Raw genomic sequence first — 57,671 nt, 5'->3', positions numbered from 1 at the left:
AAGATTGATATTGCTGATTATGATCTAAATGCCACCCTTGCAAAGAAGTCGGGTCAAAGGGGTCATAGACAAAATAATCTGAAGTATGAAAAGTTTGTTCGTAAAGGTCTTTCTTAACAGTCTTATCTATTTTGGCTGTAGATGGTGACATTAATTCTACAATCACATCAGGATAACGACCGTTTTCTTCCCACACTACCCAACCTTGACGAGAATTAGTCCCGTCCACATTCAAGACAGCAAAGAAATCGGGGCCACGGAAATCTTGGTTACGTACTTGGGCGCTGCTGTAATAAATAAACATATTGCCACTAGTAAAAAAATCATTCCGGTCAGCCCACGCTTGCTGCAATGACCGAATCAACACATTCATGGCAATACGGTGGCGATTTGATTCCAAGGGTTCTCCGTCATCAAAAATTAAATCTGTGGGCGGTGTGGGGTGTTCCCAGTCTAGAATGGCTCTTGGGTTGTTTTCGGTAGTCATGAGCGATCGCCTTTCTCAGAAAGCCTTAGATTTCTATCATAAATTATTCTTCACCCAATCTCGAAAATTACGCATAGCTTGACTTCTACCAATTGTTAAACACTGTTTAACATATTCATTAACTAGTTCAACAATTGGGATATTAGGAAAATTAGGACTAGATTGAGATTTAATATGCTTTCCCTCTTGTAGAACCGAAATTTCTAACCCTTGTTGTGTATGTCGCCAAAGTTCAGGAACTCCCAAAAGTTCATAATTCTCAAATCTAGTCCGAGAAGTAATATCAATTTCGATTGCTAAATCTGGTGGTGGATCTATATTTAAATCAATGCGATTTTTACCAATGATAGCAGCTTGATTTTGAATATAAAAACTGGTATCTGGTTCTACTGCTTGCCGCATTCGCTCATTTTTAAGTGTTGTGGAACCAAAAGGTTCAAAATCAATTTGCAGGATTTCTAACAAGATTTTGACTAAATCACCAATAAGTTCTTTATCTTTTTCGTGTTCTGGTAAGGGAACCATAATTTCTAACCAGCCATGACTATAAGAAATACGTGAGGCACGCTTTTCTCCCATTTCTTCTAAAATATTTTCTAACTGCTGCCAACTAATATCTTGCAGTAACATTTGTTGACCAGGTTTAACAATAATTTGTTGCAGTTTTAAAAGCATATTACCTCAGAGATTTGATGTAGTAGCTGTTAGGGCAGATTAAATTTACAAATCAACTTTCTTAAAGTATATCGCCTTTGGTAATAAGGGTAGAAATTGGTTCAGTTAAGGTTAAAACTTTTTGTCAAAGTTCTTTTTTTAACGAACCGCATAAAGCCCAATACGGTTCAGTTAAGGGTAAAACTAAAAGTTGTGTAGGTTGGGTTGAGGAACGAAACCCAACATTATTAACCATTTGTTGGGTTTCGCTATTGCTCAACCCAACCTACTATTTTTCTTAACTGAACCGTATTGGCATAAAGCCTTCTCTACGAGACGCTGCGCGAACGGCATAGCTTCGCTTGGCGCGAAGCGTCTCGAAGAGAAGGACGCGAAGGAAGAAAAGAAAAAGAAGGACGAAATGCTTAACTGAACTGTATTGCCTTATATCTCAGGGTAGCTAGAAACCCCTATTCCCCATACTTCGACTGCGCTCAGTACAAGTTCCCCATTCTCAATTCCCTTCTTCATTCTTGATGAGTAGAAATTTCAATGACAAACTCTGTACCCTTTCCCAGTTCTGAAGTGCAAGAGAGAGAACCGCCATGTGCTTCTACGATAATTTGACGAGCGATCGCTAATCCTAATCCAGTACCTTTTCCTACAGGCTTGGTGGTGAATAAATGGTCAAAGACTCGTTGTTTTACCTCCGGTGACATCCCCACCCCATTATCAGCAATCTTAATCAAGACATGCTTACCTGAGTCTGCAATACGGGTTTGAATGGTGATGCAATTGGGGTTAGCTAAAATTGCTTCTAAACTCCGCTCTGTATTGTGTTGTTCAAGTGCATCAATGGCATTTGCTAACAAGTTCATAAACACTTGATTAAGTTGTCCAGCAAAGCATTCTACTAGGGGTATTTTGCCATAATTCTTAACTACTTCAATTGCCGGACGGTTTTCGTTAGCTTTTAAACGGTGTCTTAGAATCAGAATAGTACTATTAATGCCTTCGTGAATATCAAAGGGAACTTTATAATCTTTATCCGCTCTGGAGAAGGTTCGCAAACTAGTACTGATGCTGCGGATACGGTTAACACCCAATTTCATCGAGTCCAGCAATTTAGTTAAATCTTCGCGTAAATAATTCAGGTCGATGGCATCAATTTCGTCTTTAATATCTGAGCCAGGATTGGGAAATTTTTCTTGATAAAGATTAATTAGTCCAAACAAGTCTTTAACATAATCTTTGGCTGGTTCTAAGTTGCCTGCAATGAAGCCAATAGGGTTATTGATTTCATGGGCAACACCTGCCACTAGATTACCAAGGGCGGACATTTTTTCACCTTGAACTAATTGTAATTGTATTGTTTGGAGTTCTTGTAAAGCTTGTTCTAATTGTTGCTTTTGCTGTTGCAGCAATTGTTGTGCTTGATAGTGTTCTGTGATGTCTTCAGACGTGCCAAGAATGCCAAAAAGGTTTCCTTCTCTATCTCGTAGCGGAATTTTATTTGTATTCGACCAGGTTGGTTTACCGTCTGCTTGCTGCAATGTTTCGATAATATTTAGTTCAGCTTGTCCAGATTCCATAATTTGACGATCGCACTTTACATACCAATCTGATTCTTCACGAGTCCAAGAAAGGTCGTAGTCTGTTTTACCAATAACGTTTTCTGGCACTCCTACACCCGAAGCTTGAGCAAATTTATGGTTACAGCCTAAATAAACACTATTGCAGTCTTTCCAGAAAACAGACTGGGGAATATTGTCCATAATTAACCGCAAAAATTGTTCCGTCTGTCCCAGGTTTTCTAGGGTATTTTGTGCTTGCTGATAAAGTCGGGCATTTTCTAGGGAGATTGCAGCTTGAGTACATAACAAATTGAGAATTTCGACGCGATCGCTAGTAAACGCTCCAGTAGTAAGATTATTTTCTAAATACAAAATCCCTAAAAGTTTACCTTGACACAGAATCGGTGTACACAGCAAGCTTTTGGGTTGCTGACGCATGATGTAGGGATCGGCTATCAGCATCGGATGCACTGTTGCATCAAAGATGACGGTAGGTTGTAGACTGCGTTTAACCGCATAAATTAGGCTATGGGGGATGTCTGCGCTATCTTCCACAAAAATGGACTGTAACACCCTTGATTGCTGCCCAACTTCAGTAGTCGCCTCAACTAGCAATCTACCTTCTTTAAGCAGTAATAACGCACACTTATCTGCTCCAGCATTTTCAATTACCACTTGCAGCAGCTTCGTAAGTAATTTATCCAGTTCAATTTCACTGGAAAGCGTCTGAGAGGCTTTGAGAATCGTTGCCAAATCTAGCATTACTGATGCACTGCTGCTAGAGGTTACTGATTTATTAGAGCTTGGGTGCAAAGTAGTAATGTTAATATTTGCGGTCAGCGATACTCTTTCAGAGTCACTTTGCGATCGCGTCTGTTGTAAAATAGGGGCTAGAAGCTGTGGGTAACGTTGTTCTAAATCATCGACTTTGGCTTTAGCGCCCCAGCGAGTGTAACAATAGTAAGCATTAATCAAATACTCTTGGGCAATGCGTTCTTTGTCCCATTCTAAATAAAACTTGGCTGCGAGTTCATTGGCGAGAGCTTCCTCGTTAAGGTATTCGTTTTCTTTGGCTTGAGCAATGGCGCGATCGTAATACTCAATTGCCTCGGCTTTCGCCCCCAATACTCGACATTTTTCTGCGACAACTAAAGCATGGCGGTGAGCCTGATTACTTGGTGCATGATCTGTCCAATTCCTGAGTTTTTCTTGATGATCTGTCACCCGCTCTATAATGGCTGTTTGCTCTGTCTCACTGACAGTTGGGTAAACCGCTAATCGAATTAGTGCATCGTAGAAATAGAAGATTGGAACGTGCATAAGTCCTCTACCAGCACCTAAATACTGTTCCGTTAGGCTGGCGTTTTCTAATGCCTGTTCATAGCGTTGAAACAGGTAGGAGAGGAGCATTTTATTGATATAAATCTGAAATAGTGCTGTCACATCATTAGTTTTGAGGTGAAGCTGAATCATTTCATGCTCATTATAGTGTTCGCTATGCAACCGATCTGGTTCGTCCCTAGTCTCCAGCAGATTGAGTACAGCTTGATAGTAGATACTTTGCTTGTGAAGATAAGTATCCTGGCGCAATTGCTGCATCACCTGGCGATGAGCTTCCATTGTTTGTCTAAGAGAAAATAGTTCCTGACTACTAAAATAGGCACTGAAGCTATAACCAAGAAGACTTAGGGCGACATATTGAATATCTCCAATTTCTAATCCATTGGAATAGGCTTTTAAAAACCCTTCCAGGGTATCTTTCACAGGTTCTTGCCAATGTCTGAGAAAGTTGTTAAAGGCAAAAATGGTTTTAGCGGTTAACTCAGGAGCATGGATATGTTGCAGCAGGTTCATTCCCAGTTGTCCAAACCGATAGCCTGCCTCAATATCTCCCAACATAACCAGCAATGTCAACCCGTACATTACATAGCCATGAGTCGATTCTGGTGCATTCCCATATTGCACAGATAAATCGACGTGAGCAAGGATAATCAGAGGTAACAAGTCTGGAGCAGCTTGATAGGCAGCAGAAAGGACGGTTGATAGAATAACCATTGCCGCTTTTTTCTCCGGTGCGGTCATTTGTGGTAATTCTAGGAAAGATTCGATTGATTTATTGTTGAGTAGAATTTGGGTATTCCTAAGTGCCTGTGCAATGTCTGCTGGGGTGGGTTGCTCTGGCAGATGTACTCCCAGATGCTTTAATACTTCCCGTGCGAGTCGCAAGGCTTCTAGCTGCTGATTTTGAGCAATGCAAGCTTGGATTTTAATGTTGTAGATATTTGCCCGAACTAGCCAAGATTGGGCATGATTCAGCACAACTTCAGCTAACTGTTCCATCTGTTCAAAATCGATGGCAAGGTAGGCTGATTCCGTTGCTTTTTCATAAAGGGAGAGGACGAGAGCGGATTGATGCCAACAGTTATCTGTAAGCATAGCAATGCCTGTGTTGAAATAGTCTAAAGCTGCTGCATAAGCTGTTGAACTTTTGGCTTTATGGCCAGCCGCCAAGTTTAACTGCGCGAGTTCCTGTTTCTCCTGTTCATCAATAATCAAAGCCGATCCTTGATTGAGATGGTTAACGATCGCAAAAATTTTATCATCTCGTTCATTTGCAGTCGTTGCTTGTTGCAGCAAACGCCCAATGTGCAGGTGAGTAACTTGCTTTTGATTGTCAAGAATTAGTGAATAGGCAGCTTGCTGAATGCGATCGTGAAGAAATTTGTAGCTGCTGGTTATTTGTCCATAGTCATTGTGGCTATTTACCAATGATTGCTGTTGATAGAATTTGTAAACATCACTGCTAGGAATAATAAATCCTTCTTGAAGCGCTTTCCATAACTCATCTGCTGTTGTCACCTCAGAATGTTCATAAACGATCGCTAATGTGGCTAAATCAAATTGGTTTCCCACACAAGCCGCTAATTTCAAAACTTCTTGAGTTTCTATTGACAACTTTTCAAGCTGAATTGCCATAAACTCTACTACATCATCGGTCAAAGCGAGCGATCGCACTTGAGCAACATCACATTCCCAATAACTACCGTCAAAATTAAATGTAATTAGTTGTTCTTGATGTAGCGCTTTGAGAAACTGGGTGCTGAAGAAAGGATTACCTTTGGTTTTGCTCAATACCAACTCTGTTAACGGTGTGGCTAACGCTAGTGAGCAACTCAATGTATCTGCAACCAAATGATTGATAGAAATTTGCTCAAGGGGAGCTAAAGTAATCGTATTAACTGTGATATCTAACTTCTGAATCTCTTGCAAAGTCAGCATCAGGGGATGTACTGGATTAACTTCGTTATCTCGATAAGCACCAATTAATAGTAGATAGCCGATGTCAGCTTCGCTCATTAACAAGTGGATTAACTTTAAAGAAGCCGAATCTGCCCATTGCAGATCGTCAATAAAGATCGTCAATGGATGTTCTACGGCAGTGAAGACTTGAGTTAATTTTAAAAACAGCGATTTGAAGCGCTTTTGTGCCACACTTGCAAAGAGTTCCGGTGCAGGAGGCTGTTTGCCAATCATCCTTTCCAGTTCTGGAATTACATCAATCATCACTTGCCCGTTCTCACCCAAAGCAGAGAGAATTTTGCACTTCCACTGCTCAAATTGAGTATCAGTTTCACTCAATAGTTGCCTGATTAAGTCTCGAAAGGCTTGCACAAAGGCAGAGAAAGGGATGTTGCGCTGGAATTGGTCAAATTTACCTTTAATGAAGTAACCCCGTTGTCGGACAATTGGCTTGTGGACTTCGTTAACCACAGCAGTTTTGCCAATCCCAGAGAAGCCTGCTACCAACATAATTTCAGTGCTTCCCTGACTGACTCTCTCAAAGGCATCCAATAAACTTTCAACTTCACCTTGGCGACCATAGAGTTTTTCTGGGATGATGAAGCGATCGCAAATATCCCTTTGTGCAATTGGAAAACTCTCAATGCTACCCGTGTTTTTCAGTTGCTCCAAACATTTTTCTAAATCAAATTTCAGCCCTAATGCACTCTGATAGCGGTCTTCAGCATTTTTCGCCATCAATTTCATCACAATCTCACAAAGAACTTCAGGAATCTCTTCTTCCCTCCCGCCTCCTAACTGTTCTGGAAGCTTTGCAATATGACAGTGAACCAACTCCATCGGATCGTTCGACTCAAACGGTAAGTGTCCAGCCAGCAATTCATAGAAGGTAACGCCGAGAGCATAGTAATCACTGCGATAGTCAATTCCGCGATTCATCCGTCCGGTTTGTTCTGGGGAAACGTAGGCAAGAGTACCTTCTAAGACATTGGGACTGTGAACTTCTTGGGTTTCTCTTGGTAAAAGAGAGGCAATGCTAAAGTCAATCAACTTGACTTGCTGAGTTTCCGGGTTAATGAGGATGTTGGCAGGCTTAATGTCTTTGTGGATAACCCGATGGCGATAGAGTCCGTCAAGAATATTGATCAGAGCGATCGCAATTTCCAAAAATTCTGTCAAAGTACATTGATTGCTCCCCATTTTTTGGTTCATCCAATCTCTGAGGGAAATGCCACCAAAATCCTCCATTACCAAAGCGTAGCTGTTGTGGTAAGGTTCCAGACTATAGGGATGAACAATACCAGGTAGATCAATATTTTTAGCGATCGTGTACTGATTGCGGAATAGTAGCAGATCGTTGAAGGTAGGATATTCCTGCTGAAGTAGTTTGATCGCAACCGGAAGTTGATCGGTCTCTCGAATTGCCCGATAAACTAGGGTTCTAGAGCCTGCATAAAGTTGTTCGCTAATTCGATAATTTAAAAGCTTGTCCATCGGCTCAACTCTTGTTAAATCAGCTATTTATCTAAAGTAGTCTGCCCAAAAACCAGCTTTTTCTAACTCAGTTTTATCAATGAAGGTATGAGGCAGGTGGTCACTGAGCGTAGTCGAAGTGGGGCAGGGCAATACGGTTCGGTTAAGAGAAGAGACGCGATAAATCGCCGTCTTTACAATAATCAGTCCTTTGTCTTGACGGCGATTTATCGCGTCTTTGTGATTTATCTCCCCCAATTTCCGGTAAAATCAAGTTCTAAGGATTGTGGAATTGGGAGAAACTTGGGGTGGCTACACTTGGCGTTAACATTGACCACATCGCCACCATCCGGCAAGCACGGCGGACGGTGGAACCAGACCCTGTGGCGGCGGCGGTGCTGGCAGAATTAGCGGGTGCAGATGGTATTACGGTGCATCTGCGTGAAGATCGACGGCATATCCAAGATCGGGATGTGCGGATATTGCGGCAAACAGTGCGATCACATCTTAATTTAGAAATGGCCGCTACAGAAGAAATGCTAGCGATCGCTCTCGATATCAAACCAGATTACGTGACTTTAGTTCCCGAAAAGCGCGAAGAAGTCACAACAGAAGGCGGACTAGATATTATTGGTCAAATTGCTAGAATAGGTGAAATAGTCGATAAATTGCAAAGCGCTAGCATTCCAGTTAGTTTATTTATCGATGCCGAACCAGCACAAATCGAAGCATCTGTCAAGATACAAGCTCAGTTTATCGAATTGCACACCGGACAATATGCTGAGGCTAAGGATGAAACAAATCGCCATCGAGAATTAGCCATATTAGCTAAAGGGTGTGAACAAGCGATTCAAGCTGGATTGCGAGTCAACGCTGGTCATGGACTCACCTATTGGAACGTCTATCCAGTGGCTGCGCTTCCAGGCATGGAAGAACTAAACATCGGTCATACCATCATCAGTCGGGCAGCATTAGTAGGTATAGAAAGGGCAGTCCGCGAGATGAAACAAGCTATAAGAGGGAATGGGGAATTGGGCATAGGGCACTTGTACTGAGCGAAGTCGAAGTATTGGGCATAGGGCATGGGGCAGAAGAGGCAGAGGCGCGGGGGGAAGGGTGCAGAGGAGAGGAATTTTCCCCCTGCTCCCTGCTCCCCTGCTCCCCTGCTCCCTGCTCCCTGCTCCCTGTCCTCACTCCCGTATCTTAAAAGAGGGGTTGTCACTGCGAAATCTAGAAATTCAAATCTTCAGCAAAAACTTCTATGAGCGCAACACAGTCTAACAACCTGCCACTTTGGGTACAGGATAGAGATAAAGTGATAGCAGAAAGCACTGATGTCGAGTGGCGCTATCAGACACCGCCTGATTATTCTCGTTCCAAAGAGAATCTTGCCCAAGAAAGTATCTATAATCACCTTGAAGGTACACTGGAAGCGATCGTGCAAAACTTAGTCAGAACCTTCGAGATGGAGGTATCTTTCAAAGCTAACCCGCAACAGTGGTTATCTATTGTCAATGAACAGTTTCGCGTGAGTACCAATGGCGGAGTAGAGTATACCGCAGCAGATTTATCAGCCCAAGGTACTTACAATCTATTTATGGCTGATTCAGAGCATTACAAATCTTCAGAAGAAAGCTTTGAATCATCCGCAAAAGTCTTCCACACAACATTTCCTCAAGGATTTCCTTGGGAAGTGCTGGAAGTTTTCTCAGGGCCACCAAATGTCACATTCAAATGGCGGCATTGGGGACATTTTAACGGAGAATATAAAGGCCATGCACCGACTGGAGAGACAATAGAAATTATCGGCATGAGCATTGCAAAAGTTACCGATGACTTGAAGGTTATTTCCTTAGAACACTACTTCGACAATAATCTGTTTTTGGAAAAGCTAACATCTGGTGGCAAACAGACAAATGCTGAAAAGTCGGCAAGTGCTTGTCCGTTCAGTTCTTGGTTCAAGAAATCCCGTAAGAGTTAGTTCATAAGGGTACAGAATGTAGTACTGTGCCCTTACATGATTCACACAGCAACCAAAGGATGAAAATGCAAACATACTATTACGTTTTGGCAAGTCTTCGCTTTCTTCTCCAAGAAGAACCGACACACGAAATTCTCAAAGAACGCATTCGTCACTACCACGAACAAGAAAAACAAATAGATTTTTGGTTGGTTGAACAACCAGCTTTCTTGGAAGCACCTGAATTTGCACAAATCAAGGCAAAGTGTCCCCAACCAGCAGTAGCAATTATTTCTACAAATCCCCAATTTATTACTTGGTTAAAACTGCGTCTAGAATACGTTATCACTGGAGAATTCCAGGCTCCTTCTGAGACAATACCAGATGCTTTGGCATCCTTGGCTACTGTATCTTAAGAAATTGGGCATGGGGCATGGAAAAGAGGCAGAGGGGCGGGGGGCGGGGGCAGGGGGAAAACTCTTCTCCCTTGCTCCCTGCTAAGAGCTCCCTGCTCCTCATCTCCCTCATCTCCTCCACTCCCCAATATATTTTGTGACACTCCTTTCATTCCCACACTGAAGTAAGTAGGTTTTCAGCTTTTTTCTTATAAAATCTTCTAAGACACCTTGATTTACATAATCTAACTTTTGTGCATAGATTTCAGACTTTACCAAGTGTTTTAGGATTTGCGATTGCAGGGTTGATTGGTGGCATGAGTTCTGTTTTTGCCCAACAAGCCATTCCTGTTTGTCAACCACCGACTTCGGGTGAGTATCTTTTATTAGTAGTCAGTCCCACAGCAGATAATCAAAAGCAGTTGCGTAGTGCCTTACCGCCTGAACTGAAAACCATTACCTGCAAATATCTCAACGAAACTGTGACGCGGATAGGGGGCTTTAAAAAAATTGATGATGCCAATCGATGGGCAAGGTATGTAAGTAATATTGTTGGTTTATCTGCCATCATCACCACTCGACCAACAACGGCAGATGTGCAGCCACAAACACAGCCACAAATACAGCAACAGTCGCCTCAGCAGACAGTTAACTATAATCCTCAAGCATTAGGAGAGGGTTATGCAGTGTTGGTAGATTATTACAATCGTCCCGAACTAGTAACTAGCGTACAGCAAGCAGTAGGAGGTAACGTAGGTTTTGTTTCCTATGGACAACGCCCTTACTTGCTGGCAGTTTATACCACCAACCAAAGTGAAGCATACAACACATTGCAGAAGCTGAATAATGGCGGTTTTGTCGCCAGCATAGTAGATAGTCGTAAAGTGATTCTGCTGCGCTCAACTGTGCGGTTGTAGTCATTAGTCACTTGTACTGAGCGTAGTCGAAGTATTAGTCATTAGTCATTAGTCATTAGTCATTAGTTAATAAACTGTAGACTGTAGGCTATTGACTAATAAGCAAAACTTGCTAACCAACAGATGGTTATACCCAAAGCTGACCCAGCTATTACCTGAACTGGTGTATGTCCAAGTAATTCTTTCAGACGGTCTTGGCTAAAGTCTGGTTTTTCATGAAATAACTCATCAATCATTTGATTGAGGATACGAGCTTGCTTACCAGCTGCTTGGCGAACTCCGGCTGCATCATACATGACAATGATGGCAAAAACCATCGCAAGGGCAAAATCAGGAGATGCCCAACCAAGTGTTTGCCCTACACCAGCCGCTAAAGCTGTAACTAAAGCTGAATGAGCGCTGGGCATACCTCCGGTTGTCACCAAAACACGGATATTAAGTTTGCGATTTTTGACGATCTCGATTACGAGCTTTAATGCTTGAGCAATTAAACAAGCGACCAGAGCAACCAGCAGCACCCGGTTGTCTAAAATGTTGCCTATGTCCTGCATGGTATTTTGATTAGGTTAGTAAATATTAGCAGCAGTTTCTGGTTGAGGAAACACTTAGATTCAACCCAAAATCCCAAATTAACCTAGTACATCACGGCGGAAACAGATTGATGATTCAAAATCACCTAAAAGCTTATCAAACAAGCTTTTTTAATTTTGAATTCCGCAGGGGGGCGGTGTAGTACAGCATAGCGTCAATAAACCACCCATTCAAAACCAATGAAACGCTTACGGTACAGGAATTACGAATTACGAATTACGAATTACGAATTACCCAAAGCGTTGCTAGTTATTGCGGCTAGTAATAAAATGAGCGATCGCTTTGAGTGGCTTGGCTCTGTCTCCAAATGGTTCTAATTCTGCACAAGCTACTTTAACAAGCTCTTGGGCTTTTAAGCGGGATTCTTCAAGTCCCCAAAGGCTAGGATAGGTCACTTTCTTCGCTTTTTGGTCTTTACCAGCTGTTTTACCTAATTGCTCTTTTGTAGAAGTGATATCCAGAATATCATCTATGATTTGGAATGCTAGCCCAATATTTTCAGCATAACGGGTCAGTCGCTGCACATCTTCAGTTGATGCTCCAGCAATGATTCCGCCACAAACTACGCAAGCTTCCAAAAGGGCGGATGTTTTGTGTCTATGAATGAAATTTAGCGTTTCTAGAGAAATATCAGATTTCCCTTCTGACTCTAAATCGACAACTTGACCACCGACCAAACCAGCTGCCCCCAGCGCTCGACCAAGACGAACAATTACCTGCAAGGTTAGCTCTCTGTTAACGTTTTGGGGGGTTTTAAGGGCAACAAACTCAAAAGCGAGTGCTAACAAGCCGTCCCCAGCCAAAATCGCCACATCTTCGCCATAGACTTTATGATTTGTCAGCTTTCCCCGACGGTAATCGTCATTATCCATCGCTGGGAGGTCATCATGAATCAGAGACATTGTGTGGATCATCTCTACAGCACAAGCCGTTGGCATGGCCATTTCGATAGTGCCACCCATCATTTCACAGGTAGCAAGGCAAAGAATGGGACGTACACGCTTGCCGCCAGCTAATAAAGAGTAGCGCATCGCCTCATAAATCTTTTCTGGATAAATGATGGGGATAGCTCGATCTAAAGCATTATCACAAAGCTTTTGTCGCTCTTTGAGATAGGCTACCAAGTTAAATGTGGCTTCCTCTGGTGGTGTCCTTTGAACGTTATCAGTTGCTACCATTCTTCAATTCCTGACACTTTGGGATTTTTGTCTTATACGTCACAATTTTAAGGTGCTGTGGGGCTGAAAAAATGAAGAGTTCGGAATTAGGAGTACAGACGTGATTAATCGCGTCTGTACAGGAGTTAGGAGTAGACGCGATTAACCGCGTCTGTAAAGGAGTTAGGATTAATAATTCTTAACTTTTAACTCATAAGCTAATCAGCATTCAAGTTGCATAATCAGGGCGCTCATGTTGCCCACCCCACAAGATATTGAGAAAATTTTAATATGCAAATTAGATGTGTTTTAGCTTAACTCCTCACTCTCTTGCTGCTGTGGAATAGCTGGTGAATGTATTTTGTAACAATATGGCAACAGTCATAGGGCCAACACCACCAGGAACGGGGGTGATAAATCCTGCTACACCAGCAGTTGATTCAAAGTCAACATCGCCAATTAAGCGACTTTTGCCACTAGCATCAGTGACGCGATTCATTCCCACATCTACCACAACAGCGCCTGGTTTTACCATATCAGCAGTGATTAATCTGGGACGACCTGCTGCTGCAATTAGAATATCAGCATTTTGGGTGATGCTTTTGAGGTCATGCGATCGCGAGTGAGCGATGGTGACTGTAGCATCAGCTTCTAGTAGCATCAGCGCCATAGGTTTACCCACCAAAATACTGCGTCCCACCACGACTGCCTGTTTTCCTTGCAAAGGAATCTCATAAGCTTGCAAAAGCCGCATCACACCATCCGGGGTGCAGCTGCGTAAACCGATTTCTCCCCGGACTAATCGCCCCAAATTAACTGGGTGTAGTCCATCAGCATCTTTATCGGGGTCAATTTGATGTAGCAAAGTCACAGCATCTAAGTGGTCAGGTAAAGGCAGCTGCACAAGAATTCCATCCACCCGTTCATCGTGGTTTAGTGCAGCAATGACCTTTTCTAACTCCTCAAGAGTAGTTTCGGCAGGAAAATGCTTACCAAAAGAGGCGATGCCAACTTTAGCGCAGGCTTTTTCTTTATTGCGGACATAAGCGGCTGATGCTGGGTTATCGCCAACCATCAACACTGCTAAACCAGGAGGTCGTCCAATTTTTGGCTGTAATTGTGTAATGCCGACAGAAAGTTCTTGCTGAATTTTTGCAGATAAAGCTTTACCATCAAGGAGTTTGGCAGTTTTTGTTTCCATGAAAATTCCCAACTGTAATTAATTCGCTTTTTGTCCAAAGTCTAGAATAAAAATATTGACTATTGACTTTTAACTATTATTGTGTATTTGTTTGATGCCGTAGCGTTTCTCTCACAGTCAATTCATAATGCTTATTTTCTCAGATCAACGGCTTTATCTGAAGAATAAAGAATTGCAGGATGAAACTCAGAACATTTTTTGCTCAATTGAGAGTGTGTTTCTGAAACCACAGAGAAAGAATATTATAGATGGGAACTGACCTAATGAAACTGGCGACAAAGCAAGCAGTGAAGCAAAAATTTGCTCAATCGGGGGCTTCCATGCAACAAACAAGAAATTTGTCCCTTTCGTTCTTGTCTGAGCATAGTATTGTTCCCTACCGCCTGGGGTTGATTTTTTTATTGGTGGTGGGACTTTGTAGTTGTGGTAGTTTAACCTCATCTGGCTTGAATGGGACTAATTTCAAAATTGGTAGCAATGTAACCCCAATTCGAGAAATTAAACCAGAACAAGACAATCAGGCTACAGTTTACATTCAAGGTCAGGTGGAAAAACAAGCTCCTCTGATGAAGCAATGGGCTTATCAAATTAATGACTCGACTGGCAAAATTTGGGTTGTCACCAATCAAAAGAATCTGGGTAAGGGAGCGCAAGTGGTGATTAAGGGTAAAATTCGCTACCGAAGTATCCCTTTAGGTGGAAAAGAATTAGGGGAAGTTTATCTAGAAGAAGAGTAATTAGCAATTAAAAATTAATAATATATGAACAATCAACCGATGCATGTAGCGATCGCAATTCTCTATCAAGAAAACAAGTTTCTCATGCAACTACGCGACAACATCCCCGGTATTCTCTACCCTGGTTACTGGGCGCTATTTGGCGGTCATGTCGAACCTGGTGAAACACCTGATGTCGCAGTGAAGCGAGAAATTTTAGAAGAAATCGGCTATAATTTACCACCCTTTGTAGAATTTGGCTGTTATCCCAATGAAAGAGTTGTCCGTCATGTTTTTTATGCACCACTATTGGTGGAATTAAGTCAACTGGTTTTGAATGAAGGCTGGGATATGGGATTATTGACCCCAGAAGATATTCACCAAGGCAACTGTTATTCGCAAAACGCTTGCGAAGTGAGACCTTTAGGAAATATGCATCGGCGAATTATGTTGGATTTTATGGAGAGAAATCAATATTAGTGGGAATTGAGAATTGGGCACTTGTACTGAGCGACTTGTGCCGAGCGAAGCCGAGGTAAGTCGAAGTATTGGGAATTGGGCACTTGTACTGAGCGACTTGTACCGAGCGAAGCCGAGGTAAGTCGAAGTATTGGGAATTGGGCATGAAGAAGAGACAAGGGAGACAAGGAAGAGGGGGGAGACAAGGAAGAGACTATTCAATAATTCCCCCTTGTCCCCCTTGTCCCCCGGTTGGTGAGCGAAGTCGAACCACATCTCCCCCTGCTCCCCACTCACCTAGAAGCCAAAATAAAGTCATAACTCTTGTGGAGTCATCACTAATGCAATCAGCAAACAAACTGCCGCGATGGTTAACGATAGGATTGGCATTTCCGATTATTATTCTCAATGGTTGGCTATTGCTCCAGGTTGTGCAGTATTTTCAACCCTTAATCAGCATTATTGCCGCCGCCATCCTACTGGCTTTTGTCTTGAACTATCCAATCCAGTTTTTGCAAGAACAAGGGGTAAAACGTAACCTAGCGATCGCAGGAGTGTTACTTTTGACTCTAGTGGTTTTAGTAGCTTTAGGCATTACCTTAGTTCCCCTAATTATCCAACAACTCGTTGAGCTAGCCAATATTTTGCCAAGTTGGATTGATTCTGGTACTCAGCAACTCCAAACTTTCCAGGATTGGGCGTTAAGTCAACAACAGCTTCCCATTAATTTAAGTGGGTTATTTACCCAAGTTCTGGAACGATTATCTAACCAACTTCAGTCTTTCACTGGGAGAATTCTTGGTTTTGCTGTCGATACCATTGGTATTGTTCTCAACGTATTGCTGGCGGTAGTGCTAACTGTCTATCTAATATTAAACGGCGAGCGTCTTTGGGGCGGAATATTTCAGTGGTTTCCCCATAACATTGGGTTAAGATTGCGGGAATTACTGCGAGAAGACTTCCACAATTACTTTATCGGTCAAGCAACATTGGGAGCCGTATTAGGGGTAACAATTACACTGGCATTTTTGGCACTGCGAGTTCCCTTGGCTTTACTTTTTGGCATCGGAATTGGTTTGTTTTCTCTCTTCCCATTTGGTACAGGATTCGGTATTGCTATAGTAAGTCTTTTAGTGGCATTGCAAAACTTTTGGTTAGGAGTTGAAGTCTTAGGTACAGCCGTTGCAATCGACCAAGTTAATTCTAATTTTGTTGCCCCTCGAATTCTTGGTAATTTAACTGGTTTAAATCCCGTTTGGGTAGTGATTTCTTTATTGTTGGGAGCAAAGTTAGGAGGAGTGCTGGGTTTATTAATTGCAATCCCTATTGCCAGTTTTATCAAAGATACAACAGATAGCTGGCGGGCTGGAGAGTTTAATAAGATAGATGATATCGTGTCAGAACCTGTTACAGTAACAAGTGAAACAGCAGGAACTTATAGTTAAAATAAGTAAATTTTAATTAGTGGCGCGACAACGCTATGAGCGTTTTTTTGGCTGTAAAGTATATCAAAAGATTCACCTAAGTAAGTTGGCGCGAAAAAACCCAAGTATATTACGAAACGTAAAGAGGCTTAAAGCCCTTACTAATGACTAATGACAGATATTGCCAGTTAGCTTTAATTGCGCCAACCTACTTAATACAAAGGTTAAACTTTAACCTTTTTTATTGATGTTGCCTTTCTATTTAATATTATTAAACCAAGACCACAAGCAACAAGAGTGCCACCTAATGTTGTAGGCTCAGGTACTTTTGTGTAAGACACTTTACCAGAGAAAAGTTCAGTATTTGGAGAAGTTCTGGAAAAAATTGTAAAATCCTCACCAACAATTTCGTAACTTTTAGAACTAGAAGGATTAGCTTTATCAGCAAATGCATAATCTAATCCCACAGAAGACGCTTCTTCTGTTAAGAATGCGGTTGAAAATGCGATGGGAAAGTCTGGGTAGTTGAAATCATCTTTTTCCGTGTAAATGCTGGAATCTCCATCAAATTGAAAAGAGAGTGACTGAACCAACGCTTCTGAAATGCCATCATTACTAAAATTTGAGTCATCAAAACTAAAAAAGCCTTTCCCGGTACTTACAGAACTATCAACCGTAAAAGCGTAATTAACAATTGCCGCAGATGCAGATTTTGCATCTATGGTAGCTAAACCTAGAACAAGACTAGCAGCAAGCACTAATTGTGGAACTAATTTCATCTCAGTTTTCCTCACGATATATTCTTGCAAGCAATGCAAACTGTAAAGTTTAGAAATAACAAGTTGCCAAATACTTGGATTTAAATTATTTTGAGTTCATTACTTTAAGCAGACTTTAAGTGGAGGTAAAAAACTCATTTAGTTAAATTATATTAAGTTAAATTACATCAAAAAGATTTTTTATTAACCATTAGATAACTCAATCTTTACTTATTTTTATAACAAGATATGCTAGACACTTATCCTGTAATACTTCTTAAGCTTGCCATTATTTAGTATGGAATCTCATAACCAATTGAGGCTAAACCGTCGCCAGTTTTTGCTGCATTCAGCTATAACCGCAGGTGGAATTATCTCCACCAACTTTGGATCAAAATCACAAGTTTTTGCTGAAGCACCTGCAATTATCACCTCAGATAAAATGCGTCCTGCTATACCTTATGGCGTAGCTAGCGGAGATATTTGTAACGATAATATTGTCATTTGGAGTCGTAGCGATCGCACCGCCAAAATGATCGTAGAATACTCTACCAGCGAATCTTTTAAAAATGTGCAGCGAGTCTTGGGCCCCAATGCTTTACAAAATAGCGACTTTACAGCACGACTCTATCTGAGGAACCTGCCATCAGACCAACAATTATTTTATCGGGTAATCTTCCAAGACTTAGATTATAAAGGCACTTACAGCGCTCCTGTCAAAGGCACTTTCCGAACTCCCCCCAAATCTGGGCGAGATATATTTTTTGTTTGGGGTGGCGACACCGCCGGTCAGGGATGGGGGATTAATCCTGATTTTGGTGGGATGAAAATTTACGAAACCATGCGTCAACTTAATCCCGACTTTTTCATCCACTCTGGCGATAATATTTATGCCGATGGACCCATTCAATCAGAAGTTAAGCTAGACGACGGCACAATCTGGAAAAACATTACCACACCAGAAAAATCGAAAGTAGCAGAAACTCTTACAGAATTTCGTGGCAACTATATTTACAACTTGCTGGATGAAAACATCAAGCGTTTCAACGCTGAAGTTCCGATATTGGCACAGTGGGACGACCACGAAACCAGAAACAATTGGTATCCTGGACAAATTATCCTTAACGATGACCGTTATACAGTTAAGGATGTTAACTTGCTAGCCCAAAGAGCAAGGCAAGCATTTTTGGAATATCTGCCTATTGGGTATACAACCAATGAGCCAGACAAAGCGAGAATTTATCGCTCCTTTAAGCATGGCCCATTATTAGACATTTTCATGCTTGATGAGCGCACCTATCGGGGGCCGAATAGCCCTAATAATCAGCCAGTACCAAGTAAAGACACAGAATTTGCGGGTAGAACACAAATACAATGGTTAAAAAGGCAATTGCTGTCATCAAAAGCAACATGGAAAGTGATTGCTAGTGATATGCCTCTGGGATTGATAGTTAGAGATGGTAGCACCAACTTTGAAGCTTGGGCTAACGGAGATGGCCCGGCTTTAGGAAGAGAACTAGAACTTGCAGATTTACTCCGATTTATCAAAAATAAGAATATCCAGAATGTTGTTTGGTTAACTGCTGATGTACATTATGCAGCAGCCCACTATTATGACCCCAGCAAAGCACAGTTTACAGACTTTAAGCCTTTTTGGGAGTTTGTCGCCGGGCCTCTTAACTCTGGCACATTTGGGCCAAACCAATTGGAAAATACCTTTGGCCCTCAATTAATATTTCAAAGCCTTCCTCCAGGTACAAAAGCAAATCGTCCCCCAAGTGAAGGTTTGCAATTCTTTGGAGGGGTCAAAATTGATGGAAATACAAAGGTGATGACAGTAACATTGCGTAACTTGGCTGGGAAGATTGTTTACAGTGTAGATTTACCTCCAGAAAAATAAATCGTTAAAAGTGGAGAAAAATTTAGCCAGTTAGATAGAGTAATTATGCAATTTTTTACTTTGTCTACTGGCTATGCTGTTTTTTGATGAGATGTTGAAGCATGAAAAAACTTTGTACGATGCCTGCGGTGGTCACTGAGCGCAGCCGAAGTGCGGGCTTTGCCAACGCCACTGATAGGAGCTAAATTTAAGTAAATAGAGTTTTGGAGTTGATCATGCTTAAGCAACTCATCTTAGAAAACTGGAAAAGTTTTCGTTATGCGGTGCTTCCACTTGACCCATTGACTGTTCTAATTGGGACAAATGCCAGTGGAAAATCTAATGTAGTTGAAGCTTTGGAATTTTTACAAAGGATAGTAAAAGGAAGAGAAATTGAAGATGTTTTGGCAGGTTATTCAATACTTCCTTCTATTCAAGGTGGTGTAGATTGGGTTGCACTTAAACCTGAAACAAATTTTACATTAAAGGCGCTTGTTCAGGGGAACGATGAAAATACTGATTATCTTTACAGTATTACAGTAAAAACAAAACCTATTGTACAGGTTTTAGAAGAAACTATAATTACTCAAATATATCAAGAAAAAAATCATGAAAGTTCAACACAAGACTCTATAGTATCAGATTTATCTACATCAGCTAAATATCCTCATAGTAAAATAAATATTTCAAATATCAAAGGAATGCAGCGAGAATCTATGTTAAACATGATTAGTAAATTTGAGATAGCTAATAAAGATTTTGAAGATATTAATTTAATTACTGATGTATTCGAGAATGTTTTTGTCTTAAATCCTATTGCTTTTAAAATGCGGGATTATTCACCGCTTTCTGATAACTTAGAGAGCAACGCATCCAACATTGCTGGTGTACTAGCAGCATTGGATGATGAACAAAAAACCGAAGTCGAATCAACTCTATCAGCCTATATCAAGGATTTTACAGAACGCGATATTAGAAAAGTGTTTGCAGAACCAGTTGGTAGACTTAGAACTGATGCAATACTCTACTGTGAAGAAGAATGGAAACCTGGAGAAATAACACTAATAGATGCTAAAACTATGTCGGATGGAACTCTCCGTTTTATAGCAATTCTCACAGCATTACTTACGCGACCAGAAGGTAGTCAAATCGTAATTGAAGAAATAGATAATGGGCTTCATCCCTCGCGTGCAGAATTGCTGGTCAGAATATTACGAGAAATTGGCAGTAAAAGAAAAATTGATATTCTACTTACTACGCATAACCCAGCTTTACTTGATGCTTTAGGCCCAGAGATAGTTCCTTTTGTGGTTGTCGCACACCGCGATAAAGAAACCGGAGAAAGCAAGCTTACACTTTTAGAAGATATTGAAAATCTTCCTCTTTTACTCGCATCAGGAACTTTGGGCAGATTAGCAACAAAAGGCGCAATTGAAAAGAGCCTTTCTGATAATAAGTAAAGTTAAATATGAGAAAGGTTCTGATTATTGACACATCCATACTTTGCGTCTATTTAGGGATTCCTGGTAAAGAAACTTACTGTGGCTGAATATTATGCTAAAACCAGTATAGCAGTTCTCGTTCACGTGAGGTACACCCGTAGGGGCAATTCATGAATTGCCCCTACACTTTGCGATATAATTTTGTACCGCATCTGAGTGGGAACCGCCATAGCACATTTCAAGTAGAAATTTTTACGGGAGATGGGGGACTCAAGGCTTATGAACCAGTTACCCCAGCACCTACACGGCGAAGCGATCGCAAAAAAGCGTAAAATATCCTTGAGCGATCGCAATTCATCTCGAACATCACGCTATCATCGGATATTGTGGAATTTCCGCGCCTAACTCAATAGCATCTATGACTGCTTCTCACTCTGAAACTCCATCTATCAAACCCGACGCAAGTACTTTTATTTCTGACCATCAACAGGTGGATCGCAGTAAGCTAAGTCAAATGTACTTGCATTATGTCGAGACTAAGGATAAATATCCTCACGCGGTGTTGCTGTATCGGGTGGGAGATTTCTTTGAATGCTATTTTCAAGATGCTGTAAAACTAGCGCAAGAATTAGAATTAGTCCTCACTAGCAAGCAAGCTGGGGAACAGGGAAGAGTGGCGATGTCTGGTGTTCCGCATCACGCTTGGGAACGCTACGCAACAATGCTGGTAGAAAAAGGCTATGCAGTCGTAATTTGCGACCAAGTGGAAGATGCTTCAGAAGCTGCTGGTAGATTGGTGCGGCGAGAAGTAACGCGCATTCTTACCCCTGGCACTTTGCTGGAAGAAGGAATGCTGAAATCTAGTCGGAATAATTACCTTGCAGCAGTGGTAATTGCCGCAAATCATTGGGGTTTAGCTTATGCAGACATCTCTACAGGGGAATTCCTGACAACTCAAGGTAGTGATTTAGAACATCTGACACAGGAATTAATGCGTTTGCAACCTTCAGAGGTGCTGGTTCCGACAAATGCGCCTGATTTGGGTAGTTTGTTGCGTCCCGGAGAAACTTCGCCCCATCTACCGGAGTGTTTGCCACCATCATTTTGCTATAGTTTGCGATCGCAAGTTCCATTTTCTCAAGGTGAAGCCAGACCTAGATTATTGCAGAAATTTAAGGTGCGATCGCTCGAAGGACTCGGTTGCGATCATCTTCCCCTCGCTGTTCGTGCGGCTGGCGGTCTTCTAGAATACCTGGAAGATACTCAAAAAGAAAACCCAGTTCCCCTACAAAGACTCCGCACCTATACTGTCACTGACTACTTAATTGTTGATAGTCAAACCCGCCGTAACCTAGAAATTACCCAAACCGTCCGGGATGGCACTTTTCACGGTTCCCTACTCTGGTCATTGGATAGAACTAGTACAGCGATGGGTGGACGAGCTTTACGGCGGTGGTTATTGCAACCACTAATTGATATTAAAGGTATTCGGGCACGGCAAGATACCATCCAAGAGTTGATGGAAAATACACCCCTGCGTCAAGATTTGCGGCAGTTGTTACGCCAAATTTATGACCTAGAACGCCTCACCGGAAGGGCGGGTTCTGGAACAGCTAATGCTAAAGATTTAGTAGCTTTGGCAGATTCCCTTTCACGTTTACCAGAATTATCCCACTTAGTAACCCAAGCGCGTTCTCCATTCCTCAAAGCTTTGCAAAAAGTCCCAAGTGTGTTGGAAGAATTAGCACAAAAGTTACACGCGCACCTTGTGGAGTCGCCACCCATACTAATCAAAGAAGGCGGATTAATTCGCCCTAGCGTCAATCCTCTTTTGGATGAAAGGAAAGCGACTGTAGAAGCAGACCAGCAATGGATTGCCAACTTAGAAGTTGATGAGAGGGCTAAGACAGGAATTTCGACATTGAAGGTAGGATTTAATAAAACTTTTGGTTATTATATCAGTATTTCCCGCACCAAAGCTGACCAAGTACCTGCTAATTATATCCGCAAGCAAACTTTGACCAATGAGGAACGTTATATCACCCCAGATTTGAAGGAACGAGAAGCCCGGATTCTCTCGGCGCGGGATGATTTAAATCAGTTGGAATATGAGATTTTTACAGCGTTGCGGGAAGAGGTAGCACAAGAAGCGGAAGTAATTCGCAATCTATCTCGCGCAGTGGCGGCGGCAGATGTATTGTGTGGTTTGGCTGAGTTAGCAGTGCATCAAGGTTATTGTCGTCCAGAAATGTTGCCAGGAAGGGAGATAAACATTGTTGATGGCCGTCATCCGGTGGTGGAACAGTCTTTACCTGCGGGTTTCTTTGTGCCGAATTCAACTAAATTGGGTCAAGAGTCATTAGTCATTAGTCATTTGTCATTAGCAGATGACCAAGGACAAATGACAAATACTTCGACTTACCTCGACTTCGCTCGGCACAAGTCGCTCAGTACAAGTGACCAAGGACAAATGACAAATGACAATCCCGATTTAATTATCCTTACCGGACCAAACGCCAGTGGCAAAAGCTGTTATTTGCGTCAGGTGGGATTGATTCAGTTAATGGCGCAGATTGGTAGTTTTGTACCAGCTAGGTTGGCCAAATTGGGAATATGCGATCGCATTTTCACCCGTGTAGGGGCAGTAGACGATCTTGCAACTGGTCAATCTACCTTCATGGTGGAAATGAATGAAACGGCGAATATTCTCAACCATGCCACATCTAGGTCGCTGGTATTATTAGATGAAATTGGCCGGGGAACAGCAACATTTGATGGTCTTTCCATCGCTTGGGCGGTGGCAGAATATATCGCAGTGGATATTCGGGCGCGAACGATTTTTGCGACTCATTACCATGAATTAAATGAACTGGCTAGCATTGTACCGAATGTGGCTAATTATCAAGTGACGGTAAAAGAATTACCCGACCAAATTATCTTTTTGCACCAAGTCCAACCAGGAGGTGCTGATAAGTCTTACGGTATTGAGGCGGGAAGATTGGCGGGTTTACCAGCAGTGGTGATTCAACGAGCTAAACAAGTGATGGGGCAAATTGAGAAGCATAGTAAAATTGCGATGGGGCTGCAAAATCTGGAGTGATTGCCCTAAGAAGAAAATCAAGGTTTGGGCTATTTTTTGCGTAAGTCCTGTTTAGTTAATCGCTGCTTAATAGATTCAGGCAATCGTTCTGGATGCTTGGAAAAATAAAAGATTTTTAAGAAGGTAAAATTTATATTTCGAGCTAACCAAATCTGCCATTGCTCCATCAAAGATAGTGTTTTAATATAATCATTGAATAATTGTTCAATTCGCGCTAAACCGCTTCCTGTTGCAAAATCATTAAATGTTTTACTTCCTGGATAATATCTAAAGTTACCCCAAGTTTCATTGAAATACTTAACATGAGATGAACAAACAGCTTTTAAAAGGAAATCTATATCCATTGAATAATGATCTTCTACTTTATAGAGTCCGATTTTCTGATGCAATGATTTATGATAGAAGTAAGCAGATGGATTTACTGGAAAAGAAGCATCGATAATTGCATCATCATTAACTCGCCTTTCTAACAGTAAATCTATTGTTCTTAATTGTCTAGGTTTATTAATAGAATTTAACCGATCTTTCTGATTAATAATATTACAGTTGCCAACAATCAAGCTAGGTTCTGGTAAAGTTGGGAAAATCTCACAAATGCGATTAAGAACATTTACTTCATAAAAATCATCAACATTTAAAACACCGATAATCTCTCCTCGTGCCATAGCAATTCCTTTATTGAGAGCGTCAGATTGTCCTTTGTCTTTTTCACTAATCCAACGGATGTGGGGATATTGATTGGCTTTATCCTTAATAATGTCTACTGTCTTGTCGCTTGAACCTCCATCGACAATGATATGCTCCACTTCTAAACAGTTTTGGTCAATGACAACTTGAAGGCAAGATTCTATAAATTTCTCACCGTTATAAACTGGTGTAATTATACTAATCATTAACAATGGCCTTTTGTGCGTATTGCAAACAAAAAAATAATTCAAATAATTGAAATAAATGGAAATTAGTCTAAGGGGATTTCTGACCAATGAGCAAGATAAAACTATTTTATGAAGGTGTAGCGATCAATAAAATTCTTGAGATTCAATTGAGGCATTGAGAAGGCTATAGAAACGGAGGTTGTTTTTTGTCAATCCTCCGTTTCTGATATTTCTATTGTCACTCAAAAATGAATAGGCAAATTGCTGCAAAAAGTTTAGGTAACATTTTGTAGCCTACTGGCAACTTCTGATGTTTGCCCAATGGCAGTAAATCGAGAGAGGGTGCTATTCCTCTTGTACATCAACCCAGATACTACCTTCTTCCACACGAAGAGGAAACACTGGCAACGCCTTTGGTTGTGAAACCAATGAGAGTACCTTACCTACACCAGGTGGCCAAGAACACCAGTCTTGTACCTCACCAGTCCGCAGGTCAAAAGCACTGTGATGGAAAGAACAAACAATTGTCCCATCTTTTATTTTACCACTTTTCAGAGGTAATTTTAAGTGAGGACAGGTGTTATCTACAGCATAAAGCTGATTTTCGTGATTCAAAAGCAGAATTTTCCGGTTGCCAACTTTCACCACTTCTCGCGCACCTGGGGAAAGTGCTTCGACTGCAAGAACTTTAGTCCAACTCATTAGGTTCTCCTTTCCTAATTGATCTGCTTTCAGTTTCTCGCAATTGTGACCAGTGCGATCGCCTTTTAGTACCAGGGAAAAATCAGTAAATCGTAAATTTCTTCCAAAAAAGCGATGTCTACGACGAGCTTTGCTAACACTGGCTAAATTTAACAGCTATAAATCTTACATTAAACTTCATTCATACACTGAATAAACTGATTTCTGGGTAAACTAAATAAAGCACTTCCTATCCTTACACTATAGGGTTTGTAGCTCATAACAGACAATTTTGAGGGATATAAAAAATGATTAAGACAAGTTACGAATTTGACCAGTCTATTCTCCCCGCCGGATCTTCATTAAAGACTAATATTCTGCTACGTTTTCGTCCTGACATAGCTGAATCTCCCCGACGGAACCTTAACCTTTCTCTGGTAATTGACCGTTCCGGCTCTATGGCAGGCGCTGCCTTACATCATGCACTCAAAGCTGCTGAGTCTGTGGTAGATCAACTTGAGCCAGATGACATTCTCTCAGTAGTTGTTTACGACGATGAAGTAGACAGCGTTGTGCCACCCCAAGCTGTAACTAACAAAGCCACACTCAAAGATTCTATCCGCAAAGTGAGAGCAGGCGGTATTACCAACTTATCGGGAGGATGGCTCAAAGGCTGTGAACACGTCAAAACGCGACTTGATCCGCAAAAAATCAACCGGGTTCTCTTGCTTACCGATGGTCACGCCAATATGGGCATTCAAGACCCCAAGGTACTAACGGCGACATCAGGGCAAAAAGCTGAAGAAGGTATCACCACAACTACATTAGGTTTTGCTCAGGGTTTTAATGAAGACCTGCTGATTGGTATGGCAAGGGCTGCTACGGGCAACTTCTACTTCATTCAAAGCATCGATGAAGCAACTGAAGTGTTTAGTATTGAGCTAGACAGTCTGAGAGCAGTAGTAGGACAAAACCTCACAGTGACACTTGAGTTGGCTGAAGGTGTCAGTCTTGTTGATACCTTAAGTCTTGCTAAAGTTAGCCAGAATGACGCTGGTCAAGCTGTCATCACCTTGGGAGAGCTTTATGAGGGTGAAGACAAACTTCTCGGCTTAAGTTTGGTGATATCAAGCGCTCAAGTTGGTGAGTTACCTGTGATGAAACTGCATTACAGCGCCGATGTTGTCCAAAATGACCTCATTCAAAACGTTTCAGGCACAGCAGATATCATCGCCAAAGTTGGCACTATTGAGGAAGCAGCTTTTGCCTCTACAAGCTATATCACTCTTGAACTGAGCCGCCTCACCATCGCTAAGGCTAAAGAGACTGCTCTCGACTTAGCTGAACATGGCAGACACCAGGAAGCAGAAGAAACCCTGCGTACCCTGGTGAAAGATTTGCGGGATAAAGGGTTAAACGAGAATTTTGAAATTGCTGAAGAGATCGATCAGCTGGAGTATTTTGCAGGTCGAATCGCCCAAAAAGCTCTAGGTAATGCCGGACGTAAAGAATTGCGAGATCAGTCTTACCAGACAATGAACCGCAATCGTAACGATCTGGTAGGGCGCGGTGTGACTGCTGGTGATGAAGTATACGCAATGCCTGTTGTCAATGAAGTTGGCTCAGGTGTTGAACTGTATTGCATTCGTGAAGGTGGTAAACTACGGGTCAAAGTCATATCTGAAGGCTATGATGCAACCAAGAATGTCCAGTTTCCCCGGAGTATTCGGGCTGAGGGAGCAAGATATGTTGTTGAAGGGCTGGAACTCTCAAGCGATCGCACTTTCTACCGTGTAGGTGGCAATATCACTCGTTTTGCTCAACCTGGTGAAGCAGATATCTTCGTTGCCCCTAGACAATCCTATATCGCTAACACAGGCAAAGCCTCTAAAGGCCCTGCCAGTGCCACCGACCTTCCCACAACTGATGCTGTAAAAGACGGCATTCTTGTTCAGTGTGTCAAAGATGGCAGCAAGCTACGCGCTAGAGTGGTTTCCGACGGCTATGAACCAGATTGGAATATGCGTTTTCCGCGATCGGTTCGTGAGGAAGGAATGCTTTATGTCGTTGATGAAGTCAAAACAGCACCTGATGGAAAATCTTATATTGCGTGTGGTGAAATTAAGCGATTTGTCCAACCTACTACCACCAATTAACTCATAAAATCTCTGCGTACTCTGTGCCTCTGCGGTTCAATAAATTGCTTTTAAACCACAGAGGCGCAGAGTACACAGAGAAAAGAAAAACAGAGCAGCTAAATTTATTTATGGTAGTTTTGAATTTTGAATTCGGAGCAAAGCGACGTGACCCCCTCTCAAACTCGAAAGCCACCCACTCAAGCGATCGCAGCCAAAATTTTTCACTGGTGTAACATCATCAGTCTGTTTATCATGCTCACCAGTGGACTACAAATTTACAACGCCAACCCTGTTTTTGGGGGACGTGCAGGTTTGCACATTCCTCCGATATTTACGTTAGGAGGTTGGCTTGCAGGCGGTAGACACTGGCATTTCGCAGCAATGTGGCTATTCTCGCTAAATCTCTTGTGGTATGGAATTTACGTTTTAATTACCCGACGCTGGCGACATCGGTTTGTCGGTGCGAATGATTTCAAAGCATTACAAAAAAGTCAAAATTCCAAACGCTTAATTTATGCTTGGCATCGGATTGCGTATACAGCAATTATTCCGATCTTGCTGCTGGCGTTATTTACAGGAATAGGAATGTATAAACCTGCTCAATTTCCCTGGATTGTGGATTTGTTTGGCAATTGGCAAGCATTGCGAATTGTTCACTTTGCCTCAGTGCCGATGGTTATCTTATTTGCAGTAATTCACTCTCAATTAGGGCAAAAAGCTGGTGGTACTGAATTAACAGAATCAATGTTTTAGTCAGTAGGTTGGCGCAATTAAAGATAACTCGCAAAGGCGGTCATTGGTCATTTGTCACTTGTACTGAGCGTAGTCGAAGTATTGGTCATTAGTAAGGATTTGCCCTCATCCCCCAACCTATCCCCCATATCTGGGATTCGGGGAGCTAGAATTTCAAAGTCCCTCTCCCAGATATGGGAGAGGGATTTAGGGTGAGGGCGAAAACTACGGTTCTCAACTTAGATGAGGTTTAAGCGTATTTAAGTTTCGTAAAATACTTGGTTTTTTTTGCGCCAACTTACTTAAATAAACTATGGTCATGGAGATAGAGAGACGCAGGCAATAATAATGACTAATGACTAATGACTAATGACCAATAACTAATGACTCTTTAAAAAAAATGAACTTTTTTGATAAATTGAATCGTAATATCTTACAAAATCAAAGCTTACTATTTGTAGGACTTGATCCAAATCCAGAGATGATGCCTGTGCGTTATGAATCTGAGGAACTCATCGCTGGTTTGGAAAAGTGGTTAAAATTCATTATTGCGGAAACTGCTGATTACGTTTGTGCTTATAAACCGACACTTGGCTTCTACGAAGCGTTAGGTATTCCTGGTTTAGAACTGCTGTACAAAATTTTAGCAGCAATTCCACCCCATATCTCGGTTATCTTAGATGCCAAACACAGTGACTTAAATACTAGTACCATTTTTGCCCAAACTGTGTTTGCAGAATGGCAGGTGGATGCAATCACTCTTAGTCCCTATACAGGACAAGATCATGTAGCACCTTTTTTGGTCTATCCTGAGAAAGCGGTATTTATCTTATGCTGTACTTCTAATCCAGGTGCAGAAGCTTTACAGCAATATCCTACAAATGAGTCACCCCTTTATTTACAGGTGGTAAAGGAATCAAAAACCTGGGGAACTCCAGAACAATTGGGTTTAGAAGTGGGAACTACAAATGCTGAAGTTTTAGCCCTGATTCGAGCGATCGCACCTGAACGGATTATTATGGCACGTAGTATCTGGGCGAAAGGTGGAAATCTAAAACAAATTTTAGAAGCAGGGTTGAATGCTAACGGTGATGGTTTGCTGATTCCTGTTCCTCAAGATATGTTGGGAAACACACAATTATCTGAGGAAGTCAAGGCTTTACGTGCAGAAATTAATCAACTAAAAACTGAAATTATTCACGAAAATTCTACATGTTCTGTGTGGTTTCCTGATGTTTGTTTCCTAAATCAGCACCCTCACCAGGATTTGATTTTACAACTTTATGACATTGACTGTATTATGTTTGGCAGCTTTATCCAAGCATCAGGAGCGATATTTCCTTATTACATCGACTTACGCAAAATTATTTCCAATCCCCAAGTTTTTAATCAAGTTCTCACTGCTTATGAGGATATTTTAAAGAATCTCAATTTTGATAGGTTAGCAGGTATTCCTTATGGTTCTTTGCCTACTGCCACTGGTTTAGCTTTGCGCCTTCATTGTCCAATGATTTTCCCCCGTAAAGAGGTGAAAGCGCACGGAACGCGCAAAGTTATTGAGGGTAACTTTCATCCTGGTGAAACAGTTGTAGTAGTTGACGATATTCTTATTAGTGGCAAAAGTGTTATGGAAGGAGCAGGAAAGTTACAATCAGCAGGACTAAATGTTAATGATATTGTGGTATTGATCGACCATGAACAGGGTGTGAAAGATAGGTTACAGCAAAATGGTTATCGCAGCCATGCGGTTTTAACTATTTCGGAAATTACTAATACTCTGTATCAAGCAGGGCGAATAAATGAGGAGCAGTTTTTAGCTTTTGCTGAAAGTTAGTAATTGGAATAATGGGGAAATAGGGAGTGGGGAGTGGGGGAAGATTTTTATTGTCTACTTCCTCTTGAGCATATTTAATTACTCGGTTGAATCTAGTAACTAGAATAATTTTGTTTTTTAAATTAATTATGAATTTATCACTCAATCAACTGGTTAAATGGTTAATTTTTACGCTGCTATTTCCTCTAATTTTTCTCAATGGTTGGCTAGCATTTTTGCTTGTTAAAAATTTTCAACCCGTCGTCACAATTCTTGTCTTAGCTACTTTGCTTGCATTCGTTTTAAACTATCCTGTTGCCATTCTCCAAAAGCGAGGAGTAAAACGTGGCTATGCAGTATCATTAGTTTTTATCTCAGCATTGATAATTATTGTTGCTCTGGGTATCACTTTAGTTCCCATTGTTTTAGAGCAATCTCATGAGATGGTGAAAATTCTTCCTCAATGGATTGATTCTAGCGAAGAAAAACTTCAAGTTTTAAATGATTGGTTTTTTAGGCACAAATTAAATGTAAATTTAAGTCAGCTACTAACACAATTTACTGACCAATTACCTAATGAATTAGAGTTCATTACAGATAAACTTTTAAGCATTATTGTAGATACGATTGATAGTGTTTCTGATGCATTAATTATAGTAGTGCTGACTTTTTATCTATTGTTGGATGGCCCGATAATTTGGGAATGGACATTTAAGAAGTTACCAGGTAATTTTGCCCAACAAGTAAAACAGTCTATTCAGCAAAACTTCCAAAATTACTTGATTGGGCAAGGAACTTTGGCTTTGCTAATGGGAGTTTCAGAAACATTAATGTTTTTAGCTTTTCAAGTGCAGTTTGCTTTACTCTTTGGTTTGGGAGTGGGGCTTTTGAGCTTAATTCCCTTTGGTGATGTTGTCAGTCTTGTTGTAATAACTTTAATATTAGCCACGCATGATTTTTGGCTAGCAGTGAAGGTTTTGGCGGTAGCTTTTGTCATTGACCAGTTAATCGATCAGGCGATCGCACCACGGCTTTTAGGCAGATTTACTGGACTTAGACCAATATGGGTATTAATTGCTTTACTTGTAGGAACCAATGTTGGTGGAGTTTTAGGTTTGCTAATCGCGGTACCTATAGCTGGTTTTATCAAAGATGCAGCAGATGGTTTTTCTAAATCTGGTGATTCTGAGAATGTAGTTAAGAGTGAAGTAGCATCAGAATTGTTGCCAAAGGAATCAGTATAGAAATGAGTTGTTTTTGAAGAAAAATTCAGATATTCTGAATTCAGAAATTAAGTGCTGTACTAGCTTCGGTTGAAAATATTATCTTAAAATTCACTATTGCTCAGTGTGGTAGATTAACGCTTGTGACAAGGATGCCTCTTGACTAATGACCCCTAACTCTTGACCATTAACTAATGACTCAAGTAGATATTCTCATCCTATCAAATGGCCCTGGTGAAGTAACAACCTGGGTGCTACCAGTAGTAAGGGCGTTGCGGCAACAATTCGGCGATGACCGAAATCAAGTGAGGATCAGTGTAATATTATCACCTTGCTCAAATGCTAGTGGTAAAGAAGCTGCGATCGCACTTTCTTACCCAGAAGTAGATAGAGTCCAGGCAGCAGAGCATTTTTGGCAATTTTTGCTCTGGGGTAAAACTTTTAATAATTGGGACTGGAGAAGTCGCGGTGTCGTTGTTTTTCTCGGTGGCGATCAAATTTTCCCCGTAGTCATAGGCAAAAAGCTCGGATATCGCACAGTGGTTTACGCCGAATGGTCAGCCAGATGGCATAACTGGATTGATCGTTTTGGCGTGATGAAACCCGAAGTTGCTGCCCGCGTCCCCCAAAAATATGCTCACAAATTCACCGTTGTAGGTGATTTGATGGTAGAAGCTAGTAGTCATTCGTCATCAGTCACTTGTACTGAGCGACTTGTGCCGAGCGAAGTCGAGGTAAGTCGAAGTATTGGTCATTTGTCCAACGACAAAGGACTAATGACTGAATTAATTGGTCTACTCCCCGGATCAAAAGCAGCAAAATTAGCTCAAGGAGTACCATTAACTTTAAGTATTGCCGAATACGTTCATGCGAAAAGACCCCAAACTAAATTTGTGATTCCTGTAGCCCCAACTTTGGATTTACAAACTTTAGCTAGTTTTGCCAATCCTCAAAAGAATTCTATTGCTGAAATCTTTGGTTTTGGTGGTGCTTCCTTAATTGTTTCAGAGGACAATAGAGGCAAAGCATTGCTCAAAACAGCAACAGGTTTAACTGTGGAACTGTGTCAAGAAAACCCTGCATATCACTTATTATCCCAGTGTTGCATCTGCTTAACTACAGTGGGGGCAAACACTGCCGAACTTGGTGCTTTAGCAGTGCCAATGATTGTTTTACTACCAACCCAGCAACTTGATGCCATGCGTTCTTGGGATGGTTTACCTGGGTTGTTGGCAAATCTGCCAGGGGTAGGTACACCCTTTGCTAATGTGATTAATTGGTTATTCCTAAGATTCGTGAGACGCAAAGGTTTATTAGCATGGCCCAATATCTGGGCACAAGAAGAGATAGTGCCCGAACTTATGGGGAAAATTCAACCGCCAGAAATTGGGGAAATGGTTGTAGAGTTTTTAACTCATCCAGAAAAATTGGATGAGATGCGAACAAAGTTACAAAACATTCGCGGTGAAGGGGGAGCAGCGCAGAAAATAGCACAGATTGTTGGCGAGGAAATTGGGAAGTAGAAGGAGTAGGGGGGATGAGGGAGTAATGGGAGCAACATCTTCCTAATCCCCCTCATCCCCCTTAATCTGAAGATTCTCCATCCCTGCGCCCAAGTTCATAAATGCCGGCACCCATACAAGCTAATATTCCTGTACTGATTCCCCAACTCTCACCTAAACTAATTTCCAGACCCCAGTTGCATAAAGCACCAACTACTAAAAAAGGCGCGATGCTAAATAATGAGGCGTAGAAAGCATTTTGGGATTCTCTGCCCTTGCGAGTCTTTTCAAATTCTGTCTGGCTAGTATAAAGCGATCGCTCGGCAAAGTTAAACCAGCGGTTGAGTTGTTCGATTACCCATTGATTAACTGGGGAAAAACCTATATATAGCGCCAATGACCACAAACTCGCTCCTGCGATCGCGATCGTGTTGAACTCAAAGGAAAAAGGAAAAATTTCAGTCAGCATTGCTTATGGGAGTCCTGCAAAGGGTCAACTTTAGCTTTTAGTAGATGCTAAAAAAACCTCTTGTGCAATTTTAAGCATAAAGGTCAACAAGATTTCAACTAGTTGGCAACTCTCTTGTTCTTTTAACAAATTCGGCGGAATTCCCCGTCCCTCTACAGGGCGGGGATTATTGCTGGGTGACGACGAAAGCACCTCCGACTAATATCAACCGCAGGTGGATTTTGGAGTGGGGTGCAAGAGATGCCACCAATTATTTTATTTTGCTACTTTACCACAATCTATATTCATGATAAAGTAACACATCAAGGAGGTAATGTTGAGTGTTACACAAGGTTGTACAAGTCCGTTTATATCCGTCACTTGAGCAAGAAATACAACTAGCACAAACTTTTGGGTGTGCTAGATGGTGGTGGAATTATGCTCTGAATAAATCTATTGAGACTTATAAGGAGACGGGCAAGGGACTTAGCCGTGTTGCGCTCAACGCATTTCTTCCTGTACTCAAAAAAGCTGAAGATACGGTGTGGTTATCTGATTGTTACAGCCAGGTTTTACAGACTACAACGCTCAATTTGACCACAGCCTACAAAAACTTTTTTGAGAAACGTGCTGGATTTCCTAAGTTCAAATCTAAGCATGGCAAACAGTCTATCCAGTATCCTCAAAACGTCAAGATTGTAGATGGATTTGTCTTACTCCCTGGAAATATCGGGATAGTCAAAGCCAAAATACATAGAGCGATTGAGGGGAAAGTTAAGACTGTTACTGTAAGCAAAACGCCCTCTGGCAAATACCTTGCATCTATCCTGACTGAGATTGAAGGCGAAAATCCGGTTATTTCAGAAGGTAAAATATATGGGATTGATCTAGGTTTGAAACACTTTGCTGTCGTCACTGACGGTGTTCATGTTTCCAAATACGATAATCCCAAGCACCTTGCCAAACATGAGAAAAACCTCAAACGTAAGCAGCAAAAATTAGCACGTAAACAAAAAGGGAGTAAATCAAGGAATAGGTATAGAAAAGTTGTTGCCAAGGTGTACGAACGAGTTAGTAATTCGCGGCACGATTTTCTACATAAACTTAGTTATAAGTTGGTCAGCGATAGTCAAGCTGTCATAATAGAAAATCTTCATGTCAAAGGCATGGTTCGTAATCATAAATTGGCGAAATCAATATCTGATGCAGGATGGGGAACATTCACCAACTTCTTAGCCTACAAGCTAGAACGCAGAGGTGCGAAGTTAGTTGAGATTGATAGATGGTTCCCCAGTTCAAAACTCTGTTCTAATTGTTTCTATCAAATAGGTGAGATGCCATTGGATATCCGTGAATGGACTTGTCCTCATTGCAATACTCATCATTCGCGTGATGAAAATGCCGCGCAGAACATAAGAGCAGAGGGTATCAGAACGATAAAGGCGGAAGGTTCAGCCGTCTCTACTGTAGGAGGAGAGGTAAGTCCTACTCTTGGGCGAAAGTCTAAGTTTAGGCACTCCCCTATGATTACAGAAGCCCCAACTTCAACCGTACTCGGTAAGTTAGGGTAGTTCACCTGACAAAATTAGCCATCTTCGTAATGACTCATTGTCTAATTCCACACCTGCAATTTGTTCGTGGGCAACCTCAGACATTTCAGTTGTATAAGGTTGCAGCGTGTTATTTTTGAGCGTTTCTGTCATAGCAAAATCGAGAAACAGCCGCATCATTACTGGATCTTCTGCATCTTCATCATCACCAGATTGAGCCACAATCCGCAAAGGGACTTCCAACTAATATAATTACCCAATCTTGCGGGGTGGGCCGAAAAGCTATTGGTGTCAACTTAACGTGAAACCCTCGCAATGACGTTATATTAAGCCTACTCAATTACCAATTAAGTCGTCGGAACCCCACCCCGCTTTTGTCTAGCGACAAAATCTCCCCTCCCCGTGAACGGGGAGGGGATTAAGGGGAGCCAGTGCGGGAACAGGGGTCTCCCCCGCCGCAGGATGCGCGTTCGCAAAGCGTCTCGCAGAGAAGCGCTGTAGTGGAGCATCTGGCGTGTGGGGTAAAATGACCGTGGAATAAGCTTTCTGACTTAAGTTGACACCAATGCCCCTCCCCGCACGCCTACGGTGTACACCGTGTTAGGGGGATCTAAATGTGAGGCAACTCTCAAAGACTTGTGTGTACACCGTAGCCGCTTGGAAAGGGGAGTGTTTAGTCGTGCGGTTTTGTTTGGTATCACATACAAGGCGCTCATTCATGTATTTTAGAATCCTGATGCAGAATTGAGGTGAAGCCATAGTATAATCACTTCCAAATAGTTTTTGTATAAAAGTTACTTCTGTATTACAGTATAATTGTTGTTTTTACAGAGTTCTATCCCCAGTTAAAGAGGGATTTGCCTTAACTTGACACACCCATACTCTACGGTGAAGTATGGTGTTAAGCAACGATCATTCTATTGACAATCTTTTAATAAGGTTTTGCTTTCTAATTTCATGTTCGGTTTGATTCAACAATTTATTCCTGATTGAAAATTAGCTTAGTAACTGATATGGATGCTCAAAAAATCAGAATTTTATTAGTTGATGATAAGCTAGAGAATTTACATTTTTTATCAGACATCCTTCACAACCAAGGTTATCAGGTGCAAAGGGCCCTTTCTGGAGAATTGGCAATCAATACGGCGCTGGCTTTTCCTCCTGATTTGATTTTACTAAACGTTCTCATTTCAAATATTGATGGTTATGAGGTTTATCAAAATTTAAAATCTCATCAGAAAACTCAAGAGATTCCGATAATTTTTTTTGGTGTTTCAGATGAATTATCTGAAGAAGTAAACGTTTATGATTTAGCCGATGTTGACTATATTACTCAACCATTCCAAGCTAAAGAAGTTTTATTAAGCATACAAAATAAACTGACTCTCCAAAGGCTCAAAAAACAGTTAAAAGAACAAAATACCCAACTGCAAGAGGAGATTAAAGAACGTCAACGGGTTGCTGTTGAGTTAAATCTTCGGAACCAACAGATAGAAGAAATTTTCAAAGAAATTCCTGCTAGCCTTAATAAAGCCTTTTGTAAAGAAGTTTACCAAAACGAACGCCTTTTAGTCGAAGCTGCCCTTAAGAAGAGTGAAAGTCAGTATCGCCACCTGGTGGAGACATCCCAGGATATGATCTGGTCGGTAGATATTGATGGACTAATTACCTTTGTTAACCCGGCAGTCAAGCAGATTTATGGCTATGAACCCCACGAGATGATCGGGCGTGCCTTGACTGATTTTATCTCGCCTCAGCAAGTTGCTAAAGATAAAGTAGCCTTTGAGCGTGTTTTCCAGGGAAAGTCAATATTTCAGCATGAAACTACCTGTGTAGCTAAAGATGGTACTTTACTTTATTTAATGTTTAATGCGATCGCATTACGCAACGAAGAGGGTTTAGTCATAGGCATGACAGGCACTGCTAGTAATATTACACAGCGACGAGGTGTAGAAAAATTACTCCAAGCAAGCGCGATTAAGCTCCGCAATCATAACCTAGTGCTAACCCAACTGGCACAAAATCAGATCCTTTATCAGGGTGACTTGAAAGCAGCTTTGAGTAAAATTACAGAAACAGCTGTCAAAAATATTGGAATGGAACGAGCCAGTGTTTGGTTGTATGACGAAACAGGCTTGAAAATCGAGTGTTTTGACCTATTTGAGGGCAGTCGCAATCAACATAGCGAAGGATTTTCCTTATCAGAGGCAGACTATCCAGCTTATTTTACAGCTTTGCAACAAGATCAACCAATCGCCGCAGATGATGCCCATACCGATCCCAGAATTAGAGAATTTTCTCTATCTTACTCAAGATTAAATATTACCTCTATACTCGATACACCCGTTAGGCAGGAGGGAAAGACCGTAGGAGTTTTACGTTTAGAGGCAGTGGGAGTTGCTCATCATTGGACACTAGAAGACCAAAATTTCGCTCGTTCTCTGGGCAATTTAGTATCTTTGGTGCTGGAGGCAAAAGAACGCCAACGCGCCGAAGCCGCGCGAAGGGCTTCTGAAGAAAAGTTAGCATCAGCTTTTCGGTCGTCTCCCGATCCCATTGCCTTAATTACTGTTCCTAACAAACGCTACATCGAAGTTAATGACAGTTTTTGTCGGTTTTTTGGTTATTCTCGTTCTCAGGTTATCGATCGCACCGATCAAGAATTGAATATTTGGGTGAATCCAGAAGAATATAATTTTCTCACTCAGATGTTGCAAAAAACTAAAGCCATCCGTAACTACGAGATTGATGTCTGCACTTGTTCAGGAGAAATCAGGACAACGTTGTTGAGTGCAGAAATGATCGAGATTGATGGGAAATGTTACGTACTGGGCACAGCGAAAGATATTACTGAACGCAAGCAGGCAGAAAATGAAAGCCGTTTGTTACTGTTGACAACCCAAGCCATCACTCGCGCCAATGATGTCAATAGCTCTTTAGCACTGGTGTTGCGCTTAATTTGTCATACTATTGGCTGGGATTTTGGTGAAGCATGGATACCGAATGAAGATAGTACTATTTTAGAACACAGTCTGGGCTGGTATGGCGAACAAAGCAATTTAGAAGAATTTTGCTGCCAAAGCCAAATTGTGAAATTTTCTCTGGGAGAGGGACTACCAGGAAGAGTTTGGCAGAATCAGGAACCAGAATGGATAGAAGATGTTTCGGAAGTTACAGAGCCGATTTTTTTGCGATCGCAACAAGCAGTCAAGGTAGGATTAAAAGCTAGTTTTGGTGTTCCCATACTGGCTGGAAACCAAGTCTTAGCTGTTTTAGTGTTTTTTAAACGTAGTTCGGTATTGGTAGATAGACGTTTGCTCTTGCTAGTAAATGCTGTTGCTGCTCAGTTAGGTGGGTTGATTGAGCGCAAAACCCTAGAACAAGAACTAGCACTCAGAGAAGCCCGCCTCAATGCCTTTTTTAGTAGCGCTCCCGTCGGCATGAATATTGTAGATAAGCAATTACGATTTGTGCAAATCAACCAACCACTGGCGGAGATTAATGGACTACCCCAGGAAGCTCATATTGGCAAGACTATTCATGAAGTCTTACCTCAAGTGGCCCCCCTAGTGGAACCAATTTATCAACAGATTCTGTTGACTGGTCAACCCATTCTCAATCAAGAATTAAGCGCCGCATCAGTTAAACAACCAGATATTATCCGCCACTTCTTAGCTTCTTATTTTCCGATTCCTGGTGAGGACGATCGCCCCTCTGGTGTGGGCACAGTTTTAGTAGAAATTAGCGAATTGCAAGCAGCCTTGCGCGAACGGCAAGCCGCGCTACGCGATCGCAAACATGTCGAACAAGAACTACGTTTAGCCAACGAACGCCTTCAATATCTGCTTACTTCTAGCCCTGTGGTGATCTATAGCAGCAAAAAAACATTAGGCAATTTTAGCACTACCTTTATTAGTAAGAACGTTAAGGCAATGGTTGGTTACGAAGCCCAGGAATTTCTCGAAAATCCTAGTTTCTGGCTGCATCACGTCCACCCAGAAGATATTGAACTGATTTCAGAAAAATTTTCCCAACTGGTTGAGCAAGAGTACAGTTCCTACGAATATCGGTGGTTACACGCTGACGGAACTTATCACTGGTTTTACGAAAAGATGAGGTTAATTTGTGACGAAGCTGGAAACCCTATAGAATGTGTTGGTTATTGGGCAGACATTAACGATGCTAAACTGGCAGAATTAGCTTTACAAGCAGGTCGGCAGCGATATCAACTTCTAGCAGAAGCCTCACCAGCTTGTATATTTCACACTGATGTGAATGGCAATGCCTTATATTTTAATCAACGCTGGAGTCAAATTAGTGGATGCAGTTTAGAAAATTCTCTGGGAACAGGTTGGACAAAAGCCGTACATCCAGACGATCGTGAGCAGCTATTGTTAATATGGCATCAAGCAAGAGTGGCTAAAACGATGTATAAGTACGAACATCGTTTTTTGCGTGATGATGGTACAGTAGTTTGGGTAATTTGTCAGGCTTTGCCAGAATTTCGAGATGATGGAGAAATTAAAGGTTACATCGGTACGATTACAGATATTACCGAGAGAAAATTTGCAGAAGAAGCCCTGCGTGAGAGTGCAGAACGGGAAAAAGCGATCGCCCAAGTGATTCAAAGGATGCGCCAAACATTGGATTTAGAGACTATATTTGCAGCGACAACCCAAGAATTACGGCAAGTACTCAATTGCGATCGGGTTGTCGTCTATCGTTTCAATCCCCAATGGAGTGGCGAATTTGTCTCTGAGTCTGTAGGTAATGGTTGGATTTCTCTGATAGAAGAACATAACAATGATCCTAATCTCACAGAAGGTGTCTTAGAAGAGGGACGTTGCCTAGCAAAAATTTTGAATAGCACGGCTAATCAGGTGCAAGATGATGATCTGCAAGGAACCCAAGGCGGCATTTACACACAAGACGCAAGTTTTCGCTGCGTCCCAGACATTTACAACGCTGAATTTCATCCTGCTTACATCAGCCTCTTAGAACGCTTTCAAGCAAAAGCTTATATTATTGTCCCGATTTTATATGGTAGTCAGATTTGGGGATTACTAGCGAGTTATCAAAATTCCGATTCCCGCCAATGGAAACCAGGAGAAATCAACATCGTAGTTCAAATTGGCAATCAGTTAGGTGTGGCTTTACAGCAGGCACAATTACTGGCGCAAACTCAAAGGCAATCACAAGCATTGCAAGAAGCTGTAATCACAGCTGATGCTGCCAACCGCGCCAAAAGCGAATTCCTCGCCAACATGAGCCACGAACTACGTACCCCACTCAACGCCATCCTCGGTTTTACTCAAATCATGAGCCACGATCGTGCTTTATCTACTGAACATCAGCAAAATCTAGCAATCATCAATCGTGCTGGCGAACATCTCCTCAACTTAATCAACGACATTCTGGAAATGTCTAAAATCGAAGCCGGCAGAATAACATTAAATCTCAACAGTTTTGACTTAATTCGCCTCTTAGAAAACCTCGAAGAGATGTTGCGTTTCCGCGCCACCTCCAAAGGATTAGAATTAATCTTTGAATATACATCTCACCTTCCGCAGTACATCCAAGCTGATGAAAGTAAACTGCGTCAAGTATTGCTTAACCTCTTGGGAAATGCAATCAAATTTACCGATAGTGGAAGAGTGATATTACGAGTGGCGATGGGGACTGGGGACTGGGGACTGGGGAGCAGGGGAGCAGGGGAGCAGGGGGAGCAGGGAGGCAGAGGAGCAGGGGAGGAGCGAGAGCAGAGGAGAATAATTAATCCCCAATCCCCAGTCCTCAGTCCCCCTCATCTCTTGTTCGAGGTACAAGACACTGGTCGCGGTATTGCGCCACAGGAAATTAACTTGCTGTTTGAAGCTTTTGGACAAACTGAAACCGGTAGAAAATCGCAACAGGGAACAGGACTAGGTTTAGCAATTAGTCGCAAATATGTGGAACTAATGGGGGGAAATATTGGTGTTACCAGCATTATTGGCGAGGGAAGTCAATTTGCCTTTGATATTCAAATTGGTCTAGCCGCAGCCAGCGAAATCCAGATCCAACAAATTAGACGACAAGTTCTGAGTTTAGCGCCCGATCAAAACGAATTCTGTATCTTGGTGGTTGATGACTCCACAGACAGCCGTTTAGTACTAGTAAAAATTCTGACATCTATCGGTTTTGCAGTCCAGGAAGCGACAAATGGCATCGAAGCGATCGCACTTTGGCAAGAATGGCAACCACACCTAATTTTTATGGATATGCGGATGCCGATTATGGACGGCTACGAAGCAACAAAAATTATTAAAGCTAGAGAAGAAACCTCAATCAAAAATCGCAAGACCATTATTATCGCCTTAACCGCTAACGCCTTTGAGGAACAGCGAGAAGCAACAATTAAAGCTGGTTGCGATGATTATATTAACAAGCCTTTTCGTGAAGAAGAATTATTAGAAAAATTGGGCGAATATTTAGAAGTTCAATATATTTATCAAGAAGATAACTATCAGATAAAAAATGCAAAACAACAAATAACAGAATCAATATTGAAGCTGACAGATTTAGTCCCTCTATTATCTGAAATGTCGCCTGAATGGGTGAAACAGGTGTATACTGCCGCAGCCCAATGTAGTGATGACTTAATTTTAGAATTGATTGAACAAATTCCTTCAGAAAATGCTAAATTGAGGAATTTTATTAAGAATTTAGCTGATAATTTCCAGTTTGAAAAAATTATGGAATTGACGAGTATTGTAGGAGTATTATCTAGTTCATAAGAATTATATAGCTTTTCCTAATCATAATGAGGTACTTTATAGCCCCCTCCCCGCAAGCCTACGGTGTACACACAAGTCTGCTAGTGTTGCGCCACAGGCTTTTGATCCCCCCAACCCCCCGATAAATTGGGGGACTTTGAAAAGCTTTTGCCCCCCAATTTATCGGGGAGCCACTGCGGTTTTGGGGTCTCCCCCGCCGCAGGATGCGCGTAAAGCCTTCGGCATAGCTTCGCTTAACGCAAAGCGTCTCGCAGAGAAGCGCTGTAGTGAAGCAAGTGGCGTGGATTTAGGGGGATCTTCAACGATTTTGGTTTTATACAAAGATGTGTGTACACCATAGCCTTATAAAGGGGAGGGAACTAGATTTTCCGGTTTCCCACCAATGCATCGGGGGGATTAAGGGGGGTAATTCGACTTGTGTATACACGGTAGCCGACTCGGAGAGGGAGAGATTTGAACTTTAGTTCAAGACAGAGAGAGGTTCAGCGAACTAACGAGAGTAAGGGTTATTGAAGGTTTCCCAAGCAGCAATAGCCGCCTTTTGCAGGCGAAAATTGAAGTCTACTAAGTCTTTCATAAATAAGTACCAGTTTCTCTCAGCTTCATCCTGAATTACCGCCCAAGAGTCCTCTAAGCGATCGCGTTCCATGAGTTTTCTGCCTTCAACCAATTCGCGTGCTTGTCGCACAGCTTTCAAATAGGTTTCACGTGTGAGAGTACCTGCTGAATCAGCTTCAGCTTGAGCGCGTCTTTTTAGTGCCTCAATCAGCGCTTTGGTTTCGCGCTTCACTTCATCACTTTCGTTAGCCATTTCTGTTTCTACTAATTCGTCGGTTTGAGAACTAATTTCTACAATTACTATAGATTCTGTAGATTCAATGACTGTGCTTTCAAAAGATTCGATGTTGTTAGCATTCATAGTTAAAACATCCTTAATTGCAAAGCTTACTCTTGGATGAAAATTGCACCCTATACTGATAATCATTAGTCATTTTTAATTTCATAAATGACAAACGACGAATGACAAATGACAAATTAATAAACTTTTGTTGGTAGTTGTTGCTCTAATTTTAATAATGCTGCAACTCGCGCCTCTGTAGCAGGATGACTAGAGAATAGATTACCCAAAAACTGTCCAGAGATAGAATTGATAATTAATAACGGTTCATAAGCTGGATTGGCATTTAAAGGGATCTGTTTTGCTGAAGCTTCTAAGCGTTGTAATGCCCTGGCTAAGGCGCGGGGATTACCAGTTAATCTAGCAGAACCTGCATCAGCAGAGAATTCTCGTGTGCGCGAAATTGCTAGCTGAATAATCGTTGCCGCTACTGGCGCAAGTATTACTGTTAACAAAACACCCATTGGATTACTACCTCTGTTGTTATCTCGTGAACCACCGCCAAACCATAAGCTGTAACTCACCATTTGCGCGAGGAATGAGATAGCACCAGCAACAGTTGCAGCAACCGCTTGTGTGAGGGTGTCACGATTAATAATGTGGGTGAGTTCGTGGGCGATAACGGCTTCGAGTTCATCATCTGGCAATATATTTAAAATTCCTTCGGTGACAGCCACAGCAGCGTGTTCGGGATCGCGCCCTGTAGCGAAGGCGTTAGCACCTTGACTTAGGACAATGTAAACTCTAGGCATGGGAATGTTAGCGCGATCGCTTAATCTCTGCACCATGCGATAAAGTTCTGGTGCTTCTCCTTCACTCACAGGCTGGGCCTGGTATACTGCCAAAGCAATCTTATCTGATTGATACCAGGAAAATAGGTTTGTTACTGCTGCCAAACCAATTCCGATAATCAAGCCACTAGAACCGCCAATTATCCAGTAACTAATTGCGATTAAAAGTCCACTTAATGCAGCTAGTAAAGCAGCCGTTTTCAATTGATTTATCATATTTTCGCTCTCCTGCTAATGCTGTATACATTTTCTGAAAAACAGCATTAATATAAGCCACGCTTTGATTGTATCCAGCTAAACTTAGCTCTATGGTACAGAAAACCTATCAGAGAAGTACGGTTTTCCTACTTAAGTTTTACGAATACTAATTTATTTATTTTTGTTATCTATCTATAGGAATAAATTGTTTATTCCAGATAGAAATTACAAGTGCGATGCCTAGTTTGGGCTACGACTACGCCATTAGTGATTTCCAAAAAATAAGTTTATGAGTCTATATCCAATACGCTTGGGTTAAGTATTTCTTTCTTCTCTTTGCGTCCTTTGCGGTTCGTTAAAAAAATTGACTTTGGCAAAGAGTTTTAGCCTTAATTGAACTGTATTGAGTTTAATCCGTTCCTCGTTCAATTCGCTATGCAAATCCCGACATTGCTCCAAAAACTCTTGATACTCTTGGTCTATCTGCTGTTGAATAGTAACTGCCAGTCAGGTAAACAGGAAATATGCAACTACAAAACAAATTTTTCCAGACAATTCCCCGCACTGTCTGGGTGTTGGGATTTGTCAGTCTGCTGACAGATATTAGCTCTGAGATGATTCATTCTGTATTGCCCTTATTTTTGGTATCAGTTTTAGGGGCGAATGTGTTGACTGTGGGCATCATCGAAGGCATTGCAGAAGCAACAGCTTCAGTTTTAAAAATCTTTTCGGGAGCGTTGAGTGATTATCTGGGACATCGCAAGGGATTAGCGGTGTTTGGCTACGGCTTATCTACCTTTGTTAAACCACTATTTGCTGTAGCTACCAGTCCAACTGGGGTGTTAATAGCTCGATTTGGCGATCGCATTGGTAAAGGGATTCGGGTAGCACCTCGTGATGCCTTGGTTGCCGATTCCACTAATCCAGATGTACGCGGTGCAGCTTACGGATTGCGTCAATCTCTCGATACCATCGGAGCATTCTTGGGGCCTTTGGCAGCATTTGCCCTGATGACTGCTTCCAAAAACAACTTCCGCCTCGTTTTTTGGCTAGCACTCATCCCTGGTTTCTTGGCGGTGGCTTTATTAATAGCAGGAGTGCGAGAACCGAGAGCAAAGCAAACTCAAGTTAACCGAAGCAATCCTCTGCAATGGCAAGCTTTACGCAGTTTGGGTCAAAAATATTGGGTACTCGTAGCAGTGGCGCTACTATTCAATTTAGGAAACTCTAGCGATGCCTTTTTGTTGCTACGAGCCGGGCAAATAGGGATTTCTGCCTCACTCATCCCGTTGACATTAGTGGTGATGAACATTGCCTACTCATTCAGCGCCTACCCAATAGGAATACTTTCCGATCGCTTAGGTAGATTTGGACTATTGGTAGGTGGATTGCTCTTATACGCTTTAGTATATCTGGGCTTCGCCTTCGTACAAGCACCTTGGCAAGCCTGGGGATTGTTTGCCCTTTATGGACTACATCTGGGCATGAGTCAAGGATTGCTGTTAGCGCTAGTGGCAAATAGTATACCTGCAAATCTGCGCGGCACTGCTTTTGGATTCCTCAACTTAGCTGTGGGATTAGCACTTTTACCTGCGAGTTTGCTAGCTGGTGGGTTGTGGCAAACACTGGGAGCAGAGGCGACATTTATTGCTGGGAGCTTGTTTGCATTGGCATCTGTCTTGTTGTTAGTTTCTCAAAGAAACAAATATTAATTCCACTAAAAGCAAAAATGGTATCCTTAAATCAATGGCGATGGAGCTCGCCAAAACCGCCTTTTCAGTCCTCAAAATCATCACTGAAAGGCTGATGGCTCCTACTTTCTTCGCTGAATGCGGGAGAGTAGGGCTTGATTAAATGTATCACCTGACTCTCCTGTAGAAAGTGTAAGTCTACAAATCGCGCCTCAAGGAGTCATGGGATGTTCGCCAGTGTATTCATGAAAAAATTTCGTCAATTTGAACCGTTTATTGCATTACCACACCTAATTAGGTGGTTGCCTATTTCCATTGTGGTTGGCATTCTTGCTGGAACGGCTTCTGCGGCTCTTTTGGCATCATTAGAATGGGCAACAGATTGGCGAGAATCGCATCGCTGGATCATCGCCTTACTTCCCCTTGGTGGCTTCTTGAGTGGTTGGATTTATCATCAGTTTGGTCGGACTGTAGAAGGTGGAAATAACCTTTTACTTGAAGAAATCCATAACCCAAAAAGTGTTATTCCCTTTCGGATGGCTCCTCTTGTTTTGCTAGGAACAGACCTTACACATTTCTTTGGAGGTTCAGCCGGTCGTGAAGGTACAGCATTACAAATGGGTGCTTCTTTAGCAGACCAGTTAACTAAAATATTACATTTTAAAGGAGCCAATCGGCGAATATTATTAACGGCGGGTATCAGTGGAGGATTTGCTTCAGTTTTCGGTACTCCCTTAGCTGGAACCGTATTTGGACTAGAAGTTTTAGCTATTGGGAAGATTCACTATGATGCTCTTTTTCCTTCTTTGATTGCTGCGATCGTTGGGAATCAAGTAACCTTACTATTGGGTTTGTATCATACAGCATACCGACACGCCCCTTTTATACCGACGCTTACAATTTGGGGATTGATTTCTGCCATTATTGCAGGTGCAATCTTTGGAATTGTAGCAAGATTCTTTGCTAAAGTAACTCACCAAATTAGTCACTTCTTTAAAGCACAAATATCTTATCCTCCAATGCGTCCTTTTATAGGCGGTGCGATGATAGCAGTAATTGTTAGGTTAAGTGGAACAACCAAATACATTGGGCTTGGTATCCCTACTATCGTTGATTCTTTTTTCACTCAACTACCTCCTTGGGATTTTGTAGCAAAATTAGGTCTGACTGCTCTAACTTTAGGAGCAGGTTTTAAAGGAGGAGAAGTGACACCTTTGTTTTTTATCGGTGCAACTTTAGGTAATGCTTTGTCGTTGTTTTTAGCATTACCCATACCATTATTAGCAGGAATGGGATTTGTGGGTGTGTTTGCGGGTGCAGCAAATACACCTATAGCATCAACTTTAATGGGAATTGAATTATTTGGTCTGGAATCAGGAGTATTTATTGCTATTGGCTGTGTAGTTAGCTATTTATTTTCAGGTCATTCTGGAATTTACTCGGCACAGCGTATTGGGTTGAGTAAATACTCTGCTGTATATTTAGAAGAAGGAATGACTTTAGCTAATTATGGGCGAGAAAAAGTTGATTTACCTGATGATAGTAAAGAATGAGGAAGTAATTATCAGGAATAATTTATCGATGTAATTAATGGATAATTTGACAAATGAAGAATCATGGATTTGGCAAACTAGTTACCTTTCTAAATCAATTGGAACAAGAGAGAATTAGTTACACTTTAGCTCATCATCGAGATGAAACGATTATGGTGAATGTGGCAGTGGCTGGTGAACGATGGGAAGTGGAATTTTTTGAGGATGGCTCGGTTGAGGTAGAACGATTTGTTAGTAGTGGAGAGATTAATGGAGAAGAGGTTTTTAGTGAGTTATTTGCGATGTATTCAGAGCCAGAAACTAATTTTGCCAAACATACCCAAAACGCTAATTTGGCAAGCACAACGTAAAGCGATCGCACCTCCTACTACCTATTTTATTTACTAAATCATTGCTTCCAATTCTTCTAAAGCTTGAAAACTTCCTACTTGCCAACTACGTTCCACGGCGGCAGGGATAATCTGAGTAATAGCTATATCCTCAAAATTAGGACTGGTATTAGATTTTATGTATTTCCCCTCTTTCAGTAAATAAATAGAAAGGTTTCCACTGTCGTAAACCCATAATTCTGGGACTCCAATTGCTTCATAAGCATCGAGAGTCGTTCTTGATGTAACATCAGTCTCAATCGCTAAATCTGGCGGCGGATCATCAGGTTGTAAGCGACGATGACCAATCATTTGTTGATAATTCTGAATATAAAAGCAAGCATCAGGTTCAACTCCTGCTACTCCTTGCCGTTTAAAAGTAGTGGAACCAAAAGGTTGGTATCTGATATTTTTAGCCTTTAGCAATATTTTCACAATATCAGAAATTAAATCTTTAGGAATTTCATGTTCTGGTAAAGGAGCCATAAGTTCTAAACTACTGTGGCTGTAGGCAATTCGTGTAGTTCTTTTTTCTCCCAATTCTTGTAGAATAGATTCAAATTCTTCCCAGCTAACATCAGGAATAGTCACCGTGCTACCAGGTGCTAACTGCATCTGGCTAACAGGTTTGAAAATGGGGATGGCAGCAGTCATAACCAGAATATGAGTAATCTGAGTTGAAATAATTATCTATCAGGTTGCGGTGGATTATCCAGCCCACCGTAACCTTTAGATTAATAGAATGAGTTTAACAAAAGCGATCGCCTACACCTTAAACTTCTCGGTAATCCGCTTCATCGCTTCTTCGACATTCTCCCGGCTGTTAAAAGCCGAAATGCGGAAGTAACCTTCACCCGCAGCACCAAAGCCAGAACCAGGTGTCCCCACAACGTTGACAGTTTGCAGCAACTTATCAAAGAATTCCCAACTGGACAAACCATTAGGAGTTTTCACCCAAACGTAAGGTGCATTCACGCCTCCATAAACTGATAATCCGGCGGCTGTGAGTTTTTCACGGATAATTTTGGCGTTTTCTAGATAAAAACTAACCAATCCCTTGATTTGTGCCTGTCCTTCTTCAGAGTAAACCGCTTCGGCTCCCCGTTGGACGATGTAAGAAACGCCATTAAATTTGGTAGACTGGCGGCGATTCCAGAGTTTCCACAGTTCGACATCGGAACCATCGGCTGCTTTTCCTGTGAGTGTCTTCGGTACAACGGTTAAGGCGCAACGAGTTCCTGTGAAACCTGCATTCTTGGAAAAAGACCGAAATTCGATCGCAACTTCTCTTGCACCTTCAATTTCATAAATTGAGTGGGGAATCGATGGATCGGTAATATAAGCTTCGTAGGCTGCATCAAAGAAAATAATCGAGCCATTGGCTTTAGCATAGTCCACCCATGCTTTGAGATATTCCTTGGTTGCAGTTGCGCCAGTGGGATTATTGGGAAAGCAGAGATAAATTAAATCGACTTTCTTTGAGGGAATCTCTGCAATGAAGTTGTTATCAGCCGTAATTGGTAGATAAACTAAGCCTTCAAACTCACCTTTATCGTTCGCATCCCCCGTATTTCCCACCATAACGTTAGTGTCTACATACACGGGATAAACTGGGTCAGTAACGGCAATTATGTTGTCATGACCAAAGATTTCCAGAATATTGCCGGTGTCGCACTTGGAACCATCGGAGATAAAGATTTCGGAAGCATCTATATCGGCTCCCCGTGCTTGGAAATCGTGAGTAGCAATTTTATCTCGTAACCAAGCGTAGCCTTGCTCTGGCCCGTAGCCTTTGAAGGTATTGCGATCGCTCATCTCTTCTACAGCTTTTATCATAGCTGTGCGGCAAGCCTCCGGCAGAGGTTCTGTAACATCACCAATGCCCAGCCGGATGATTTTAGCATTACTGTTCGCTTCTGCAAAGGCATTCACCCGCCGAGCAATCTCTGGAAACAGATAACCCGCTTTCAGTTTCAGGTAGTTGTCGTTAATAGTTGCCATACTAAATTATAAAAAAACGCCCTCAAACAGCTTACTGCTTATTTATGAGGGCGGGGAGTGGGGAGATGGGGAGATGGGGGAGCAGGGGAGGCAGGGGAAGCAGGGGGAGAGAATAACTAATAACTAATGACAAATGACCAATGACTAATGACAAATGCCCAATTTAGACATTTACCGGCTGTTTATTATCGGTTGAATAACTGGTGCGATCGCTAATTCCGAACTGCGTGATTGATTCTTGACCTGTAATCAATCTTGCTCCGCGATTACGGGTAAAGTAATTCCATCCCCACTGAATTATGACTACTAATTTGTTGTTAAATTCAATTAAGAAGTAGATGTGAATCACCAGCCAAAACAGCCATGCAAAGAAACCTTTCAGCTTCATAAAGCCCAAGTCTACCACAGCAGAATTGTGCCCAATCATCGCTAAACTACCATGATCGGTATAAGCAAAGGGTGGCAAATTGTTACCTACAAGCCGCTTTTGGACTAGTTCTGCTACATATTCACCTTGCTGCTTCGCTACAGGTGCAACACCAGGTAGGGGTTTACCATTTTGATGAGAAAAATTTGCTAAGTCGCCAATTACAAAAATATTGGGATGTCCTTTAATACTCAAGTCAGGTTCAACGATAATTCGTCCAGCGCGATCGCATTCAGCATCTGTGCGTTCTGCTAGCACTTTTCCCATTGCCGAAGCTTTCACACCTGCTGCCCATAATACCGTTTTTGAGGCAATTTCTTTAACTTCTTCACCTTGTTTGAGGGTAACTACATTATTTTCAATATTCGTTACCAGTGTTTTTGTCTGGACAACCACCCCCAAGCGTGTCAGGGATGCTTCCGCTTCTTGTGATAACTCTGGTGCAAAGGGTGGCAGAATCCGATCCAACCCTTCTAATAGCAAAATCTTGGCTTCTGAGGTGTCGATGTTGCGGAAATCTTCTTTGAGGGTTTGATTTGCCAATTCTGCGATCGCGCCCGCCAATTCTACACCAGTTGGGCCACCACCAACAATTACAAAAGTTAACCAAGCCCGGCGTTTTTCTGGATCGGTTTCTTTTTCTGCGGCTTCAAATGCCGTAAAAATCCGGCTACGCATTTCTATGGCATCTTCTACTGTTTTCAAGCCTGGGGCAAATTCTTCCCAGTTATCTTTGCCAAAGTAGGAATGCTTCGCACCTGTGGCAACAATTAACGTGTCGTAGGCTATTGCTTCGTCGCCCACAGTTACTTGTTTGGCTTCTGGATCAATATTATTCACCTCTCCCAGCAGCACTTTTGTATTCTTGCTCTTGCTGAGGACAGAACGCAACGGTGAGGAAATATCAGCAGGAGATAAAGCACCGGTGGCGACTTGATATAAAAGGGGTTGAAATAGATGAAAGTTACGTTTATCAATCAGAGTAACGTTTACTGCCGCTTTGGCAAGTGTTTTTGCTGCATAAAGTCCACCAAAGCCACCGCCAACAATAACTACTTGATGGGGTGGATTATTGTCAAGTGAATTTACCATAAGAAATGTTATCGTGTATGCCGACTATTGTAACTATTCTTAACAGATTTGTATCAAAATTGTCATCATATATTTTGTATTGCTCTTTACATTTGAAAAAGTATTAAAGTAATCGAAACTACAGGATAAACAAAATTTTTTAAGAGAAAGGTACAGACAATAAGAGTTTGGAATATTTCAATCCCTCTTTATCTGTGTAGATTTATCAAAGGTAGATGTAGAATTTATGCAAGTGTTAGTCAGAACGAGTTGATTCTGGTGTTTGTGTCAAACGTGGTGAATGATTTCGTCGCCAACGGTTAAAGCCGTAGATAAGAGCAGCAAAAATTAACAAATAGGGGCTGTAAACAATTAACCAAATACCCAGCTTGAGTAAGCCAACAGAAAATGCACTCAAAGAGTGGGTAGAATTGTTCCAAGTTTCCTGAACTTGCAAACCAAAGGCAGGTTGTGGACTGGTGGTAGAAACTGCTGCTTCTAGGTTCAGCGTAATTGTGGAATATGCAACTTGATTTTTGAGGTTTTTCAGTTGGGCATCAATTTGTTCTATGGTTTGTCTGACATTACTTAATTCTTGGGCAACACTAAGCACATCTCTAACAGAACCAGCCCGATCCATAATTTTTTGCAAATTGGCTTCAGTCTTTTGTAAATTGGTTAATCTGGCTTGGAAATCCACCAGGCGATCGCCCACATCTTCGGCAGTGATATTACGACTATTAACAGTGCCTAATTTAGCTATTTCTTCTAACGTAGGTTCTAGCCGATTCTCTGGTATCCGCAATTGGATTGTTGCTGTGTAACGCGGGTTGTCGTTTTTGGGTTGTTGTTGTTTCAACCCGATTAAATCCCCTTGCTGTTGATTGATAATTTGTGAAACAGCATCAATAGTCTTATCTACAGAGTTGACAGTCAAAGAGATTGCTGCCTTTTTGATGAGTTGGGGACGAGAACGGGCTATTGGTGCAGCTTCCACCTTTTGGGAAAGACTGCTTTCACGAGCAGGTGCAGATGCTGGATTTGCCGCACTATCAGCTGCCATTGGAGGTAACTGCTTATTTGCTAACTGATGGGAAGAGGCGCAACTGGTGAAAATCAACCCTCCTAATAACGTACTCGCAAATAAAACAGATGTGCGCGGCAATTTAGCTGAAGCGTACATAATCTACCCCTAGATGGATGAAGTTAACCCCAGTATTACTGAAGTAAAACTAAAAGCCTGTATTGTTGCGATTTATGTAACAGGCATAAAGTTTTGTCCAAAATCCAATTATTCTTCAATTGATGCTTTTTGCTGAGAGAAACTTGCTAACTCAGATGCTAAAGTCTCTTCTAATACATCTATAATTGCGTGCGGATCAGTAGGGGACTTCATCATTTCAGCCTCCGGGTCAGAGCGATTTTTGACACTAGGAATATCCTGGCGTAATTCCTCAAGCAAAGCGATGAGTTTAGCGATTTTTTGCTCAGAGAGCAGGTTGAGTTGAAGACTAAGCTGCGCCCGTTGCTCTGCTAACTTTTCTTGTCGCTCTTGTTTAATCAATACCCCTGTTGTCACCAACAATGAACCCGTAGTCAGTGAAAATTGTAACCAAGAAAATGGAAGAGGATCAAATCTTGGTATGCCCAAACGTCGTGGTAAGACATTGGGTGTTATCCACAGAATAATCCCAAGCAGGATGCTATACAGGAATGCAGGACGACCAAAAAAAGCAGTTACCGTTTCTACAACTCGCTGGTGTTGTGGTACGTCTTTTTCGGAACGTCTGTGCAATGCGATGATAGTCTCGATATTTTTACTAATAGATTCTGGTAATGGGGCAGTGGGCAGAATGTTTTGACGACGTGTTTCGCACGATCCTTGCGGTGAATCTTTTGGATTTGGTTTATCTTGGGAGAGCATTGGTAGTCTGACTTGATGAATGATTACTTCAATTTACTAACTCCATTTAAACGTGAAACTTCTGATTCTAGGTTTTATAAGGCTTTGAGCAATATTGTGAGAAATCCGGTTAACAGTTCATATGTGGGTACTCAATTTGAGGTACAATCGTAAGCCTGCCAATTAATGACCATGCTTGCTGACAGGAGATGCTTCTATGGCCCGGATGTATTATGACGAAGATGCCAATTTAGACCTTTTGGCTGGAAAAACTATTGCTATCATCGGCTATGGTTCTCAAGGTCATGCCCACGCTCTCAATCTCAAAGATAGTGGTTTGAATGTGATTGTCGGGCTATATCCGGGTAGTAAGTCAGTAGCAAAAGCTGAAGCTGCTGGGTTAACTGTGAAAAATGTTGCAGATGCAGCCAATGCTGCTGACTTTATCATGATTTTGTTACCTGATGAAGTCCAAAAAACGATTTACAAAAACGAGATTGAACCCAATTTAGAAGAAGGGAATGTGTTAGCTTTTGCCCACGGGTTCAATATTCACTTTGGGCAAGTTGTACCACCGGCTAACGTAGATGTGGTAATGGTAGCACCCAAAGGGCCGGGGCATTTGGTACGGCGGACTTATGAAGGTGGTGAAGGTGTACCAGCGCTGTTTGCAGTTTATCAAGATGCCAGTGGTCAGGCACGCGATCGCGCCATGTCTTATGCTAAAGGTATCGGTGGTACTCGCGCTGGTGTTCTCGAAACCACTTTCCGTGAAGAAACCGAAACAGATTTATTTGGCGAACAAGCGGTATTGTGCGGTGGTTTGAGTGCTTTAATCAAAGCCGGATTTGAAACTTTGGTAGAAGCTGGTTATCAACCAGAATTGGCTTATTTTGAATGTCTGCATGAAGTCAAGCTGATCGTTGACTTGGTTGTAGAAGGCGGTTTAGCCAAAATGCGCGACAGCATTTCTAACACTGCTGAATATGGCGATTATACTCGTGGGCCGAGGATTGTTACCGAACAAACCAAAGCTGAAATGCAGAAGATTCTCAGCGAAATTCAATCTGGACAATTTGCGCGGGAATTCGTTCTAGAAAACCAAGCTGGTAAACCAGGATTTACCGCCTTGCGTCGCAAAGAAGCTGAACACAAAATTGAGGCAGTCGGCAAAGATTTACGCGCTATGTTTAGCTGGTTGAAAAAAGCTTAAGCCAAACAAGGATCTGAATGTATAGACGTTGCAATGCAACGTCTATACAATGATTTTGAAATTACGCAAAATTATTTTTCATGCCCCTATAGATGTTAGGGACTGACAAAAAATAAATTATCCATCTTGTGGGGTGGGCATCCTGCCCGCCCTGAATATGGGACGGGCAGGATGCCCATTCCACAAGAAAATTTGGGATGTTTTTTTATTTGTCAGTCCCTTATTTACAATGCATAGATAGATGCATTAAGTAAGTGGGCAGAAATAAACCAAATTATGTTACGAAACATAAACAGGCTTAAAGTCCTTACTAATGACCAATGACAGCCCTTGCCAGTTAGCTTTAATTGCGCCAACTTACTTACCAAACATTATTTGCTTTGGGTTTTGAGATAATCTGCAATATATTCTCCATAAGTATCGCGCAACATCTGTTCGCGGAATTTGAATCCTAATGTTTTCCCTCGACAGGATAGAGATTTGCACAAGCACCGGGAGACAGCAATTGATTCATATTCAGTGGTTTCGTAGTCCCAGGTAATCTCCTTACCTGCTTCGATATCGCCCAAAGCAACGAAGTCATATCCCCCAAACTGATTGTTCCTTACACCAGTATTTGGATCGCAAGAATGGTTAATTACGATAGCAGGCTCATCTAGGTTGACATACAAATTAAAATCCATTTGAAAGGAATAAATTGTTCGTTGGGGAACTTCTTCAATTGGGATACCCACTACGACGGTTTCCCCTTGGGCAAATTTTTTCGTAGCAAATACTCCTCTTCCTTTTGTTGTTTCCTGAATCGTCACATGAAAATTGAGCTTTACAGCTGAAATCGACTCTATTGTATTCATAGATAAAGACCCACTATGTTTAAATTTCTTGCGGTTTCCAAGTTTCAAACTTGGCTTAGTTAGATTTCACTTTCGAGGTAAAAGCCCGTTAACCGCTCTGTACCTCAACTTTTGCTTCCGGCTCAATCTTTTGAGGGCTTTGACTTAGAAGCAGAGCAACTAAGACAAGAATCGCGCCAATTAGACCGCGTATTCCCAGATGCTCTCCAAGTAGCCAAAACGAGAAAATTGTGGCGAACAATGGCTCAAGTGTATAAAGTAAAGCTGTTTCTTCAGCTGAAACCCATTGCTGTGCTAATGTTTGAAGCCAGATGACAGCAGCCGTCGCCAACAACCCTAAGTAGACAATCACTCCCCAGTGCTGGTGGATTACCTCAAATTGGTTCAGAATTTGTGTATTATTCCAGAGCAGACCTAGCACCGCAATGAACAAAAGTTGAACACTGGTAAGCGTTAAGGTGGGGTGACGAGATGCAACTCGGTCTAGGAAAATTATGTAGCCTGCATAGACAAAAGCATCAACGAACATTAACAGATCGCCAATTCCTAGTTCTCCCCCTTCCCAAAACATCACGCCAATACCAATCACAGCTACTCCAGCAGCTAGGAAAGTTCTCAACGGTACGCGCTGACCACTCAGCCATGCTAGTAGCGGGACGATGAGTGCGTTCAAACTACCAATGAATGCAGCCCGGTTTGCTGGTATAGTCTTAAGTGCAATTGTTTCTATAGCTAAGAAAAAGAAAAGGAAAAGCCCTAGTACTGTACCATCACGAAGTAAAAGTGCGTTAATATTACGTAAATTTACAGTAAAAACCGCTGCTGCTATGACAAAACGTGTAGCAATCAATGCACTTGGTGGAAGGCTACTAACGATGTCTTTAGTCAATGGAAAAGTTGTAGCGCTAATTACATTAACAAGGATAAGCAGCATTATTCCTTTGAAACGCAAGGTATTGTCAATTTGCATCAAACTAATTGCTTGAATAATGTTTCTTTACATCCATAGAGAATGCGATCGCGTAGAGAATGTTGGTTTTCTTGCATCCAGTCAGCGCCTTCTGAATTTGGGATTTTTAGTTAGGGAAGTTATACTAATCTGATTTTGGTAATTTCATGTCTTTTTCCACATTGCAATTAAAAGGTAAAAGAAATTCGCATTAATCCAATCCAAATTGTATCATTCGCTGCGTTATGTTTAAAATTTGTAATCACTAAAAATCTTCTAGTCAGAAAAATTCTGTCAGTAAGTAGATAGGGATAAAATAATTACAAATGTTAGTAGAGTGAAAATTTTTGCGATCGCCTCCGGTGGGCGCTTCGTGCGATCGCTCTGTAATGGATACCTTTGCAACATAGGGCCTCTCGTACCCTGCGGTAAGCCGCTACGCATCGTCTATGTATGCAATTATTTTGACCATCACTTCCATTCCTCTTACCTAAAATAAGAGAGGCTTCGAGGCTTACTCCCCAACTCTAGCAGGAAAGGGGCTGTTCTTGTTAGGTCTGTATTCCATACAATTGAGAAATATTTATAATCTTGTGAAATCAAAAAAGAAATAATCTATACTTGCCAAAAGACCTTGATTTCATAACTACTTACTACAAGGATACAGCTATGAAAAATTTTTTTAATTTCTGTTTCGAGGTTGAATTTTATCTAAAAATTGCTATTACTTGCACCATTGTTCAGCAAATATTTTATTGGCTATTGCACAATATAGAACTCAACTTTATAACTCAGGTACTGTTGTACTGGCTTGTTGGTTCTGTTTCATTTTATAGCATTGGTCTTTTCATCGAAAAGGTAATTAAAAACAATGATAATTTGAGAGATAAACTAACTGCCAGAGTTAAAAAAGTCAAAAAACAACCATTTCCTTCCTTTACTGCCAAAGGCATCATTACTGGGGAAATCAAAAGTTTCATAGCAGCTTTAATTATCCTCTACCTAGCACCAGAGGTAAATAGAGGAAATAGTTTGCTCTCAAACCTTGGATGGTTTTTGATGAGAATAATTGTTGCTGATTTCTGTTTTTACATTTCCCATTCGCTACTTCACAGAAAATTTTTACAGAAAATACATTTAAAACATCATGAGTTTGCCGACTCATCAAGTTTTGTTGCTGGACATAAGAGTTTGACTGAATATATTATTGTTACTATTACAGACCTGTTGCCTATCTTTATATTTGGGTATGATATCACCCAACTATGTGCTTGGACTATTATAGGTAATGCTTACAACCTAGAAGGTCATAGTTCTTTATCAATATTTTTTGTTCCATCAGATTTTCACGATCTTCACCACAGTTGTTTCAAGAGAAACTATGGGATTCAAGGATTTTGGGACAGATTATTCAACACACTAAATCCTCCTACAAAGAAGCCAGGAATTATGTTCCCTATAGCTTCTTTGGAGCATATTGTCATGAAGTCGTCTAGTACTTTAGATTGATAAGTTTAAATTAATTCTATGTCAAAAATTACCACCCCATTGTTCCTGCACTACCTTTAAATGGCCCGACAATATCAGAGGTAATCCATCCTCCGTAAAAATCACCAGGTTGAGACATAACTAGCTCATCATTTACATAGCAAGCATCCATTAAACTAGGGTAAAAAGCATAGTATTCTTGAATCGTTACAAAATCAGATGTGGGGTCAAAATATCGCCAAGCAGCGTTATTTATATACTTATCACCGATGCTTATATCATAATATTGACACTTGCCTTTCCATTCGCACCAAGTTTTTTTAGGTGTTTCTATCAGATATTCTAGTTTAATATCTTCTGAAGGAATGTAATAAGAAGGAGGATGGCTAGTTTCTATGACTCTTTTAGCTTTACTTGTTTCTGCTAAAACAATATTATTAACAATTATCCGAATTAATTTGTTGCTATCTTCTAAACGAGCCGGACGCGGATAATCCCAAACTGACTCTTGACCGGGTTGTGGGGGAATAGGATTTGGTCTCATGGATAATAATTTCCTGTTTTTACGTTGCCATTAAAATACAAAGGTAGTTCGCATTAATCTAATTCCATTCTAGGGGAATTTTTCGCACTATTTCTCCTAGATTTTAGGCTAGTAATAGTTTGCTGTCTCAGAGGTTGTTTGAAAAGTGGTTGGCTGTATCTTTGCACTTATTGATCCCCCCTAGCCCCCTTAAAAAGGGGGGAAACCGAATCAAAGTCCCCCTTTTTAAGGGGGATTTAGGGGGATCTAAAACATTTTGCTACCGAGAAGAGGACTTTTCAAATATCCTCTCAGCGAAAGATTGAGCCTGGGCATTTACAAGTTTTACGGTGGGTTAAAATCCCCATAAAACTTAATTAAGTTAGCGTAGCGGGGCGTAGCCCATTACAAATTACGTAAAGCCTGCGGCGTAGCTTCGCTTAACGCGGAGCGTGCGGGAGGCTCTATTACGAATTACGAATTACGAATTACGAATTACGAATTACGAATTACGAATTACG

At 41.5% G+C, this 57,671-nt stretch carries 45 protein-coding genes and 1 riboswitch (1 of these 46 running past the window's edge); of the genes, 24 read left to right on the top strand and 21 right to left on the bottom strand.

Translation table 11 applies throughout. From position 1 onward, the window contains the following. The 3 genes from HWQ36_RS05485 to HWQ36_RS05475 all read right to left on the bottom strand — a co-directional run. A protein-coding gene (locus HWQ36_RS05485; protein ID WP_292698904.1) for a Uma2 family endonuclease crosses the window boundary here: on the bottom strand, positions 1-487 show its 5' portion. It extends 320 nt beyond the left edge of the window; 487 of the gene's 807 nt are visible here — the first part of the coding sequence; its start codon is at positions 485-487; its stop codon lies off the left edge, out of view. Positions 488-523: 36 nt separating this feature from the next. Continuing rightward, complete coding sequence (locus tag HWQ36_RS05480) at positions 524-1,162, bottom strand: Uma2 family endonuclease (RefSeq protein WP_292698902.1); 639 nt, start codon at positions 1,160-1,162, stop codon at positions 524-526. A gap of 506 nt (positions 1,163-1,668) precedes the next feature. Continuing rightward, positions 1,669-7,509, bottom strand: coding sequence for an AAA family ATPase (locus tag HWQ36_RS05475; protein WP_292698900.1), 5,841 nt, complete (start codon positions 7,507-7,509; stop codon positions 1,669-1,671). An 87-nt stretch (positions 7,510-7,596) separates the two neighbouring features. On the opposite strand from HWQ36_RS05475, the gene HWQ36_RS05470 reads away from it, so the two are divergent. The 5 genes from HWQ36_RS05470 (at position 7,597) to HWQ36_RS05450 (ending at position 10,760) form a co-directional block, all read left to right on the top strand. Beyond that, positions 7,597-7,899, top strand: coding sequence for a hypothetical protein (locus HWQ36_RS05470; RefSeq protein ID WP_292698898.1), 303 nt, complete (start codon positions 7,597-7,599; stop codon positions 7,897-7,899). Further along, complete coding sequence (locus HWQ36_RS05465) at positions 7,797-8,543, top strand: pyridoxine 5'-phosphate synthase (RefSeq protein WP_292698897.1); 747 nt, start codon at positions 7,797-7,799, stop codon at positions 8,541-8,543. Before HWQ36_RS05470 ends, HWQ36_RS05465 begins: the two co-directional genes overlap by 103 nt. 206 nt (positions 8,544-8,749) lie before the next feature. Further along, positions 8,750-9,469 (top strand): SnoaL-like polyketide cyclase, encoded by a 720-nt coding sequence (locus tag HWQ36_RS05460; RefSeq protein WP_292698895.1) that lies wholly within the window; start codon positions 8,750-8,752, stop codon positions 9,467-9,469. Between the two features lie 65 nt (positions 9,470-9,534). Continuing rightward, positions 9,535-9,864 carry an MgPME-cyclase complex family protein gene (locus HWQ36_RS05455; protein ID WP_292698892.1) on the top strand — a complete coding sequence of 110 codons (330 nt, stop codon included), beginning with the start codon at positions 9,535-9,537 and terminating at the stop codon, positions 9,862-9,864. 233 nt (positions 9,865-10,097) lie between these two features. Then, on the top strand, positions 10,098-10,760 hold the full coding sequence (locus HWQ36_RS05450; protein ID WP_292698890.1) for a hypothetical protein: 663 nt from the start codon (positions 10,098-10,100) through the stop codon (positions 10,758-10,760). 95 nt (positions 10,761-10,855) lie between these two features. Here HWQ36_RS05450 and HWQ36_RS05445 read toward each other — a convergent pair whose 3' ends face one another. The 3 genes from HWQ36_RS05445 to folD form a co-directional block, all read right to left on the bottom strand. Then, complete coding sequence (locus HWQ36_RS05445; RefSeq protein ID WP_292698888.1) at positions 10,856-11,311, bottom strand: divergent PAP2 family protein; 456 nt, start codon at positions 11,309-11,311, stop codon at positions 10,856-10,858. Positions 11,312-11,596: 285 nt separating this feature from the next. Beyond that, positions 11,597-12,529, bottom strand: a complete 933-nt coding sequence (crtE, locus tag HWQ36_RS05440; RefSeq protein ID WP_292698886.1) for a geranylgeranyl diphosphate synthase CrtE — start codon at positions 12,527-12,529, stop codon at positions 11,597-11,599. 301 nt (positions 12,530-12,830) lie between these two features. After that, the gene (gene folD / locus HWQ36_RS05435; protein WP_292698884.1) at positions 12,831-13,709 is read right to left on the bottom strand and encodes a bifunctional methylenetetrahydrofolate dehydrogenase/methenyltetrahydrofolate cyclohydrolase FolD; all 879 of its coding nucleotides are present in this window, start codon (positions 13,707-13,709) and stop codon (positions 12,831-12,833) included. Between the two features lie 263 nt (positions 13,710-13,972). Between folD and HWQ36_RS05430 the strand changes: the two genes are divergently transcribed. The 3 genes from HWQ36_RS05430 to HWQ36_RS05420 all read left to right on the top strand — a co-directional run bounded on the left by HWQ36_RS05430 (position 13,973) and on the right by HWQ36_RS05420 (position 16,329). Continuing rightward, positions 13,973-14,446, top strand: coding sequence for a hypothetical protein (locus HWQ36_RS05430; protein ID WP_366828441.1), 474 nt, complete (start codon positions 13,973-13,975; stop codon positions 14,444-14,446). Positions 14,447-14,470: 24 nt separating this feature from the next. Beyond that, positions 14,471-14,905, top strand: a complete 435-nt coding sequence (locus tag HWQ36_RS05425) for an NUDIX hydrolase (RefSeq protein ID WP_292698882.1) — start codon at positions 14,471-14,473, stop codon at positions 14,903-14,905. A gap of 320 nt (positions 14,906-15,225) precedes the next feature. Then, positions 15,226-16,329, top strand: coding sequence for an AI-2E family transporter (locus HWQ36_RS05420; protein WP_292698880.1), 1,104 nt, complete (start codon positions 15,226-15,228; stop codon positions 16,327-16,329). Positions 16,330-16,532: 203 nt separating this feature from the next. Here the strand turns inward: HWQ36_RS05420 and HWQ36_RS05415 are convergent, their stop codons facing one another. Continuing rightward, complete coding sequence (locus HWQ36_RS05415) at positions 16,533-17,087, bottom strand: PEP-CTERM sorting domain-containing protein (RefSeq protein WP_292698878.1); 555 nt, start codon at positions 17,085-17,087, stop codon at positions 16,533-16,535. Positions 17,088-17,364: 277 nt separating this feature from the next. Here HWQ36_RS05415 and HWQ36_RS05410 point away from each other — a divergent pair, with 277 nt between their 5' ends. The 4 genes from HWQ36_RS05410 (at position 17,365) to mutS (ending at position 23,487) form a co-directional block, all read left to right on the top strand. Then, on the top strand, positions 17,365-18,966 hold the full coding sequence (locus tag HWQ36_RS05410) for an alkaline phosphatase (protein ID WP_292698876.1): 1,602 nt from the start codon (positions 17,365-17,367) through the stop codon (positions 18,964-18,966). 215 nt (positions 18,967-19,181) lie between these two features. Further along, on the top strand, positions 19,182-20,405 hold the full coding sequence (locus HWQ36_RS05405) for an AAA family ATPase (RefSeq protein ID WP_292698874.1): 1,224 nt from the start codon (positions 19,182-19,184) through the stop codon (positions 20,403-20,405). A 261-nt stretch (positions 20,406-20,666) separates the two neighbouring features. After that, on the top strand, positions 20,667-20,792 hold the full coding sequence (locus HWQ36_RS05400) for a hypothetical protein (RefSeq protein WP_292698872.1): 126 nt from the start codon (positions 20,667-20,669) through the stop codon (positions 20,790-20,792). Positions 20,793-20,805: 13 nt separating this feature from the next. Then, on the top strand, positions 20,806-23,487 hold the full coding sequence (gene mutS, locus HWQ36_RS05395) for a DNA mismatch repair protein MutS (protein WP_292698870.1): 2,682 nt from the start codon (positions 20,806-20,808) through the stop codon (positions 23,485-23,487). Positions 23,488-23,516: 29 nt separating this feature from the next. On the opposite strand, the gene HWQ36_RS05390 is transcribed toward mutS, so the two are convergent. Together HWQ36_RS05390 and HWQ36_RS05385 are read right to left on the bottom strand one after the other, a co-directional pair. Continuing rightward, complete coding sequence (locus tag HWQ36_RS05390) at positions 23,517-24,380, bottom strand: glycosyltransferase family 2 protein (RefSeq protein ID WP_292698868.1); 864 nt, start codon at positions 24,378-24,380, stop codon at positions 23,517-23,519. Positions 24,381-24,707: 327 nt separating this feature from the next. After that, positions 24,708-25,064 (bottom strand): Rieske (2Fe-2S) protein, encoded by a 357-nt coding sequence (locus HWQ36_RS05385; protein WP_292698865.1) that lies wholly within the window; start codon positions 25,062-25,064, stop codon positions 24,708-24,710. 287 nt (positions 25,065-25,351) lie between these two features. On the opposite strand from HWQ36_RS05385, the gene HWQ36_RS05380 reads away from it, so the two are divergent. The 5 genes from HWQ36_RS05380 to HWQ36_RS05360 all read left to right on the top strand — a co-directional run bounded on the left by HWQ36_RS05380 (position 25,352) and on the right by HWQ36_RS05360 (position 32,472). Next, the gene (locus HWQ36_RS05380; RefSeq protein ID WP_292698863.1) at positions 25,352-27,199 is read left to right on the top strand and encodes a VWA domain-containing protein; all 1,848 of its coding nucleotides are present in this window, start codon (positions 25,352-25,354) and stop codon (positions 27,197-27,199) included. 147 nt (positions 27,200-27,346) lie between these two features. Then, positions 27,347-27,934 carry a cytochrome b/b6 domain-containing protein gene (locus HWQ36_RS05375; protein ID WP_292698861.1) on the top strand — a complete coding sequence of 196 codons (588 nt, stop codon included), beginning with the start codon at positions 27,347-27,349 and terminating at the stop codon, positions 27,932-27,934. Between the two features lie 379 nt (positions 27,935-28,313). Then, positions 28,314-29,747: a bifunctional orotidine-5'-phosphate decarboxylase/orotate phosphoribosyltransferase gene (locus HWQ36_RS05370; RefSeq protein ID WP_292698859.1), complete on the top strand. Its 1,434-nt coding sequence runs from the start codon at positions 28,314-28,316 to the stop codon at positions 29,745-29,747. A 128-nt stretch (positions 29,748-29,875) separates the two neighbouring features. Then, positions 29,876-30,970: an AI-2E family transporter gene (locus HWQ36_RS05365; protein WP_292698857.1), complete on the top strand. Its 1,095-nt coding sequence runs from the start codon at positions 29,876-29,878 to the stop codon at positions 30,968-30,970. Between the two features lie 173 nt (positions 30,971-31,143). Then, a complete protein-coding gene (locus HWQ36_RS05360) occupies positions 31,144-32,472 on the top strand; it encodes a lipid-A-disaccharide synthase (protein ID WP_292698855.1) in 1,329 nt (442 codons plus the stop codon). Positions 32,473-32,533: 61 nt separating this feature from the next. Here the strand turns inward: HWQ36_RS05360 and HWQ36_RS05355 are convergent, their stop codons facing one another. After that, complete coding sequence (locus HWQ36_RS05355) at positions 32,534-32,920, bottom strand: hypothetical protein (protein WP_292698853.1); 387 nt, start codon at positions 32,918-32,920, stop codon at positions 32,534-32,536. Positions 32,921-33,240: 320 nt separating this feature from the next. Between HWQ36_RS05355 and HWQ36_RS05350 the strand changes: the two genes are divergently transcribed. Beyond that, positions 33,241-34,470 (top strand): RNA-guided endonuclease TnpB family protein, encoded by a 1,230-nt coding sequence (locus HWQ36_RS05350; protein WP_292698851.1) that lies wholly within the window; start codon positions 33,241-33,243, stop codon positions 34,468-34,470. On the opposite strand, the gene HWQ36_RS05345 is transcribed toward HWQ36_RS05350, so the two are convergent. Continuing rightward, a complete protein-coding gene (locus HWQ36_RS05345; protein WP_292698849.1) occupies positions 34,462-34,671 on the bottom strand; it encodes a hypothetical protein in 210 nt (69 codons plus the stop codon). The two genes, HWQ36_RS05350 and HWQ36_RS05345, sit on opposite strands and share 9 nt — an antisense overlap. Before the next feature lie 791 nt (positions 34,672-35,462). On the opposite strand from HWQ36_RS05345, the gene HWQ36_RS05340 reads away from it, so the two are divergent. Next, positions 35,463-41,222 (top strand): PAS domain S-box protein, encoded by a 5,760-nt coding sequence (locus HWQ36_RS05340; RefSeq protein ID WP_292698847.1) that lies wholly within the window; start codon positions 35,463-35,465, stop codon positions 41,220-41,222. Between the two features lie 490 nt (positions 41,223-41,712). Here HWQ36_RS05340 and HWQ36_RS05335 read toward each other — a convergent pair whose 3' ends face one another. After that, complete coding sequence (locus HWQ36_RS05335) at positions 41,713-42,141, bottom strand: hypothetical protein (protein WP_292698845.1); 429 nt, start codon at positions 42,139-42,141, stop codon at positions 41,713-41,715. Between the two features lie 116 nt (positions 42,142-42,257). Next, on the bottom strand, positions 42,258-43,127 hold the full coding sequence (locus HWQ36_RS05330; protein ID WP_292698843.1) for a zinc metalloprotease HtpX: 870 nt from the start codon (positions 43,125-43,127) through the stop codon (positions 42,258-42,260). 506 nt (positions 43,128-43,633) lie between these two features. Here HWQ36_RS05330 and HWQ36_RS05325 point away from each other — a divergent pair. The 3 genes from HWQ36_RS05325 to HWQ36_RS05315 all read left to right on the top strand — a co-directional run bounded on the left by HWQ36_RS05325 (position 43,634) and on the right by HWQ36_RS05315 (position 46,703). Next, complete coding sequence (locus tag HWQ36_RS05325) at positions 43,634-44,821, top strand: MFS transporter (protein WP_292698841.1); 1,188 nt, start codon at positions 43,634-43,636, stop codon at positions 44,819-44,821. A gap of 27 nt (positions 44,822-44,848) precedes the next feature. After that, a riboswitch (Fluoride riboswitch) is annotated at positions 44,849-44,932 on the top strand. A gap of 113 nt (positions 44,933-45,045) precedes the next feature. Next, entirely contained in the window at positions 45,046-46,353 is a 1,308-nt protein-coding gene (locus HWQ36_RS05320) for a voltage-gated chloride channel family protein (protein WP_292698839.1), read from the top strand. Positions 46,354-46,406: 53 nt separating this feature from the next. Then, positions 46,407-46,703 carry a hypothetical protein gene (locus HWQ36_RS05315; RefSeq protein ID WP_292698837.1) on the top strand — a complete coding sequence of 99 codons (297 nt, stop codon included), beginning with the start codon at positions 46,407-46,409 and terminating at the stop codon, positions 46,701-46,703. Between the two features lie 33 nt (positions 46,704-46,736). Here HWQ36_RS05315 and HWQ36_RS05310 read toward each other — a convergent pair whose 3' ends face one another. The 5 genes from HWQ36_RS05310 to HWQ36_RS05290 form a co-directional block, all read right to left on the bottom strand. After that, positions 46,737-47,375 (bottom strand): Uma2 family endonuclease, encoded by a 639-nt coding sequence (locus HWQ36_RS05310; protein WP_292698835.1) that lies wholly within the window; start codon positions 47,373-47,375, stop codon positions 46,737-46,739. Between the two features lie 111 nt (positions 47,376-47,486). Then, positions 47,487-48,722, bottom strand: coding sequence for an LL-diaminopimelate aminotransferase (locus HWQ36_RS05305; RefSeq protein ID WP_292698833.1), 1,236 nt, complete (start codon positions 48,720-48,722; stop codon positions 47,487-47,489). A 163-nt stretch (positions 48,723-48,885) separates the two neighbouring features. Further along, a complete protein-coding gene (locus HWQ36_RS05300; RefSeq protein WP_292698831.1) occupies positions 48,886-50,241 on the bottom strand; it encodes an NAD(P)/FAD-dependent oxidoreductase in 1,356 nt (451 codons plus the stop codon). A gap of 235 nt (positions 50,242-50,476) precedes the next feature. Next, positions 50,477-51,403, bottom strand: a complete 927-nt coding sequence (locus tag HWQ36_RS05295) for a DUF4349 domain-containing protein (RefSeq protein ID WP_292698829.1) — start codon at positions 51,401-51,403, stop codon at positions 50,477-50,479. A 108-nt stretch (positions 51,404-51,511) separates the two neighbouring features. Beyond that, positions 51,512-52,144 carry a DUF1003 domain-containing protein gene (locus HWQ36_RS05290; protein ID WP_292698827.1) on the bottom strand — a complete coding sequence of 211 codons (633 nt, stop codon included), beginning with the start codon at positions 52,142-52,144 and terminating at the stop codon, positions 51,512-51,514. A 196-nt stretch (positions 52,145-52,340) separates the two neighbouring features. Between HWQ36_RS05290 and ilvC the strand changes: the two genes are divergently transcribed. Further along, complete coding sequence (ilvC, locus tag HWQ36_RS05285; protein WP_292698825.1) at positions 52,341-53,336, top strand: ketol-acid reductoisomerase; 996 nt, start codon at positions 52,341-52,343, stop codon at positions 53,334-53,336. 371 nt (positions 53,337-53,707) lie between these two features. Here the strand turns inward: ilvC and HWQ36_RS05280 are convergent, their stop codons facing one another. Together HWQ36_RS05280 and HWQ36_RS05275 are read right to left on the bottom strand one after the other, a co-directional pair. After that, entirely contained in the window at positions 53,708-54,190 is a 483-nt protein-coding gene (locus tag HWQ36_RS05280) for an SET domain-containing methyltransferase (protein WP_292698823.1), read from the bottom strand. 88 nt (positions 54,191-54,278) lie between these two features. After that, on the bottom strand, positions 54,279-55,160 hold the full coding sequence (locus tag HWQ36_RS05275) for a DMT family transporter (RefSeq protein WP_292698821.1): 882 nt from the start codon (positions 55,158-55,160) through the stop codon (positions 54,279-54,281). Positions 55,161-55,808: 648 nt separating this feature from the next. On the opposite strand from HWQ36_RS05275, the gene HWQ36_RS05270 reads away from it, so the two are divergent. Then, entirely contained in the window at positions 55,809-56,648 is an 840-nt protein-coding gene (locus HWQ36_RS05270) for a sterol desaturase family protein (RefSeq protein ID WP_292698819.1), read from the top strand. A gap of 28 nt (positions 56,649-56,676) precedes the next feature. On the opposite strand, the gene HWQ36_RS05265 is transcribed toward HWQ36_RS05270, so the two are convergent. Beyond that, entirely contained in the window at positions 56,677-57,171 is a 495-nt protein-coding gene (locus HWQ36_RS05265; protein WP_292698817.1) for a DUF427 domain-containing protein, read from the bottom strand. Between the last annotated feature and the right edge of the window lie 500 nt (positions 57,172-57,671).

Source organism: Nostoc sp. NMS2, assembly GCF_017115105.1.
Lineage (GTDB): Bacteria > Cyanobacteriota > Cyanobacteriia > Cyanobacteriales > Nostocaceae > Nostoc.
This window is presented reverse-complemented; position numbering and strand designations above follow the sequence as displayed.

Excerpts from the sequence above, each read along its gene's own strand:
- HWQ36_RS05355 (WP_292698853.1), bottom strand. The coding sequence starts at position 32,920 with ATGCTGACTGAAATTTTTCCTTTTTCCTTTGAGTTCAACACGATCGCG.
- HWQ36_RS05315 (WP_292698837.1), top strand. The coding sequence starts at position 46,407 with ATGAAGAATCATGGATTTGGCAAACTAGTTACCTTTCTAAATCAATTG.
- HWQ36_RS05390 (WP_292698868.1), bottom strand. The coding sequence starts at position 24,380 with ATGATTAGTATAATTACACCAGTTTATAACGGTGAGAAATTTATAGAA.
- HWQ36_RS05470 (WP_292698898.1), top strand. The coding sequence starts at position 7,597 with ATGAGGCAGGTGGTCACTGAGCGTAGTCGAAGTGGGGCAGGGCAATAC.
- HWQ36_RS05430 (WP_366828441.1), top strand. The coding sequence starts at position 13,973 with ATGAAACTGGCGACAAAGCAAGCAGTGAAGCAAAAATTTGCTCAATCG.
- HWQ36_RS05280 (WP_292698823.1), bottom strand. The coding sequence starts at position 54,190 with ATGAATACAATAGAGTCGATTTCAGCTGTAAAGCTCAATTTTCATGTG.
- HWQ36_RS05340 (WP_292698847.1), top strand. The coding sequence starts at position 35,463 with ATGGATGCTCAAAAAATCAGAATTTTATTAGTTGATGATAAGCTAGAG.
- HWQ36_RS05360 (WP_292698855.1), top strand. The coding sequence starts at position 31,144 with ATGACTCAAGTAGATATTCTCATCCTATCAAATGGCCCTGGTGAAGTA.
- HWQ36_RS05330 (WP_292698843.1), bottom strand. The coding sequence starts at position 43,127 with ATGATAAATCAATTGAAAACGGCTGCTTTACTAGCTGCATTAAGTGGA.
- HWQ36_RS05275 (WP_292698821.1), bottom strand. The coding sequence starts at position 55,160 with ATGCAAATTGACAATACCTTGCGTTTCAAAGGAATAATGCTGCTTATC.
- HWQ36_RS05415 (WP_292698878.1), bottom strand. The coding sequence starts at position 17,087 with ATGAAATTAGTTCCACAATTAGTGCTTGCTGCTAGTCTTGTTCTAGGT.
- HWQ36_RS05305 (WP_292698833.1), bottom strand. The coding sequence starts at position 48,722 with ATGGCAACTATTAACGACAACTACCTGAAACTGAAAGCGGGTTATCTG.
- ilvC (WP_292698825.1), top strand. The coding sequence starts at position 52,341 with ATGGCCCGGATGTATTATGACGAAGATGCCAATTTAGACCTTTTGGCT.
- HWQ36_RS05270 (WP_292698819.1), top strand. The coding sequence starts at position 55,809 with ATGAAAAATTTTTTTAATTTCTGTTTCGAGGTTGAATTTTATCTAAAA.
- HWQ36_RS05325 (WP_292698841.1), top strand. The coding sequence starts at position 43,634 with ATGCAACTACAAAACAAATTTTTCCAGACAATTCCCCGCACTGTCTGG.
- HWQ36_RS05385 (WP_292698865.1), bottom strand. The coding sequence starts at position 25,064 with ATGAGTTGGACTAAAGTTCTTGCAGTCGAAGCACTTTCCCCAGGTGCG.
- folD (WP_292698884.1), bottom strand. The coding sequence starts at position 13,709 with ATGGAAACAAAAACTGCCAAACTCCTTGATGGTAAAGCTTTATCTGCA.
- HWQ36_RS05290 (WP_292698827.1), bottom strand. The coding sequence starts at position 52,144 with ATGCTCTCCCAAGATAAACCAAATCCAAAAGATTCACCGCAAGGATCG.
- HWQ36_RS05445 (WP_292698888.1), bottom strand. The coding sequence starts at position 11,311 with ATGCAGGACATAGGCAACATTTTAGACAACCGGGTGCTGCTGGTTGCT.
- HWQ36_RS05380 (WP_292698863.1), top strand. The coding sequence starts at position 25,352 with ATGATTAAGACAAGTTACGAATTTGACCAGTCTATTCTCCCCGCCGGA.
- HWQ36_RS05455 (WP_292698892.1), top strand. The coding sequence starts at position 9,535 with ATGCAAACATACTATTACGTTTTGGCAAGTCTTCGCTTTCTTCTCCAA.
- HWQ36_RS05425 (WP_292698882.1), top strand. The coding sequence starts at position 14,471 with ATGAACAATCAACCGATGCATGTAGCGATCGCAATTCTCTATCAAGAA.
- HWQ36_RS05295 (WP_292698829.1), bottom strand. The coding sequence starts at position 51,403 with ATGTACGCTTCAGCTAAATTGCCGCGCACATCTGTTTTATTTGCGAGT.
- HWQ36_RS05300 (WP_292698831.1), bottom strand. The coding sequence starts at position 50,241 with ATGGTAAATTCACTTGACAATAATCCACCCCATCAAGTAGTTATTGTT.
- HWQ36_RS05370 (WP_292698859.1), top strand. The coding sequence starts at position 28,314 with ATGAACTTTTTTGATAAATTGAATCGTAATATCTTACAAAATCAAAGC.
- HWQ36_RS05310 (WP_292698835.1), bottom strand. The coding sequence starts at position 47,375 with ATGACTGCTGCCATCCCCATTTTCAAACCTGTTAGCCAGATGCAGTTA.
- HWQ36_RS05400 (WP_292698872.1), top strand. The coding sequence starts at position 20,667 with ATGAACCAGTTACCCCAGCACCTACACGGCGAAGCGATCGCAAAAAAG.
- HWQ36_RS05480 (WP_292698902.1), bottom strand. The coding sequence starts at position 1,162 with ATGCTTTTAAAACTGCAACAAATTATTGTTAAACCTGGTCAACAAATG.
- HWQ36_RS05410 (WP_292698876.1), top strand. The coding sequence starts at position 17,365 with ATGGAATCTCATAACCAATTGAGGCTAAACCGTCGCCAGTTTTTGCTG.
- HWQ36_RS05335 (WP_292698845.1), bottom strand. The coding sequence starts at position 42,141 with ATGAATGCTAACAACATCGAATCTTTTGAAAGCACAGTCATTGAATCT.
- mutS (WP_292698870.1), top strand. The coding sequence starts at position 20,806 with ATGACTGCTTCTCACTCTGAAACTCCATCTATCAAACCCGACGCAAGT.
- HWQ36_RS05405 (WP_292698874.1), top strand. The coding sequence starts at position 19,182 with ATGCTTAAGCAACTCATCTTAGAAAACTGGAAAAGTTTTCGTTATGCG.
- HWQ36_RS05420 (WP_292698880.1), top strand. The coding sequence starts at position 15,226 with ATGCAATCAGCAAACAAACTGCCGCGATGGTTAACGATAGGATTGGCA.
- HWQ36_RS05365 (WP_292698857.1), top strand. The coding sequence starts at position 29,876 with ATGAATTTATCACTCAATCAACTGGTTAAATGGTTAATTTTTACGCTG.
- HWQ36_RS05475 (WP_292698900.1), bottom strand. The coding sequence starts at position 7,509 with ATGGACAAGCTTTTAAATTATCGAATTAGCGAACAACTTTATGCAGGC.
- crtE (WP_292698886.1), bottom strand. The coding sequence starts at position 12,529 with ATGGTAGCAACTGATAACGTTCAAAGGACACCACCAGAGGAAGCCACA.
- HWQ36_RS05320 (WP_292698839.1), top strand. The coding sequence starts at position 45,046 with ATGAAAAAATTTCGTCAATTTGAACCGTTTATTGCATTACCACACCTA.
- HWQ36_RS05460 (WP_292698895.1), top strand. The coding sequence starts at position 8,750 with ATGAGCGCAACACAGTCTAACAACCTGCCACTTTGGGTACAGGATAGA.
- HWQ36_RS05265 (WP_292698817.1), bottom strand. The coding sequence starts at position 57,171 with ATGAGACCAAATCCTATTCCCCCACAACCCGGTCAAGAGTCAGTTTGG.